49 protein-coding genes and 2 pseudogenes (1 of these 51 running past the window's edge) are annotated in these 57,323 nt (G+C 72.5%); 18 read left to right on the top strand and 33 right to left on the bottom strand.

Going from position 1 to position 57,323, the window contains the following annotated elements; genetic code table 11:
• The 4 genes from JF597_RS35975 to JF597_RS35990 form a co-directional block, all read right to left on the bottom strand.
• Positions 1 to 446: M20/M25/M40 family metallo-hydrolase (locus JF597_RS35975; RefSeq protein WP_294005308.1), on the bottom strand; the 446-nt coding region annotated here is incomplete at its 3' end.
• Between the two features lie 10 nt (positions 447 to 456).
• Positions 457 to 3,978, bottom strand: coding sequence for an ATP-dependent DNA helicase (locus JF597_RS35980; RefSeq protein WP_294005311.1), 3,522 nt, complete (start codon positions 3,976 to 3,978; stop codon positions 457 to 459).
• An 82-nt stretch (positions 3,979 to 4,060) separates the two neighbouring features.
• A complete protein-coding gene (locus JF597_RS35985; protein ID WP_294005314.1) occupies positions 4,061 to 7,378 on the bottom strand; it encodes an ATP-dependent DNA helicase in 3,318 nt (1,105 codons plus the stop codon).
• Between the two features lie 266 nt (positions 7,379 to 7,644).
• On the bottom strand, positions 7,645 to 8,031 hold the full coding sequence (locus JF597_RS35990; RefSeq protein ID WP_294005317.1) for an MGMT family protein: 387 nt from the start codon (positions 8,029 to 8,031) through the stop codon (positions 7,645 to 7,647).
• Between the two features lie 161 nt (positions 8,032 to 8,192).
• On the opposite strand from JF597_RS35990, the gene JF597_RS35995 reads away from it, so the two are divergent.
• The 3 genes from JF597_RS35995 (at position 8,193) to JF597_RS36005 (ending at position 14,237) form a co-directional block, all read left to right on the top strand.
• Positions 8,193 to 10,958 carry a lysylphosphatidylglycerol synthase domain-containing protein gene (locus JF597_RS35995; protein ID WP_294005320.1) on the top strand — a complete coding sequence of 922 codons (2,766 nt, stop codon included), beginning with the start codon at positions 8,193 to 8,195 and terminating at the stop codon, positions 10,956 to 10,958.
• A gap of 68 nt (positions 10,959 to 11,026) precedes the next feature.
• Complete coding sequence (locus JF597_RS36000; protein ID WP_294005323.1) at positions 11,027 to 12,568, top strand: alpha/beta hydrolase; 1,542 nt, start codon at positions 11,027 to 11,029, stop codon at positions 12,566 to 12,568.
• Between the two features lie 121 nt (positions 12,569 to 12,689).
• Positions 12,690 to 14,237 (top strand): alpha/beta hydrolase, encoded by a 1,548-nt coding sequence (locus tag JF597_RS36005; RefSeq protein ID WP_294005326.1) that lies wholly within the window; start codon positions 12,690 to 12,692, stop codon positions 14,235 to 14,237.
• Positions 14,238 to 14,300: 63 nt separating this feature from the next.
• Here JF597_RS36005 and moeZ read toward each other — a convergent pair whose 3' ends face one another.
• From moeZ to JF597_RS36065, 12 genes are all read right to left on the bottom strand, one after another.
• Positions 14,301 to 15,479, bottom strand: coding sequence for an adenylyltransferase/sulfurtransferase MoeZ (moeZ, locus tag JF597_RS36010; protein WP_123974302.1), 1,179 nt, complete (start codon positions 15,477 to 15,479; stop codon positions 14,301 to 14,303).
• Between the two features lie 63 nt (positions 15,480 to 15,542).
• Positions 15,543 to 16,292: a spherulation-specific family 4 protein gene (locus JF597_RS36015; protein ID WP_294005333.1), complete on the bottom strand. Its 750-nt coding sequence runs from the start codon at positions 16,290 to 16,292 to the stop codon at positions 15,543 to 15,545.
• The gene (locus tag JF597_RS36020) at positions 16,280 to 17,239 is read right to left on the bottom strand and encodes an NAD(P)-dependent oxidoreductase (RefSeq protein WP_294005336.1); all 960 of its coding nucleotides are present in this window, start codon (positions 17,237 to 17,239) and stop codon (positions 16,280 to 16,282) included. The genes JF597_RS36015 and JF597_RS36020 overlap by 13 nt, the downstream gene beginning before the upstream one ends.
• A gap of 181 nt (positions 17,240 to 17,420) precedes the next feature.
• Positions 17,421 to 18,752, bottom strand: a complete 1,332-nt coding sequence (locus JF597_RS36025) for a hypothetical protein (protein WP_294005339.1) — start codon at positions 18,750 to 18,752, stop codon at positions 17,421 to 17,423.
• Positions 18,749 to 20,533, bottom strand: a complete 1,785-nt coding sequence (locus tag JF597_RS36030; RefSeq protein ID WP_294005341.1) for a DUF3492 domain-containing protein — start codon at positions 20,531 to 20,533, stop codon at positions 18,749 to 18,751. Before JF597_RS36030 ends, JF597_RS36025 begins: the two co-directional genes overlap by 4 nt.
• A gap of 228 nt (positions 20,534 to 20,761) precedes the next feature.
• Positions 20,762 to 22,354 carry an ABC transporter ATP-binding protein gene (locus JF597_RS36040; protein ID WP_366916493.1) on the bottom strand — a complete coding sequence of 531 codons (1,593 nt, stop codon included), beginning with the start codon at positions 22,352 to 22,354 and terminating at the stop codon, positions 20,762 to 20,764.
• Entirely contained in the window at positions 22,351 to 23,349 is a 999-nt protein-coding gene (locus JF597_RS36045) for an ABC transporter permease (protein ID WP_294005344.1), read from the bottom strand. The genes JF597_RS36040 and JF597_RS36045 overlap by 4 nt, the downstream gene beginning before the upstream one ends.
• Entirely contained in the window at positions 23,346 to 24,350 is a 1,005-nt protein-coding gene (locus JF597_RS36050) for an ABC transporter permease (protein WP_294005347.1), read from the bottom strand. Before JF597_RS36050 ends, JF597_RS36045 begins: the two co-directional genes overlap by 4 nt.
• 4 nt (positions 24,351 to 24,354) lie before the next feature.
• Positions 24,355 to 26,073 carry an ABC transporter substrate-binding protein gene (locus JF597_RS36055; protein WP_294005350.1) on the bottom strand — a complete coding sequence of 573 codons (1,719 nt, stop codon included), beginning with the start codon at positions 26,071 to 26,073 and terminating at the stop codon, positions 24,355 to 24,357.
• Positions 26,074 to 26,239: 166 nt separating this feature from the next.
• Positions 26,240 to 26,332 carry an Ms4533A family Cys-rich leader peptide gene (locus tag JF597_RS55755; protein WP_351321593.1) on the bottom strand — a complete coding sequence of 31 codons (93 nt, stop codon included), beginning with the start codon at positions 26,330 to 26,332 and terminating at the stop codon, positions 26,240 to 26,242.
• Between the two features lie 56 nt (positions 26,333 to 26,388).
• A complete protein-coding gene (locus JF597_RS36060) occupies positions 26,389 to 27,897 on the bottom strand; it encodes a DUF3152 domain-containing protein (protein WP_294005353.1) in 1,509 nt (502 codons plus the stop codon).
• A gap of 7 nt (positions 27,898 to 27,904) precedes the next feature.
• Entirely contained in the window at positions 27,905 to 28,915 is a 1,011-nt protein-coding gene (locus JF597_RS36065; protein ID WP_294005355.1) for an alpha/beta hydrolase, read from the bottom strand.
• 209 nt (positions 28,916 to 29,124) lie between these two features.
• On the opposite strand from JF597_RS36065, the gene JF597_RS36070 reads away from it, so the two are divergent.
• The 4 genes and pseudogenes from JF597_RS36070 (at position 29,125) to JF597_RS36085 (ending at position 30,953) form a co-directional block, all read left to right on the top strand.
• The gene (locus JF597_RS36070) at positions 29,125 to 29,349 is read left to right on the top strand and encodes a hypothetical protein (protein ID WP_294005358.1); all 225 of its coding nucleotides are present in this window, start codon (positions 29,125 to 29,127) and stop codon (positions 29,347 to 29,349) included.
• A 177-nt stretch (positions 29,350 to 29,526) separates the two neighbouring features.
• Positions 29,527 to 30,171 carry a TetR/AcrR family transcriptional regulator gene (locus JF597_RS36075; protein ID WP_294005361.1) on the top strand — a complete coding sequence of 215 codons (645 nt, stop codon included), beginning with the start codon at positions 29,527 to 29,529 and terminating at the stop codon, positions 30,169 to 30,171.
• Positions 30,172 to 30,325: 154 nt separating this feature from the next.
• Positions 30,326 to 30,547: pseudogene (locus JF597_RS36080) on the top strand (DUF3107 domain-containing protein); the annotation flags it as partial.
• Positions 30,548 to 30,680: 133 nt separating this feature from the next.
• Positions 30,681 to 30,953, top strand: coding sequence for a hypothetical protein (locus JF597_RS36085; protein ID WP_294005637.1), 273 nt, complete (start codon positions 30,681 to 30,683; stop codon positions 30,951 to 30,953).
• A 135-nt stretch (positions 30,954 to 31,088) separates the two neighbouring features.
• Here JF597_RS36085 and JF597_RS36090 read toward each other — a convergent pair whose 3' ends face one another.
• Positions 31,089 to 31,826, bottom strand: coding sequence for a ferritin-like fold-containing protein (locus JF597_RS36090; RefSeq protein WP_294005364.1), 738 nt, complete (start codon positions 31,824 to 31,826; stop codon positions 31,089 to 31,091).
• A 571-nt stretch (positions 31,827 to 32,397) separates the two neighbouring features.
• Here JF597_RS36090 and JF597_RS36095 point away from each other — a divergent pair.
• On the top strand, positions 32,398 to 34,974 hold the full coding sequence (locus JF597_RS36095; RefSeq protein WP_294005367.1) for a DEAD/DEAH box helicase: 2,577 nt from the start codon (positions 32,398 to 32,400) through the stop codon (positions 34,972 to 34,974).
• A 135-nt stretch (positions 34,975 to 35,109) separates the two neighbouring features.
• Positions 35,110 to 36,012, top strand: a complete 903-nt coding sequence (locus JF597_RS36100; RefSeq protein WP_294005370.1) for an alpha/beta hydrolase — start codon at positions 35,110 to 35,112, stop codon at positions 36,010 to 36,012.
• Here the strand turns inward: JF597_RS36100 and JF597_RS36105 are convergent.
• The gene (locus JF597_RS36105; RefSeq protein ID WP_294005373.1) at positions 36,009 to 36,902 is read right to left on the bottom strand and encodes an NYN domain-containing protein; all 894 of its coding nucleotides are present in this window, start codon (positions 36,900 to 36,902) and stop codon (positions 36,009 to 36,011) included. The genes JF597_RS36100 and JF597_RS36105 overlap by 4 nt on opposite strands.
• A 170-nt stretch (positions 36,903 to 37,072) precedes the next feature.
• Between JF597_RS36105 and JF597_RS36110 the strand changes: the two genes are divergently transcribed.
• Positions 37,073 to 37,225: a hypothetical protein gene (locus JF597_RS36110; RefSeq protein ID WP_089098921.1), complete on the top strand. Its 153-nt coding sequence runs from the start codon at positions 37,073 to 37,075 to the stop codon at positions 37,223 to 37,225.
• 140 nt (positions 37,226 to 37,365) lie between these two features.
• On the opposite strand, the gene JF597_RS36115 is transcribed toward JF597_RS36110, so the two are convergent.
• The 4 genes from JF597_RS36115 to JF597_RS36130 form a co-directional block, all read right to left on the bottom strand.
• Complete coding sequence (locus JF597_RS36115) at positions 37,366 to 37,971, bottom strand: MarC family protein (protein WP_294005380.1); 606 nt, start codon at positions 37,969 to 37,971, stop codon at positions 37,366 to 37,368.
• A 54-nt stretch (positions 37,972 to 38,025) separates the two neighbouring features.
• The gene (locus tag JF597_RS36120) at positions 38,026 to 38,883 is read right to left on the bottom strand and encodes a PHP domain-containing protein (protein WP_294005383.1); all 858 of its coding nucleotides are present in this window, start codon (positions 38,881 to 38,883) and stop codon (positions 38,026 to 38,028) included.
• 213 nt (positions 38,884 to 39,096) lie between these two features.
• On the bottom strand, positions 39,097 to 39,738 hold the full coding sequence (locus JF597_RS36125) for a DUF6758 family protein (RefSeq protein WP_294005386.1): 642 nt from the start codon (positions 39,736 to 39,738) through the stop codon (positions 39,097 to 39,099).
• A gap of 186 nt (positions 39,739 to 39,924) precedes the next feature.
• On the bottom strand, positions 39,925 to 40,521 hold the full coding sequence (locus JF597_RS36130) for a suppressor of fused domain protein (RefSeq protein WP_294005388.1): 597 nt from the start codon (positions 40,519 to 40,521) through the stop codon (positions 39,925 to 39,927).
• A 486-nt stretch (positions 40,522 to 41,007) separates the two neighbouring features.
• On the opposite strand from JF597_RS36130, the gene JF597_RS36135 reads away from it, so the two are divergent.
• Both JF597_RS36135 and JF597_RS36140 read left to right on the top strand, forming a co-directional pair.
• Complete coding sequence (locus JF597_RS36135; RefSeq protein WP_294005391.1) at positions 41,008 to 42,138, top strand: magnesium and cobalt transport protein CorA; 1,131 nt, start codon at positions 41,008 to 41,010, stop codon at positions 42,136 to 42,138.
• Between the two features lie 9 nt (positions 42,139 to 42,147).
• Positions 42,148 to 42,660, top strand: coding sequence for a hypothetical protein (locus tag JF597_RS36140; RefSeq protein WP_294005394.1), 513 nt, complete (start codon positions 42,148 to 42,150; stop codon positions 42,658 to 42,660).
• A gap of 49 nt (positions 42,661 to 42,709) precedes the next feature.
• Here JF597_RS36140 and JF597_RS36145 read toward each other — a convergent pair whose 3' ends face one another.
• Positions 42,710 to 43,435, bottom strand: a complete 726-nt coding sequence (locus tag JF597_RS36145) for a hypothetical protein (RefSeq protein WP_294005397.1) — start codon at positions 43,433 to 43,435, stop codon at positions 42,710 to 42,712.
• A gap of 199 nt (positions 43,436 to 43,634) precedes the next feature.
• On the opposite strand from JF597_RS36145, the gene JF597_RS36150 reads away from it, so the two are divergent.
• Genes JF597_RS36150 through JF597_RS36160 form a run of 3 tightly spaced genes read left to right on the top strand, consistent with a single transcriptional unit; the run spans position 43,635 to position 46,711 of the window.
• Positions 43,635 to 44,948: a CBS domain-containing protein gene (locus JF597_RS36150; protein ID WP_294005400.1), complete on the top strand. Its 1,314-nt coding sequence runs from the start codon at positions 43,635 to 43,637 to the stop codon at positions 44,946 to 44,948.
• Positions 44,938 to 45,534 (top strand): DUF1003 domain-containing protein, encoded by a 597-nt coding sequence (locus JF597_RS36155; RefSeq protein WP_294005403.1) that lies wholly within the window; start codon positions 44,938 to 44,940, stop codon positions 45,532 to 45,534. The genes JF597_RS36150 and JF597_RS36155 overlap by 11 nt, the downstream gene beginning before the upstream one ends.
• A 43-nt stretch (positions 45,535 to 45,577) precedes the next feature.
• Positions 45,578 to 46,711, top strand: a complete 1,134-nt coding sequence (locus JF597_RS36160; RefSeq protein WP_294005406.1) for an Mrp/NBP35 family ATP-binding protein — start codon at positions 45,578 to 45,580, stop codon at positions 46,709 to 46,711.
• Positions 46,712 to 46,861: 150 nt separating this feature from the next.
• Here JF597_RS36160 and JF597_RS36165 read toward each other — a convergent pair whose 3' ends face one another.
• The 5 genes and pseudogenes from JF597_RS36165 to sigE form a co-directional block, all read right to left on the bottom strand.
• Positions 46,862 to 47,533: a hypothetical protein gene (locus tag JF597_RS36165; RefSeq protein ID WP_294005409.1), complete on the bottom strand. Its 672-nt coding sequence runs from the start codon at positions 47,531 to 47,533 to the stop codon at positions 46,862 to 46,864.
• A 238-nt stretch (positions 47,534 to 47,771) separates the two neighbouring features.
• Positions 47,772 to 48,218: a sec-independent translocase gene (locus JF597_RS36170; RefSeq protein ID WP_294005412.1), complete on the bottom strand. Its 447-nt coding sequence runs from the start codon at positions 48,216 to 48,218 to the stop codon at positions 47,772 to 47,774.
• 201 nt (positions 48,219 to 48,419) lie between these two features.
• The gene (locus JF597_RS36175) at positions 48,420 to 48,950 is read right to left on the bottom strand and encodes a trypsin-like peptidase domain-containing protein (RefSeq protein WP_294005415.1); all 531 of its coding nucleotides are present in this window, start codon (positions 48,948 to 48,950) and stop codon (positions 48,420 to 48,422) included.
• 156 nt (positions 48,951 to 49,106) lie between these two features.
• Positions 49,107 to 49,975, bottom strand: a pseudogene (locus JF597_RS36180) (zf-HC2 domain-containing protein).
• A 71-nt stretch (positions 49,976 to 50,046) separates the two neighbouring features.
• Positions 50,047 to 50,763, bottom strand: coding sequence for an RNA polymerase sigma factor SigE (gene sigE, locus JF597_RS36185; protein ID WP_089098938.1), 717 nt, complete (start codon positions 50,761 to 50,763; stop codon positions 50,047 to 50,049).
• A 235-nt stretch (positions 50,764 to 50,998) separates the two neighbouring features.
• Between sigE and JF597_RS36190 the strand changes: the two genes are divergently transcribed.
• Positions 50,999 to 51,697, top strand: coding sequence for an O-methyltransferase (locus JF597_RS36190; protein ID WP_294005640.1), 699 nt, complete (start codon positions 50,999 to 51,001; stop codon positions 51,695 to 51,697).
• Between the two features lie 119 nt (positions 51,698 to 51,816).
• Here the strand turns inward: JF597_RS36190 and JF597_RS36195 are convergent, their stop codons facing one another.
• Positions 51,817 to 51,984 (bottom strand): DUF3117 domain-containing protein, encoded by a 168-nt coding sequence (locus JF597_RS36195; RefSeq protein ID WP_069751535.1) that lies wholly within the window; start codon positions 51,982 to 51,984, stop codon positions 51,817 to 51,819.
• A 419-nt stretch (positions 51,985 to 52,403) separates the two neighbouring features.
• Between JF597_RS36195 and JF597_RS36200 the strand changes: the two genes are divergently transcribed.
• Positions 52,404 to 53,105 (top strand): enoyl-CoA hydratase-related protein, encoded by a 702-nt coding sequence (locus JF597_RS36200; RefSeq protein WP_294005428.1) that lies wholly within the window; start codon positions 52,404 to 52,406, stop codon positions 53,103 to 53,105.
• Positions 53,106 to 53,129: 24 nt separating this feature from the next.
• Here JF597_RS36200 and JF597_RS36205 read toward each other — a convergent pair whose 3' ends face one another.
• Together JF597_RS36205 and JF597_RS36210 are read right to left on the bottom strand one after the other, a co-directional pair.
• A complete protein-coding gene (locus tag JF597_RS36205; protein WP_294005643.1) occupies positions 53,130 to 53,717 on the bottom strand; it encodes a DNA-3-methyladenine glycosylase I in 588 nt (195 codons plus the stop codon).
• Between the two features lie 14 nt (positions 53,718 to 53,731).
• Entirely contained in the window at positions 53,732 to 54,100 is a 369-nt protein-coding gene (locus JF597_RS36210; protein WP_294005431.1) for a DivIVA domain-containing protein, read from the bottom strand.
• A 160-nt stretch (positions 54,101 to 54,260) separates the two neighbouring features.
• Here JF597_RS36210 and folP point away from each other — a divergent pair, with 160 nt between their 5' ends.
• Positions 54,261 to 55,121, top strand: a complete 861-nt coding sequence (gene folP / locus JF597_RS36215) for a dihydropteroate synthase (protein WP_294005434.1) — start codon at positions 54,261 to 54,263, stop codon at positions 55,119 to 55,121.
• Positions 55,122 to 55,448: 327 nt separating this feature from the next.
• On the opposite strand, the gene JF597_RS36220 is transcribed toward folP, so the two are convergent.
• Positions 55,449 to 56,207 carry a TIGR00730 family Rossman fold protein gene (locus JF597_RS36220; protein WP_294005437.1) on the bottom strand — a complete coding sequence of 253 codons (759 nt, stop codon included), beginning with the start codon at positions 56,205 to 56,207 and terminating at the stop codon, positions 55,449 to 55,451.
• Between the two features lie 104 nt (positions 56,208 to 56,311).
• On the bottom strand, positions 56,312 to 57,323 hold the 3' portion of the coding sequence (gene dapE, locus JF597_RS36225) for a succinyl-diaminopimelate desuccinylase (protein WP_294005440.1). It continues 68 nt past the right edge of the window; only the last 1,012 of its 1,080 coding nucleotides appear in the window; its start codon lies off the right edge, out of view — the gene reads right to left on this strand; its stop codon occupies positions 56,312 to 56,314.

A 57,323-nucleotide genomic window follows, 5' to 3' on the forward strand; every position in this document is an offset into this window, starting at 1 on the left:
GGAGCGGTGCGGCCGGTGGCGGCGAGGTGGGCGCGGACGCCGAGTGTGTGGAAGAACACCTGGCCCTTGTCGTCGGCCGCCCCGCGCGCGTAGAGCCGGTCGTCCCGGACGACCGGCTCGAAGGGCTCGGTGTCCCAGCCGTCCTCGCGGGCGGCGGGCTGGACGTCGTGGTGGCCGTAGACCAGGACCGTGGGCGCCTCCGGGTCGCCCGCGGGCCACTCGGCGAAGACGGCCGGGGCGCCCGGGGTCTCCCAGACCTCCGCGGTCGGGAAGCCGGTCTCCGTCAGTCTCGCGGCGAGCCAGTCGGCGCTGCGGCGTACATCGGGGGCGTGGTCGGGCTGGGCCGACACGGAGGGGATGCGCAGCCATTCGGCGAGGTCGGCGAGGAAGGCGGCGCGGTGCTCCTCGATGTACGTGCGGACGGCGCTGTCCGGGGTCTGGCTCATGGTCACGAGCCTATCGGCCCGGACCGACATCCTCGGCGGGCGGTTCGTCACACTCGGCTTGTCCGACGATCAGTCTTTCCAGGGCTGCCCGGTCCGGCAGACCGTCCGGCCGCTCGACCTCGCCGGTGCGTACGTGCACGAACGCGGCCGTGACCGACTCGGGCGGCACACCCTGCTGCTCGGCCCAGCCGATCCGGTAGATCGCCAGCTGGAGCGGGTCGGCGGGGCGGGTACGGCTGGTCTTCCAGTCGATGATCTCGTACGTCGTCGCGTACGTCGCCCCGTCGCCGTGGTCCGTCCGGTAGACGGCGTCGATACGGCCTCTGACGACCCGGCCGGCGAGGGCGAGCTGGAAGGGGGCCTCGACGCGGTACGGCGTGCGGTGCGCGTACTCGGTGCGCTCGAAGGCCTCCTTGAGGGCTTCGAGGTCGCGTTCGTCGGCGATCTCGGCGTCGCTGCCGGGCAGCTCGTCGGGCTCCAGCATGGGCAGCGTGAGCTCCTCGAAGCGCGCCTCGACCCAGGCGTGGAAGCGGGTGCCCCGGCGTGCCGCCGGCTGCGGGGGGCGTGGCATGGGGCGCGCGAGTTCCTGCGCGAGCCCGTCCGGGTCCTCGGCCAGCCGCATCAGCTGGGTCGCGGACAGAGCGGCGGGGAGGGGGACGTCGGTGACGTTCCGGCGGGCGCGCAGCAGCTCTCCGGTGAGCGCGTCGAGGTCGCGGTCCCAGGAGGCGATGGTGCGGGCTTCCTCGGGGGTGAGGAGGTCCTCCTCCGACGCGGGGTCGACGCGCTCGGGCAGCGGGGCGCCGGCGTGTGCAGGCGTGCGCTCGGCGGGCACGGTCTGCGGCGTGGCCTGGTGCGGGATCGTGGGGCGGTCGGTGCTCCAGGAGTCCCAGTCGGCGGAGTCGGTGTCCTGGAGGCCGTCCTCGTCGGGATCGGGTTCCTCGTCCTCGGGCGGCGGGGGCCAGTCCGGGTCCTCGACGGCGGCCGTGTCGTGGCCGGCGGGAGCGCCTTGGCCGGTTCCGGCCGTGAGGGCGTCCAGGTGGGCGAGTACGGTCTCGGCGGCCGCGCGGCGGCGGGCCAGCGCGGCCGTGTCCAGAGGCAGCGGCCATACCTGGTCGGCGCTCGCCGTGTGCAGGGCCGGGTTCTCCTCGTCCTCCTCGGGTTCGTCGGCCCAGGCCTCGATCTCGCCGTGCCCGGTGGCGCAGTGGTCGTGGAGGGCCAAGAGGAAGTCGGAGGGGCCGCGCGGCTTCTTCTGGCTGGGGCCCCACCAGTGGCCGGAGCCGAGGAGCAGGGAGCGGGGGCGGGTGAAGGTGACGTAGCCGAGGCGGAGTTCCTCGGTGTGCTGGTGCTCCTTCATGGCCTCGTGGAAGGCCTTCATGCCCCGCGAGTCCCAGGCCTCGACGTCGGGCAGGGTGGCGGTGTCGCCGCGCAGGGCGTGCGGGAGCACCTTGGCCTGGGCGGTCCACTTCTCGCGGCCCTGGCTGCTCGGGAAGGTGCCCTTGACCAGTCCGGGGACGGCGACGACGTCCCACTCCAGGCCCTTGGACTTGTGCGCGGTGAGCACCTTGACGGTGTTCTCGCCGCCGGGCAGGGCGTTGTCGAGGCCCTTCTCGTACTGGGCGGCGGTGCGCAGGAAGCCGAGGAAGGCGAGCAGGGTCGCCTCCTGGTCGCCGGCCGCGAAGGAGGCGGCGACGTCCAGGAAGTTGGAGAGCGTCTCGCGGCGGCGGGCGGCCAGCGCGTGCGGGGACGCGGACAGCTCCACCTCCAGGCCGGTGACGGCGAGGACGCGGTGCAGGACGTCCATCAGCGGGTCGGACAGGGAGCGGCGCAGCTCGCGCAGTTCGGTGGCGAGGCGGGCGAAGCGCACGCGCGCGTCCGGTGAGAACGGCAGCCCGTCGTCCCCCTGCCCGGGCCGGTCGCCGTCGAACGGCAGCTCCAGGAACGTGTCCAGGGCGTCCGCGAGGGATATCACCTCGGCGGGGTCGACCCCCTCGACGGCCTCGGCGAGCCTGCGGTCCGGGTCGTCGGCGTCGCCCACGCGCGTGTGCGTCACGAGCCGCCGGGCGCGGCGGCCGAGGAGGGCCAGGTCGCGGGGGCCGATGCGCCAGCGCGGGCCGGTCAGCAGCCGGACCAGGGAGGCGTTGGCGCCCGGGTCCTGGAGCACCTCGCAGACGGCGACGAGGTCGGCGACCTCGGGCAGGTGCAGCAGTCCGGAGAGGCCGACCACCTCGACGGGGACGTCACGGGCGACGAGGGCGCCCTGGATCTCCGCGAAGTCGGTCGCGGTGCGGCACAGGACCGCGATCTCGCCCGGTGGCGTGCCGGTGCGGACGAGGTGGGCGACCGAGTCGGCGATCCAGTCCATCTCCTCGGCGTGGGTGCGCAGCAGGGCGCAGCGGACCGTGCCGTCCCGCTCGGCGCCCGGGGCGGGGCGCAGCGCCTGCACGCCCGCGTGCAGGGCGCGCAGCGGCTCGGCTAGGCCGTTGGCGAGGTCGAGGAGGCGGCCGCCGCTGCGGCGGTTCTCGCTGAGCGCCTGGCGGGTGGCGGGCCGGCCGTCGGCGTGCGCGAAGTGCTCGGGGAAGTCGTCCAGGTTGGCGACGGAGGCGCCGCGCCAGCCGTAGATGGCCTGGCAGGGATCGCCGACCGCGGTCACCGGGTGGCCGGTGCCGGCGCCGAACAGGCCTGCCAGGAGGACGCGTTGGGCGACCGAGGTGTCCTGGTACTCGTCGAGGAGCACGACCCGGAACTCGTCGCGCAGCAGCCTGCCCACCTCCGCGATGCCGGCCAGCGCCGCGGACAGCGCGATCTGGTCGCCGAAGTCGAGCAGGTCCCGCTCGCGCTTGGCGGCCCGGTAGCGGACGACCAGCTCGGCCAGTTCGCGGCGGGCTGCGGCCGCCTCGGGGACCTTGCGCAGGTCGGCGTTGCCGAGCTTCACGCCGGCCAGGGTGTTCAGCAGTCCGGCGTCCCAGGCCCGCAGGTCCTCGGGGCGTACCAGGTGTTCGGCGAGCTCGGAGTCGAGGGTGAGCAGGTCGCTGACCAGGTCGGCGAAGGAACGGGTGAGGGCGGGGTAGGGGCCGGGGGCCTCGCGCAGCACGCGCGCGGCCAGCTGGTAGCGGGTGGCGTCGGCGAGCAGCCGGGAGGTCGGCTCCAGGCCGATGCGCAGGCCGTGGTCGGTCAGCAGCCGGCCCGCGAAGGCGTGGTACGTGGAGATGACCGGCTCGCCGGGCGGGTGGTCCGGGTCGATGACGTCGGGATCGGTGACCCCGGCCCGGACGAGTGCCTTGCGGACGCGCTCCGCGAGCTCACCGGCCGCCTTGTTGGTGAAGGTCAGGCCGAGGACCTGCTCCGGGGCCACCTGCCCGGTGCCGACCAGCCAGACCACCCGGGCCGCCATCACCGTCGTCTTGCCCGATCCGGCCCCGGCCACGATCACCTGCGGGGCGGGCGGCGCGGTGATGCAGGCCGTCTGCTCCGGGGTGAACGGGATGCCGAGGAGCTCTTTGAGCTGCTCGGGGTCGGTGATACGGGCGGGCATGAGGAAAGAGGCTAGCGGCGGGCACTGACAATCGATAAAAGCACCCGCACTCGGTGAAACAGCGCAATCGACGGCACAGCGCTCACTCCACCACGTGCCGCCCCTCCGGCCGCGCGCTGCACGAGGCGCGGAAGGCGCAGTGGGTGCAGTGCTGGCCGGTGGTGGGCGCGAACCGTTCGTCGAGGACCTTGCCGGCGGCGGAGGCCAGCAGTTCTCCGACCCACTCCCCCTCCAGCGGTTCCTGCGCCTGCACCTTGGGCAGGGTCTCGCCGCCGTCGCGCTGGGCGGCGCCCTGTCGGAGGTGGACCAGTTCGGCGCCGCCGGGCTCGGGACGTACGCCGTCGAAGGCCTCGTCGACGGCTCCCTCGCGGACCGCCAGCTGGTAGACGGCGAGCTGCGGGTGCCGGGCCACCTCGGCCGCGCTGGGCGCCTGTTTGCCGGTCTTGAAGTCGACGACGTACGCGCGTCCCTCGCCGTCCGCCTCCACGCGGTCCATCTGGCCGCGGATGCGCACCTCGTAGTCGCCCGCTTCGAGGGTGACGTCGAAGTCCTGCTCGCTGGCGACCGGCGTGCGTGCGGTGCGGTCCAGAACGTGCCACTTCAGGAAGCGTTCGAGCGCCACGCGCGCGTTGTCCTTCTCCTGCGCCGACTTCCAGGGCGCGTCGAAGGCGAGCGCGTTCCACACCGAGTCCAGCCGCTCCATGAGGACGGCGAGGTCGGCGGGGGTGCGTCCGGAGGCCACCTCGTCGGCGAGGACGTGTACCACGTTGCCGAAGCCCTGGGCGGTGGTGGCGGGCGCGTCGGCCTTCACCTCGCGGCCCAGGAACCACTGCAGGCTGCAGGTGTTGGCGAGCTGGTCGAGGGCGCTGCCGGAGAGCACCACGGGCTGGTCGCGGTCGCGCAGCGGCACCTTGCTCTCGGTCGGTTCGAACATGCCCCACCAGCGGTAGGGGTGGGCGGACGGCACCAGGGGGCGGCCGTCCTCGTCGGCGAGGGCGGCCAGCCGGGCCAGGCGGCGGGCGGCGGCCTCCCGCAGGGCGTCGGACGCGCGCGGGTCGACGGTGGTCGCGCGCAGCTCGGCGACCAGGGCGGCCACGGCGAGCGGGCGGCGGGGGCGGCCGGTGACGTCCTGGGGTTCGGCGCCCAGTTCGGTGAGGAACCGGGAGGGCTGGTCGCCGTCGTCGGCGGGGGCCTTCACGGCGGTGACGACGAGGCGTTCACGCGCGCGCGTGGCGGCGACGTAGAACAGGCGGCGCTCCTCGGCGAGCAGCGCGCCCGGGGTGAGCGGTTCGGCGAGTCCGTCGCGGCCGATGCGGTCGGCCTCCAGGAGCGAACCGCGGCGGCGCAGGTCGGGCCACAGGCCCTCCTGGACGCCGGCCACGACGACCAGGCGCCACTCCAGGCCCTTGGCGCGGTGCGCGGTCATCAGACGTACGGCGTCGGGGCGCACCACGCGGCCGGCGAGGGTGTCGGCGGCGATGTCCTCGGCCTCGATCTCCGCGAGGAAGTTCAGCGCGCCCCGGCCGCCGCTGCGCTCCTCCGCGCGGGCGGCGGTGGCGAACAGGGCGCACACGGCGTCCAGGTCACGGTCGGCGTTGCGGCCGGCCGCGCCGCCGCGGCGGGCGGAGCGCTCCAGGCGGGATGGCCAGGGCGTGCCGTTCCACAGGACCCACAGCGCCTCCTCGGCGGTACCGCCGTCCGTCAGGCGCTCGCGGGCCCGGCTGAGCAGCGCGCCGAGCCGCTGAGCCCCGCGCGCGTACCCGGGGTCGTGGACGGCCAGGCGCTCGGGCTCGGCGAGCGCCCGCGCGAGCAGTTCGTCCGACGGGGGCGGGAAGGCGTTGCCGGCCGCGCGCTCCTCGTCGCGCAGGGCACGGCCGAGGCGCCGCAGGTCGGCCGCGTCCATGCCGGCGAGGGGGGAGGTGAGCAGGGTGAGCGCGGTCTCGGTGTCGAGCCAGCAGGAGGGCGCTTCCTCCCGGTCGCTCGCGACCCTCTCCCGGGTGCTCGCGGCATCCGCGGCCGCCACCGCCCGCAGCGCCGTCAGGAGGGGCGCCACCGCCGGTTCGTGGCGCAGCGGCACGTCGTCGCCGTCGATGTCCAGGGGCACGCCGGCCGCGGTGAGGGCGCGGCGGACCGTCGGGATGGTGTGGGAGCCGGCGCGCACCAGGACGGCCATGTCGCTCCAGCGGACGCCGTCCTCCAGGTGCGCCCGGCGCAGGATGTCGGCGATGTTGTCCAGCTCGGTGCCGGACGTCGGGTACGTGTAGACCTCGACGCGGCCGCCGTCCAGGGCGGCGGTCAGCTCACGGTGCGCGCGCACCTTGTCGGCGGGCAGCCGAGTCAGCGGCATCCGCTGGGTCAGCAGCCGGGTCGCGGCCAGCAGACCGGCCCCGGAGCGGCGGGACGTGCGCAGCACCTGCACCGGGGCGGGACTGCCGTCCACGCGCGCGAAGGCCGACGGGAAGTCCAGGATGCCGTTGACGTCGGCACCGCGGAACGTGTAGATCGACTGGTCCGGGTCGCCGAACGCGACCAGCGTGCGGCCGCCGCCTGCCAGGGCGTGCAGCAGGCGCACCTGAGCCGGGTCGGTGTCCTGGTACTCGTCGACGTACACGGCGTCGTACCGCCCCGCGAGGTCCAGGGCGACCTCGGGGCGGTGGGCGAGCAGCACCGCGCGGTGGACGAGTTCGGCGTAGTCGAGGACGCCCTGGAGGTCGAGGACGTCGAGGTACTCGGCGAGGAAGGCGGCCGCGGCCCGCCAGTCGGGGCGCCCGATACGGCGGGCGAAGGCGTCCAGAGCGGCCGGGTCCAGACCCAGTTCGCGGCTGCGGGCGAGGACCGCGCGGACCTCGTCGGCGAAGCCCCGGGTGGTGAGGCAGGCGCGCAGTTCGTCGGGCCAGCGCACATGGTCCAGCCCGAGCCGCTCCAGGTCGGGCTGTCCGGCGAGCAGCTCACGCACGGCGACATCCTGCTCGGGGCCGGACAGCAGCCGCAGCGGGTCCACGAACAGGCCGCTGTCCTGGTGGGCGCGGACCAGGGCGTAGCAGTACGAGTGGAAGGTGGTCGCCCGGGGCGCGCGGGCCGCGCCCACCCGCAGGGCCATGCGGTCGCGCAGTTCGACGGCGGCCTTGCGGCTGAATGTCAGCACCAGGATCCGCTCGGGGTCCGCGCCGCGGGCGATGCGTGCGGCCACGGACTCCACCAGGGTCGTGGTCTTGCCGGTGCCGGGACCCGCGAGGACGAGCAGCGGGCCGGACCCGTGGTCAACCACGGCGCGCTGTGCGGCGTCCAGACGAGGGGGATCCGCGTCGGCCGGCGGGGTACGGACCAGTCGGTAAGCGCCACGGTTCCCCTGCCGCACCTGGAGGTGCGGCAGGCGCCTGGTGGAGGAAGAGGAGCTCACGTGGTTCGCCGGTCCTGGTGGGTGTGCTGGTCGGTTCGCGGTCGCGCGTGCGCGGGGGTGGCCGCGGGGTGAGCGGGACACGCGCAGCCGACGCTACGCCGACGAGCCGGACGCGAGCAGAGCTTCCGCCTCTTCCCGTCCGCCTCCCCGGGCGCTCGCGGCACGCGCGCCGCTCATCTCACGAACGTACGTCATGCCACGGACGTCCCCGGTGTCCCTCGTACGGGCCACCGGTTCCCCCCGAGGGCCTCCGATGGCGGAAGCTGTCAGGTGTGAGCCCCCGCGTCCGCGCCGCCGTCCCACCGCGCCCGCTTCATGTCGAGCCGCGGCAGATGGCCCTCCGCGGCCCTGCTCGCCTCCTTCAGCGGGGTGCCCTCGGCGCGGTAGTGGCCCAGCGCGCCCAGCTCGTGCCCCGGGAGCAGGACCCCGTCGGCGCGCACCACCCGCCACCAGGGGACGGCACCGCCGTAGAGGGACATCACCCGCCCGACCTGGCGCGGCCCTCCCTCGTCCAGCCATTCCGCGACGTCGCCGTACGTCAGGACGCGCCCGGGCGGGATCCGCTCGGCGACCTCGAGGACCCGCTCGGCGTACTCGGGCAGTTCGTCCACGTACCCCTCTCGGGTGTCCTCGGGAAGGCTCTGCTCGCTCATTCGCCCCATCCTGCCGCACCCCACCGACAACCGGCGCGGTCCGCGGCGGGCCTCCGTCTCGCCCTCTCGCGGCGCTTGGGGCAGACTGTGCGCCCCCGCATCTGCACCCTGATGCCCCCGGGTGTCGGTGGAGCATGCCACCATCGTGCGGGCGGTGACTGGTGATACGAGATCAAGAAGAGACGACCGAGCAGCAGGGTGTGCCCCCCGAGGGCGGGGCGAGCACCTCTGACGCTGCCGCACGCCCGGACACACCCGGATCCGACACCGCGCACCCGGACACCGCGCGACCGGAGACCGTGGCCCCGGACGCCGCGGCCCCGGACACCGCCGAGGCGGACCACGGGTGCGACGAGGCGCACGCCGACGAGGTGGAGGGCGACGAACCGCTGCTCCCCGCGCGCGTGCACCGCCCCTCCGACCTCATGCGGCTCCTGGTCGGTGTGCTCGCCATCGCCGTGCTGCTCGGCATCTCGGCGGTCGCGCACGGCACCACCTCCGGTCTCGAACAGGACATCAACAAGGGCACCGGTCAGGCTCCCGACCTGCTGATCAGGTTCGCGGGACTGGCCTCCAGCATCGCGATCCTGCTGGTGCCGGTCGCGTTCGCGATCGAGCGGCTGATCAAGCGGGACGGGCTGCGCATCGCCGACGGCGTGCTCGCGGCCGTCCTCGCGCACGGCGTGACCCTCGCCACCGACCTGTGGGTGGCCAGGGCCGCGCCGGGTTCGATCCAGGAGGCGCTGACCCAGCCCTCCCCCGGCGACATCCACGTCCTCACCGACCCGGTGCACGGCTACCTCGCGCCCGTCATCGCCTACATGACGGCCGTCGGCATGTCCCGGCGGCCCAGATGGCGGTCCGTGCTGTGGATCGTGCTGCTGCTCGACGCGTTCTCCATGCTCGTCACCGGCTACACGACGCCGTTCTCGATCATCCTCACGGTGCTGATCGGCTGGACCGTCGCCTACGGCACGCTGTACGCCGTCGGCTCCCCCAACGTCCGTCCCACCGGACGCACCCTGCTGGCGGGCCTCAGGCACGTCGGCTTCCACCCGGTCGGCGCGGCTCGCGAGGAGGCCCTGGACACCGAGAACGGCGACCGGGGCAGGCGCTACTTCGTCACCCTGGAGGACGGCCCGCCGCTGGACGTCACGGTCGTCGACCGGGAACAGCAGGCCCAGGGCTTCTTCTACCGCGCCTGGCGCAACCTGACCCTGCGCGGCTTCGCCACCCGCTCCAGCCTCCAGTCCCTGCGCCAGGCCCTGGAGCAGGAGGCCCTGCTGGCGTACGCGGCGATCGCGGCCGGCGCCAACGCCCCCAAGCTGATCGCCACCTCCGAGCTGGGCCCCGACGCCGTGATGCTCGTCTACGAGCACACCGGCGGCCGCACCCTCGACTCGCTGGCCGACGAGGACATCACCGACGAACTGCTGCGCCACACCTGGCACCAGGTGCAGGCGTTGCAGTCGCGCCGGATCGCGCACCGCAGGCTGGCCGGTGACGCCATCCTGGTGGATCGTTCCGGCACCGTGATCCTCACCGACCTGCGCGGCGGCGAGATCGCGGCCGGTGAACTGCTGCTGCGCATGGACGTCGCCCAGCTGGTCACCACGCTCGGGCTGCGGGTGGGTGCCGAGCGGGCGGTGGCCTCGGCGGTCGGCGTGCTCGGCCCCGACGCCGTCGCCGACTGCCTGCCGATGCTCCAGCCGATCGCGCTGACGCGCTCCACGCGCGCGACGCTGCGCAGACTGGCCAGGGAGCGCGCCCAGCGCGAGCGGGACGCGGTCCTGGAGGCGTCCCGGCAGGCCAAGCTGGCCCGTGCCGAGGAGGCCGGGAAGCCCGACAAGAAGACGGTGCGCGCCGAGCAGCGGGCCGAGAAGCGGGCCCTGGACGACGCGCTGGAAGAGGCCCGCGAGGAGGACCTGCTCACCCAGATCCGGCACCAGGTGCTGAAGATCAGACCGCAGGCACCCGTGGAGCCGGCCCGCCTGGAGCGGGTGCGGCCCCGCACGCTGATCAGCGTCATCGCCGGCGCGATCGGCGGCTACTACCTGCTGACCCAGCTCACCCACATCGAGTTCGGCCCTCTGGTGGCGAACGCCCAGTGGGGCTGGTTGATCGCCGCGGTGCTGTTCTCGGCGCTCAGCTACGTCGCCGCGGCGATGTCGCTGCTCGGGTTCGTGCCGGAGCGGGTGCCGTTCGTGCGGACCGTGGCGGCGCAGGTCGCCGGCTCCTTCGTGAAGATCGTGGCGCCCGCCGCCGTCGGCGGTGTCGCCCTCAACACGCGCTTCCTGCAGCGCGCGGGCGTGCGTCCAGGACTCGCGGTGGCCAGCGTGGGCGCCTCGCAGCTGTTCGGGCTCGGCTGTCACATCCTGATGCTGCTGTCCTTCGGCTATCTGACCGGCACCGAGAAGACCCCGTCGCTGTCCCCGTCCCGCACGGTCATCGCCGGTCTGCTGACCGTCGCCGTGCTGGTCCTCGTGGTGACCTCGGTGCCGTTCCTGCGGAAGTTCGTCAGCACGCGCGTGCGTTCGCTCTTCGCCGGCGTCGTGCCGCGCATGCTGGACGTGCTGCAGCGGCCGCAGAAGCTCGTCACCGGCATCGGCGGCATGCTGCTGCTGACCGCCTGCTTCGTGATGTGCCTGGACGCCTCCATCCGCGCGTTCGGCGACGGCTCGACCTCGCTCAGCATCGCCAGCGTCGCCGTCGTCTTCCTCGCCGGCAACGCGCTCGGCTCCGCGGCGCCGACCCCGGGCGGTGTCGGCGCGGTCGAGGCGACCCTGACCGTCGGCCTGATCGCCGTCGGCCTGCCCAAGGAGGTCGCTGCACCCGCCGTCCTGCTGTACCGGCTGCTGACCCTGTGGCTGCCGGTCCTGCCGGGCTGGCTGGCGTTCAACCACCTCTCCCGCAAGGGCGCGCTCTAGGGGCGCGGGCGTACCTCGGACGGCTCGCGCCCCGCGCGCGTGGCCGGGCACGACCCCAGGATGGGAGCATGCCGAACCCCTTCCGGATCCGTGCCGCCGCCCTGACCGCCGCCCTGGTGCTGGCTGCCCTGCCGACCGGGTGCAGCAGCGGTTCCGGGGACGGGGATCTGGCGGCACAGAAACTGGACTGGAAGAACTGCCCGGCGCCCGACGAGGCCGAGGGCGGTGGCGACGCGCCGTCACCGCTGCCCGGCGGCGGCACCTGGCAGTGCGCCACCATGAAGGCGCCCCTGGACTGGTCGAAACCGAAGGGCGCCACCATCGGCCTCGCGCTGATCCGGGCCAGGGCCAGCGGCGACGCGAGCAAGCGGATCGGCTCCCTGATCTTCAACTTCGGCGGCCCCGGCGGCAGCGGCGTCACCACGCTCCCCGCGTTCGGCACGGACTACGCGGCCCTGCGCACCCGCTACGACCTCGTCAGCTTCGACCCGCGCGGAGTCGGCCGCAGCGACCCCGTCGAGTGCGAGAACGACGCCCAGCTCGACAACTACTTCCAGCAGGACGCGACGCCCGACACCCGTGCCGAGCGCACCCAGCTGATCAACCGCACCAGGCAGTTCAACGCCGCCTGCGAGAAGAACTCCAGGGCGATCCTGCCGCAGGTCCGCACCACCGACGCCGCCCGCGACATGGACCTGATGCGCCAGGTCCTCGGCGACGCGAAGATGCACTACTTCGGCATCTCCTACGGCACCGAACTCGGCGGCGTCTACGCCCACCTGTTCCCGAAGAACGTGGGCCGGGCCGTCTTCGACGGCGTCGTCGACCCCACCCAGGACCCGGAGCAGAGCTCGCTCGGGCAGGCGAAGGGCTTCCAGCTCGCCCTCGACAACTTCGCCGAGGAATGCACGTCGAAGCAGGCGGAGTGCCCGATCGGCGACACCCCGCAGGACGTGAAGGACCGTATCGCCAAGCTCCTCGCGGACCTCGACAAGAAGCCGATCCCGGGCATCCTGCCCCGCGAGCTCACCCAGTCCGCCGCCACCAACGGCATCGCCCAGTCCCTGTACTCCAAGGACTTCTGGGAGTACCTCACCGAGGGTCTCGAAGAGGCGTACGACGGCGACGGGAAGATCCTGATGCTGCTGTCCGACTCGATGAACGGCCGCAGCGAGAACGGCGAGTACAGCAACATCACCGCGGCGAACATCGCCATCAACTGCGCCGACGAGAAGCCGCGGTACACCGCCGACTACGTCCAGCAGAAACTGCCCGAGTTCCGCGCCGCCTCCCCGCTGTTCGGCGACTACCTCGCGTGGGGCATGGTCAGCTGCACCGACTGGGCGGTGCCGGGGGCCGCCGACCACCCCGACGTCAGCGCGCCCGGGGCGGCGCCGATCCTGGTCGTGGGCAACACCGGGGATCCGGCGACGCCGTACGAGGGCGCGCGGAAGATGGTGGACGCGCTCGGGAAGGGCGTCGGGGTCGAGCTGACCTACAAGGGCCAGGGGCACGGGGCGTACGACAGCAAGGACAAGTGCGTGCAGGGTGCCGTGAACGGCTATCTGCTGGAGGGGACGGTACCGAAGGCGGGAACGGTCTGTACGTAGCAGAACCGCAGGTCAGGCGGTTATCCACAGGCTTCAACGGCCTTCGGCCGCTGCGCCTACTATGGCCTGACCGCTCTCCCGCAACGAATGCGCGGAGGGCCTGTGTGGGGGGTGTGCGCGCATGTTGCGATATGTACGGTGGGCGGCCGCTGTCGCCGCGGGGCTGCTCGTGGCCGGGTGCGGCGGCGGGGCGTCGGGCGGGGGCGGGGACGAGGGGAAGGCCGCGTCCCGGCAGCCGTCTGCCGCTGCGGGCGGTTCGGCCGCCCTGCCGGTTTCCCTCACCTCCCAGAAGCTCGACTGGAGCCGCTGCAAGGCCACTTCGGACTCGGCCGCGCCGGGGGACGAGTGGCGGTGTGCGACGCTCAAGGTGCCGTTGGACTGGGCGAAGCCGGACGGGGAGACGATCGGGCTCGCGCTGATCCGGGAGCAGGCGAGCGGAGGGCCGGGGAAGCGGATCGGCTCGCTGCTGTTCAACTTCGGCGGTCCGGGCGGCTCCGGCGTCTCGACGATGCCGTACTACGCCTCCACCGTCTCCGCGCTGCGCGAGCGGTACGACCTGGTGAGCTGGGACCCGCGCGGGGTGGGCGCCAGCGAGGGGATCCGCTGCCGCAGCGACAAGGACATCCAGAGCGCCGAGTCGATCGACGCGACCCCGGACACCCCGGCGGAGGAGACGGCGTACTTCCAGGACGCCGCCGACTTCGGCAAGGGCTGTGAGAAGGCCGCCGGCAAGCTGATCGCGCACGTCTCGACGACCGACACCGCCCGCGACATGGACCTGATGCGCCAGGTCCTCGGCGACGCGAAGATGCACTACTTCGGCATCTCCTACGGCACCGAACTCGGCGGCGTCTACGCCCACCTGTTCCCGAAGAAGGTGGGACGGCTGATCCTGGACGCGGTGGTGGACCCGACGGCCGACTCGGTCGGCCAGGAGAAGAACCAGGCCGCCGGCTTCCAGCGGGCCCTGGACGACTACCTCAGGTCCACCGGGCAGGACCCGGACCAGGGCTCCCGGAAGATCGCCGATCTGCTGAAGCGTCTGGACGCCGCACCACTGCCCACGTCCTCCGGGCGGAAGCTGACTCAGAGCCTCGCGGTCACCGGCATCGTGCTGCCGCTGTACAGCCAGGACAGCTGGCCGACGCTGACCAGCGCGCTCAAGGCGGCCGAGCAGGGCGACGGCTCGGAGCTGCTGTCGCTCGCGGACCAGTACAACGAGCGTGACTCCTCGGGGCACTACGGCACGACCACGCACTCCCAACGGGTCATATCGTGCCTGGACGACAAGGAGCGGCCGACGCTCGCCGAGACGAAGAAGCGGCTGGCGGAGTTCGAGAAGGTCTCGCCGGTCTTCGGGGACTTCCTGGGCTGGGACTCGGCCGGCTGGTGCCACGACTGGCCGGTGGCGGGGCAGTGGGACACACCGGGGGTGAGCGCACCGGGCGCCGCGCCGATCCTGCTGGTCGGCAACACCGGCGACCCGGCCACCCCGTACGAGGGCGCCCGCAGGATGGCCGACGAACTGGGCAAGGGCGTGGGCGTCGAGCTGACCTGGAAGGGCGAGGGCCACGGCGCGTACGGCAGCGGCAGCGACTGCGTGGACTCGGCGGTGAACGCCTATCTGGTCAGCGGTACGGTCCCGAAGGACGGCACGGTCTGCTCATGACGAAGGCGGGGGTGCCGGGCACCTTTTCGTGCCCGAAACCCCCGCCCACCGCGGAGCCTGTGCTCAGTAGACCGGCTTCGACGGCTCGATCTGGTTGACCCAGCCGATCACGCCGCCGCCGACGTGGACGGCGTCCGCGAAGCCCGCGGACTTCAGGACCGCGAGGACCTCCGCACTGCGGACACCCGTCTTGCAGTGCAGGACGATCTTCTTGTCCTGGGGCAGGCCCTCCAGGGCGGTGCCGAGGAGGAACTCGTTCTTCGGGATCAGCTTGGCGCCCGGGATGGAGACGATCTCGTACTCGTTCGGCTCGCGGACGTCGATGATCTCGATGTTCTCGCCGTCGTCGATCCACTCCTTGAGCTGCTTCGGAGTGATCGTCGAGCCGGCGGCCGCCTGCTGGGCCTCCTCGGAGACGACGCCGCAGAAGGCCTCGTAGTCGATGAGCTCGGTGACCGTGGGGTTCTCGCCGCAGACCGCGCAGTTCGGGTCCTTGCGGACCTTGACCTGGCGGTACTGCATCTCCAGGGCGTCGTAGATCATCAGGCGGCCGACGAGGGGCTCGCCGGTGCCGGTGAGGACCTTGATGGCCTCGGTGACCTGGATGGAGCCGATAGACGCGCACAGCACGCCGAGGACGCCGCCCTCGGCGCAGGAGGGGACCATGCCCGGCGGCGGGGGCTCCGGGTAGAGGCAGCGGTAGCAGGGGCCGTACTCGGACCAGAAGACCGAGGCCTGGCCGTCGAAGCGGTAGATGGAGCCCCAGACGTACGGCTTGTTCAGCAGCACGCAGGCGTCGTTCACCAGGTAGCGGGTGGCGAAGTTGTCCGTGCCGTCGACGATCAGGTCGTACTGGCTGAAGATGTCCATCACGTTCTCGGCCTCGAGCCGCTCTTCGTGGAGGATCACGTTCACGTACGGGTTGATGCCGAGGACGGAGTCACGGGCGGACTCGGCCTTGGAGCGGCCGATGTCGGCCTGGCTGTGGATGATCTGGCGCTGCAGGTTCGACTCGTCGACCTCGTCGAACTCCACGATGCCCAGAGTGCCGACGCCCGCGGCGGCCAGGTACATCAGCGCCGGCGAGCCCAGGCCGCCGGCGCCCACACAGAGCACCTTGGCGTTCTTCAGCCGCTTCTGCCCGTCCATCCCCACGTCCGGGATGATCAGGTGGCGGGAGTACCTGCGGACCTCGTCTACGGTGAGCTCAGAGGCTGGCTCGACCAGGGGTGGCAGCGACACGGGGACTCCGTTGATCGGTCTATCACTACGGTTGTTCTCCCTGTAACACTGCCACGGGCTTCTTCATTCCGAGACACCTGTTCCGATCCGCGAGACGAATTCGTCCCAGTAGCCGGGCATGGCCTCCCAGGGATCGGCCCGGCCCCACCGATCGGTCCGGTCGGTGAAGTAGATCGTGGCGGCGCCCTGCCAGCGGGCGATGCGCAGCGCCTCGTCGAGGTGGCCGAGGGGCACACCGTGCACGAAGTGGCAGAAACGGTCGGGCGCGTAGTCGGCGGTCCACTCGGCGACCTGGGACCAGCGGTAGTCGCTCCAGGGCCCGGCGAAGGTCACCAGCTGGTCGGCGTTCTCGGCGTAGCCCGGGTGCGGGTGGGCGCCGTGGCCGAGGACTATGTGGGGGCCGTCACCGATGGTGCGGAGCGCCGCGACCGCGCGGCGGATCTCGGGGAGCGCGGTGCGCTCGGTGGGGCAGCGGTCGAGCAGGAAGCCGTCGACGCGGTACCAGTCGTGGAAGTGGCGGGCGTCGGTGAGCAGGTCACCGTGGGAGCGGGCGCCGTACGTGGTGTCAAGGTGGCCGAGGACGCGGACGCCCGCGTTGCGGAGCCGGCCGGCCGCTTCCAGGCAGTGCGGGTCGGGGCGGCTGCCGGGGCCGTTGGCCACGTCGAGGACGACCCAGTGCAGGGGCGTGCCCGGCCGGGTGAGTTCGGCCCACTGGGCGGGGGCGAGGAGCGGGTGGGCGTAGCCGGGGACGCCGACGGCGGTGCGGACGCCGGTGGTCGCGGCGCCCGCCCTGGTGCTGGTCAGATGCGGCACGCCGCCTCCATCCAGATGTCCGCGAGGGACTCCTCGAGGTTGATGCGGGGGCGCCAGCCGAGCCGGTCGCGGGCGCAGCGCACGTCGGCCTGCTGCCAGCTGCCGCAGCCGTCCGGGTACGGGTACGCGACCGGGCCCGTGTGCTCGCCGTCCATCCGGGGGTGGCCGATGCCGCCGCGCAGCGGGCCGGGCGGGCCGTCCAGTTCATGCAGGGCGCCGCCGTATCCGGCCACCCGGGCGAGGACGGCGGCGGCGTCACGGAGCCGGACGGCGCGGCCGGAGCCGATGTTGATGACGCCCTGGGCGGCGGAGAGCGAGGCCGCGTGGACGGCGCGGGCGACGTCGCGTACGTCGATGAAGTCGCGCTGGGCGCCGAGGCCGCCGAGTTTGAGCTCGCCGTCGCCGGACTGCATGGCGCGGCGCATCGCCTCCGCGAGGCGGCCGAGCGGTGAGCCGGCCGGCGTGCCGGGTCCGGCGGGCGAGAAGACGCGCAGGACGACGGCGTCGAGGCCGGAGCCGAGGACGAGTTCGGTGGCGGCGAGCTTGCTGACGCCGTACGGGCCGCCGGGGCGCGGCACGGCGTCCTCGGCGGTGGAGGAGCCGGGCTGGCTCGGGCCGTACTCGGAGCTGCAGCCGACCTGCACCAGGCGGGCGCCGCAGCCGCTGCGGCGCAGGGCCTCGCAGACGGTGGCGACGGCGACGGTGTTGTGCCGGGTGAGCTCCCGGGCGCCGCCGCGGGTGGCACCGGCGCAGTTCACGATGACGCCCGGGTGGACCGCGTCGAGGAAGCGGGTGAGCGCGCCGGGGCTGCCGGTGGCGAGGTCGAAGCGGACGTCGGCGTCGTCGCCGCGGCCGAGCGCGGTGAGCTGGACGGCAGGGTCGGCGAGCAGCCGGTCGGCGACGAAGCGGCCGAGGTATCCGTTGGCTCCGATCAGCAGAACCCTCATCGCGCGGCTCCCGGGGTGTGCGCTCCGGCGACTCCGGTGCTTCCGGACGCTCCGGGTCCGGGTCGGGAGGTGGTCATCTGGTGGTCTCCTTCAAGAGGTGGTGCGGTTGCCTCCGGCGGGATGCCGGGCACCGGCCGCCGGGACGGCTCGGCGAGGCGTGCGAGGTCATCGGCGGCTCTGCTCACTCGGGGTCTCCCGTCGGCGCGTGGGCCGAGGCCCGGGTGAGGGTGCCGGTCGCCCGGAACAGCAGTGCGAGGGCGGCGGCGCCGCAGACGAGGGCCGGGACGCTGCCCGCGCCCCAGGCGTCGACCAGCGCGTCGACGGGGGCGGCCAGGAAGGCGCAGCCGGGCAGCCGGCCGGCCAGGACGAGGGCCACGGCCGCCACCTCCGTGCCGGCCGTGGCGGCGAGGGCGGGCCCCTGCGGCACGTTGTGGACGGCGAGGAGGCGGGCGAGCAGGAGGAGGGCGCCGAGGGTGAGGCCCGCCGGGTAGCCGGCGGGTTCGCCGAGCGCGGCGCCGCACAGGGCGAGCAGGGCGGTGAGGGCGCCGAGGAAGAGGGCGAACGCACCGAGCAGCAACGGCCGTACGGCCCAGGTGAACTCCTCCAGGCCCCTGCTGGCCGCGAGTCTGCGGCGGGCGCCCGCCGCGTAGAGGTGGGTGCTCCAGGCCGCCGGCGCGCAGGCCAGGGTGAGGGCGAGGACGGGGGCGGTGGTCACCGGCCAGAAACCGTGGGCCGCGCCGGTCGGCAGGCCGTCGGGGCCGCCGTCCACGACCGCCCGGAGCAGGCCGTCGCCGAGCAGGGCGTAGGCGAGCACCCAGCAGGTCCAGGTGCGGGTGCCGGTGGCGGTGCGCCAGGCGGGGGTTCGGGCCGGTGCGGCCAGGGGCCCCCGGCGCAGGGCCGGGCGTACGGCCAGGGCGACGGCGAGCACGCCCACGGCCGCCGCGAGGACGCGGGGGCGGCCCTCGGTGAGCCGTACGCCGGTCACGGCCGCCGCACACACGGCGCCCGGGAGGAGCGTGAGCAGCGCCCAGTCGGCGCGCACGCGGGGCGTGGGCGCCGGTTCGCGGTACGGGGGCGGGGCGTCGTCGCGGGGCACGCGCGCATAGAGCTCTTCTGCGAGCGAGAAGACGTCGCGGTGCCGGAAGCGGGCGGCGGTGCGGTCGGTGACGCCGTGCGCCTCGAGGCCGGCCGCGATCTCCAGCGGGTCCACGGCCCGCTCGCAGAGCGCGCGGTGCCGGTGCATCAGGGCCTTCACCGGGTCGGCGGCGGCGCCTCGGCGGCCTGTGGTTCTGCGGCCGCCCACGGTGCCCTTGGCACCAGCCGGGCCGCCCGGGGGGACCCGGCCGGACGCCGGCGTCCCGCCTCCGGGGAGGGCGTGCTCCGGGCCGGTCTCGTCCGCTCCCAGGAGCCATCCTTGCGAGCGCGCGTCCCAGGCGTCGACCGGGCCGGGCCGCCCGGCCCGGTCCAGCTCTCCGGGACCGCCGTTCGGCGTGCCGCCTTCGTGGCCGTTCACAGCGCCCCCTCGGTGGCCGTGCGCGGGGTGGCCCGTACCGGGGCGGGCCGCACGGCGGCGCCCAGGGCCCGACCCGGTAGGCCGCGATGGGCGACGCGGGCCGTGGGGCCGGTCCAGCGGCCCGGCACGTGGGCCTCGGCCGGGACGGCGAACGGCAGGGGCTCGCCCGCCTGGTCGACGACGACCCGGCGTACCGGGCAGTGCGAGACGATCTCCAGGTAAATGCTGCGAAATGCCGCGATGTTCTGCTCGACGGTGAACAGTTCGAGCGCACGGGCGCGGGCCGCGGCACCGAGGCGCTCACGGCGCTCGGGGTCGCGCAGCAGCGCCACGCACGCCTCCGCGAGCGCCCGCGGATTGCGCGGGGGTACGACGAGCCCGGTGCCGCCGATGGCCTCCACCGCGGCGCCGACGTCCGTGGAGACGGTCGCCCGGCCGCAGAGCATCGCTTCGACGAGGCCCACCGGGAAACCCTCGACGACGCTGGACAGGACGACGACCGCGCCGGACGCGTAGGCGTCGGCGAGGGTAGGCGCAGCCGGGCCGCCCACCTCCTCGAAGGCGACCGGGTTGTCGCCGACGGCGTGCACGCCCTCGGCCTCGTCGGGGAAGAGCTGTGCGGCGAGCGCCCTGCAGTGCCCCAGGTAGGCCTCGCCCTCCGGCCCCGCCGCGGCGCCCACGACCCGCAGTCGCGCCTTGGGCTCCTCCTTGCGGACCTCGGCGAAGGCGTGCAGCAGGGACACCAGGTCCTTGGCCGGCTCGATCCGGCCGACCCACACGAGCGTGTCCGGTTCCGCGCGGTCCGGGGCCTCGCCCACCTCGGTGAAGCGGGCGGCCTCCATGCCGGGATGCACGGTACGGATGCGGGCGCGGTCGGCGCCGCAGCGCTCCTGCCAGCGGCGGGCGTGCGCGTTGCCCGGTGTGATGATCGCGGCGCGGCGGTAGACCTCGGCGGCGAGCCGGCCGTGGAAGGCGGCGAGCAGCGCGCGTACGGCGGGGGTGGCCGCGCCGGGACCGGTGGCGAGGTAGTGCGAGCGCAGCTGCACGCCGTACTCGGTGACCAGCAGCGGCACTCCGGAGAAGTGCCCGGCGAGCAGCCCGGCCAGGGCGGCCGGACCGCCGGAGGTGGCGTGGCAGAGGTCGGCCGCGCCGAGGCCGTCGTCGCCGTACCAGTCCAGGGAGAGGGGGCGCAGGGCGCGTTCGAGGTGTGCGGCGACGGCGAGCAGATCGGGCACGCGCGCCTCGCGTGCCGTACCGAGGGCGCCGGGCGCACGGCAGGCGCGCTCCAGGGCGCGCAGGGCGGTGTCGGAGCGGAGCGCACCGGCCAGGCCGCCCTCGTCACGGGCGAGTTCGGCGAGTCCGCGGAGCGCGTTGCCGAAACGGTCCGCCAGGGAGCCGGGCACGGCCCGGGGGCCGATTTCGCCGCCCGGCCCGGCTGCGCCGTCCGCGCCATCTGTGCCGACCGGGCCATTCGCGCCGTCCGCGGCCGGGCCGGCGCACAGCACACCCACGAACTCGCCGTAGCTCTCGGCGAAGCGCCGGCGCGCGCGCCGTCCGTACGTGACGCCGTCCTCGTCGGCGGTCCAGAGAGGAGCCGTCCGGACCCGGCTGACATGCGGTGGCAGCGGCAGCCAGCCCTCGTCCTCCTGGTGCCGGGTGCGGCTGAGCGCGTAGAGGTCGAACTCGTGCTGCCCGAGCCCGCGCACGAGCCGGTCGCACCAGAGTCTGGCGTCACCGCTCACATACGGATAACCACCCTCCGTAAGCAGTCCGATGCGCACGTGTGCACCCCCGATCGATCTCCCGTATGGGGAGCCACCGTGGCCCGGTGGCTCGCAGCGGGACGAAGGTATGCGGACAAGACGGTGGCGCGACGGACGGTTGTCCATCGCGCCACCAAAAGGGGTGAACGGTCGTAACTTTCCCGTGCGGGCCGCGTTTTGTCGCGCTAGGCGACCGATCGGCGGCGGAACGTCACGTTCGGATTCCCGTCCAGATCTGCGGAAACGTCACGCCGACGCCAGTTCCCGGCGCGCCGCCCGCCGCCGGGCCGCGGCCTCGGGGTCGAGGGCGGGTACGGCGGCCAGCAGCTGCCGGGTGTACGGGTCCCGGGGGTTGTCGTACACCTCGTCGGCCGGCCCGGTCTCGACGATCCGGCCGCGCCGCATGACCGCGACCCGGTCGCTGACCTGGCGCACGACGGCGAGGTCGTGGGCGACGAAGACGAGCGCGAGCCCGAGTTCCCGCTGGAGTTCGCCGAGCAGGGCCACGACCTGGGCCTGGGTGGTGACGTCGAGCGCGGAGACCGGCTCGTCGCAGACGATGACCCGCGGGTCGGCCGCGAGCGCCCGCGCGATGCCCACGCGCTGGCGCTGACCGCCGCTGAACTCGTGCGGATAACGCTGGTAGTGCGCCCCTTCGAGCCCCACACGCTCCAGCAGTTCGATCACGCGCCCCCGGATGCGCCCCTCGTCCCGTTCGCCCCGCGCCCGCAGCGGGTCGGCGATCGACTCGCCGACGCTGCGCCGCGGGTTGAGGGAGGACACCGGGTCCTGGAAGACCATCTGGACGGCCGGGTTCACACCCACGCGCGCGTGTCCGTCGTAACGGACCTCCCCCGCCGTCGGCTCCAGCAGCCCGACCAGCATCCGGCCGAGGGTGGTCTTGCCGCTGCCGCTCTCGCCGACGACGCCGAGGGTCTCGCCCCGGTGCACGGTCAGGGTGACGTCGTCCACGGCCGCGAACGCCCGCTTCCCGCGCCCGAACTCGCGGCGCAGACCGGTTGCCTCCAGCACGACCTCCTCGGACGCCCGGGAGGGTGCGCGCACCGCGTCCACGCGCGGGACCGCGGAGAGCAGTTCCCGGGTGTAGGGCTCGGCGGGCGCGCCCAGCACGGCGGCGACCGGCCCCTGTTCGACCATGCGCCCGTGCCGCATGACGAGCACCTGGTCGACGCTCTCGGCGGCGACGCCCACGTCGTGGGTGACGAGCAGCAGGCCCATGCCGGTCTCCTCGCGCAGGGTGTGCAGCAGGTCGAGGATCTGGGCCTGGACGGTCACGTCTAGGGCGGTGGTGGGCTCGTCGGCGATGAGCAGTTCGGGCTCGCAGGCGAGCGCCATGGCGATCAGCGCCCGCTGGCGCATGCCACCGCTGAACTCGTGCGGGCGGGACCGGGACCGGCGCGGGGCGTCCGGGATGCCGACCCGGTCGAGCACCTCCACGGCACGCGCGCGTGCGGTTCGCCGTGACGCGCGCGTGTGCACGCGGTACACCTCGGCGATCTGGTCGCCGATCGCGTAGTACGGGTCGAGGGACGACAGCGGGTCCTGGAAGACCATCGCCGCCTTCGCGCCGCGCAGCTTGCGCAGTTCGCCGTCGGAGGCGGCCTGTACGTCGGTGCCGGCGACCTCGATCGAGCCGCCGAGCCGCGCTCCCGTGCCGTGGTGCAGACCCAGCAGGGCCGAGGCGACCGTGGACTTGCCGGAGCCGGACTCGCCGACCAGGGCGAGGGCGGCGCCGCGCTCCAGGGTGAACGACAGCCCGTCCACGGCCCGCAGGTCGCCGAACTCGACGGTCAGATCAGTTACTTGGACGAGACTCACGTCAGTACCACCCGTCGGTCGGCCACCGCGTACAGCACGTCCGCGACGGCGTTGGCGAGCACCACGAAGAAGCCGACGACGAGGACCGTGCCGACGACGACGGGCAGGTCGACCACGCTGACGGCGTGGACGAGTTCCTGGCCGAGGCCGGGCAGTCCGAAGAGCGTCTCGGTGAGCACGGCACCGCCGACCGCCGAGCCGAAGTTGTTGGCGTTCAGCGCGATGACCGGCGCGAGCGCCCCGCGCAGGGCGTGCCGTCCGACGATCGCCCGCTCGCCCACGCCGTACGCGCGGAAGGTGCGGATGTGGTCCTCGGCCAGGGTCTCCAGCATCGACGCCCGGGTCATCCGGGCGAACGCGGCGGACTCGATGAGGGCGAGGGAGAGCCAGGGCAGCAGCAGGTTCCACGCCCACTGCTCGGGGTCGTCGGTGAACTTCACGTACTGCGGGAAGGGCAGCAGCTGCAGTTCGCCGCAGACGACGATCATCAGCACCAGTCCGATGACGAAGACCGGCGTGGCCCAGCCCGCCAGCGTGAGGCCGGTCAGCACCCGCTCGGTGAGCCGGCCGCGCCGCCAGACGGAGAGCACGCCCGTGCCGACGCCCAGGACCAGCCACAGCACCATCGCGCCGAACACCAGCGAGAGGCTGACCGGGAGCCTGGTCAGGATGATGCTCAGGACCTGCTGGTCGGTCTGGTAGGACAGGCCGAGGCAGGGCGCGGAGCAGTGTTCCACGGAGGTGCCGGTGGAGTAGTCCTGGCCGACGACCAGGCCCTCCAGGAAGTGCCAGTAGCGCACGTACAGGGGGTCGCCGAGGTGCAGTTGCTGGGCCACCTGGTGGACCTGCTCCGGGGAGCAGCGCGGGCCGCAGGTGATCTGGGCGACGTTGCCCGGGGTGACGTAGAAGACGACGTAGACGATCACCGAGATGGCGAGCAGGGTCGCCAGGGTGCCGATGGTGCGGCGGAGCAGGAAGCCGCCGAAGCCGTTCACGCGGACTCCTCCTTCGCGGTCGCGGCCGCCCGCCTGCGGCCGGTGCCGACGCCGAGCCGGGAGGCGGCGCGCGGGTCCAGGGCGGTGCGCACGCCGTCGCCGAGGACGGTCATCGCGAGGACGGTCACGAACAGCGCGCCGGCCGGCAGGAGCAGGTACTGCGGGGCCGCCTGGTACCAGACGTCGGCGGCGGTGAGCATCTGGCCCCAGGAGGGCGTCGGCGGCTTCACGCCGACGCCGAGGAAGGACAGGGCCGCCTCGGCGCTGATGTTGACCGGGATGAGGATCGAGGCGTACGTGATGACCGGCGCGGCCAGGCCGGGCAGCAGCTCGCGGCGGGCGATGCGCCAGGCACCCCAGCCGCTGAGCCGTGCGGCGGCGACGTGGTCGAGCCCCTTCAGGGTGAGCGTCTGGGCGCGCACGATCTTCGCGATGTTGCCCCAGGAGATGAGCCCGATGACGAGGGCGACCAGGACGGGCCGGGGGAAGCTCTGCGGCACGATCGCGAGCAGCGCCAGCGACATGACCATCAGGGGCAGCGCGACGAAGATGTCCGTGATCCGGCTCAACAGTTGATCAACCCATCCACGGCCGAGCGCGGCCGCCACACCGACGACCAGCCCGAGGAAGACCTGGATCACTGTCGCCGAGAACGCGACGCCCAGGGACACCCGCGCGCCGTAGACCAGCCGTGCGAACAGATCGCGCCCGGTCTGCGGCTCCACGCCCAGCCAGTGGTCGGCGGAGACGCCGCCGAGTGAGCCGATCGGCACGCCGCCGCGCGCGGAGTCGATGAGTGAGGGGTGGTAGGTGGTCGGGTCCTGGCCCTCCAGCGCGGTGAGCAGCGGCGCGGCGAGCGCGACCAGGACGAGCAGCGCGACGACGCCCGCCGCGACCGCGGCGGCCCGCTGCACACGCAGCCGCCGCCAGAACTGACGAGCCCCCGAAGCCCCCGAGGCGGACGCCTCGGGGGCCTGGGTGGCGACAAGTGCCTCGCTCACGGTGCTACTTCACCGCGACCTGGGAGATGTCCAGGACACCGGTCCAGTCGCTGATCACGACGTTCTTGATGTCCTTGCCGACGAGCCGCTTGTAGACGGGGTGGAACAGCGGGACGGTCAGCGCCTGCGCGCCGATCTTCTTGTCCAGTGCACCCCACCGCTTGGCGGCCGCGTCAAGGTCGGTCAACTTGTTGATCGCGTCAATCTCGGCGTTGACCGAAGCATCGTTGAGCTGGGAGGCGTTGAAGTTCGCGCCGTCCTTGACGATCTGCCGGCCGTCGAAGATCGGGGCGAGGAAGGGACCGCCGGAGGGCCAGTCGGCACCCCACGCGGCGAGGAAGAAGCCCGGCTCGGTCTTCACGCTGTGGACCGTGTCCGAGTAGTTGTTGTCCTCCAGGCCCTGGAGCTTGACCGTGATGCCGGCCTTCTTGAGGGCGTCCTGGATCGCGGTCGCGATCTCGGGGCTCGTCTTGAAGTTGTCGGCGTTGTCGTGGGTCAGCGTGACCGTGAGCCCGTTCGGGTAACCGGCCTCCTTCAGCAGCTCCTTGGCCTTGGCCGCGTTGCCGGTGTCACCCGCCGGGTAGAGGTCGTACGGCGTGTAGCCGAAGGACTTCTGGTCGGGCAGGAAGGTGGTCGCGGGCTCGGCGAGGGCGCTGCCGCCCGCCGCGTTGATCACGGACGACCGGTCGACGGCGTACGAGATGGCCTGCCGCACCTCGGGGTTGTCGAACGGCTTGACCTTCGGGTTGAAGGCTATGTAGTTCGTGTAGCCGAAGTGGCCGGTGCCGACGCGTGCGGCGAGCTCCTTGTCGCCGGTCACCTTGGCGAGTTCGGCCGGACCGAGGTTGGTGTCCGTCGTCACGGCGGCCGCGTCCGTCCCCTGGGACGCCGACAGCCGCTGGTTGATCACGGACGAGTCGAGCCCGGACTGCACGTCGATCTTGTCCGGGTACGCCTTGCGCTGGTCGTCGACGGCAGCGGACCAGTACGTGTTGCGCTCCAGGACCAGGTGCTCACCGTCGTTCTCGTTCTTCACGACCTTGTAGGGGCCGGACGAGACCGGGTGCTCCTCGTACTTGGTGCCCGTGTCCTTGGCCTGCGGGACCGGCGTGAACTGCGTCTGCGTGGCCAGGAACGGGAACTCGCCCTCGGGCTTGTTCAGGTGGAAGACGATCGTCCGGCTGTCCGGCGTCTCGATCGCCGAGAGCCCCTTCTTGTCCTTGTACGGCCCCTGGTAGTCGGCGGCGCCGACCAGCCAGTCCCGCAGGTAGGGCGCGCCGCCGGAGAGCTCCGGGGCGAAGGAGCGCTCGATGCCGTACTTGATGTCGGCGGACGTGATCGCGGTGCCGTCCTCGTACTTGAGGCCCTTCTTCAACGTGTACGTCCACACGGTCGCGTTCTCGCTGGGGCGCCCGGTGTCGGTGGCCAGGTCGGGGACGACCTTGGTGCCGGCGGCGCCGTTCGCGCGGTTGCGGGTGGTGAGCGTACGGAAGACCAGGGAGGGCACGTTGCCGCCGCCGGAGGTGTACAGGCGGGCCGGGTCGAAGTCCGTCTGAGGGTCGGAGTTCAGGACGGTCAGCGTGCCGCCCTTGTGCGGCGCGGAGTCGCCACTGGAGCCGTTGGCATCGTTGTCCTTCGGCCCGCAGGCGGCGGCGCCCGCTGCCACGACCAGGGCGAGCGAAACGTACGCCGCGCGGGCGCTGGTTACGGACGGGTGACGCATCGGAATGACGACCTCTCGGAAGGCGAGTCTCGATGGGCGAGACGGATTGACGAAGAGTGAGACGAAGGTGAGCAGACGTCCGCCAGGGCGTCAGGCCGTCGAGAGAGCCGTGACCCAGGTCACGGCAGCAGGGAAAAGTCGCGACGCGAACGCCTGAAGGCGGGGGTCAGCGACAGTGGATGTCGGCCACGCAGAGCGCGGTCACGCCGATGAGCGCCAGCTCGATGGCGGCGCGCGCGGAGGCGTGAAGGGACGACATGCCCAGAAATATCTATGAACTTTCTGCGCATGTCAATGTGATGTATGAGCCACCTGTCAACTCTTGGGATAGGGCCAGGGGTTGGGCAGACAGTGGATTCCGTCATGGTCGAGGAACTTGGTCTGCTGCTGCATCACCGGCGCCAGCTTGCCGTCCTTGTCGCAGGTCACATGGCCGTAGCCGAGCCGGTGGCCGACCTCGTGGTTGATCAGCATCTGCCGGTAGGCATGGATCTTGTCACCGTAGGTCTTGCTGCCCTGGGCCCATCTGTATGCGTTGATCATGACGCGTTCCGTGGACGCCGAGTCGCAGGAGACGTTGTCCTCGGTCGTGTCGAGGCCGGACTTGGCGCACCACTTGGCGGTGGTGCCGGGGCTGGCGAGCGTGATCACGAAGTCGGGCTTGCCGGTGGACACGCGCGCGAAGGTGCGGGCGCCGTCGTGGGCCCAGCTCCGGTCGTCGTTGAGCGTCTTCTGCACGGCCTCGGCGAACAGCTTCCCGTCCAGGCCCAGCCCCTGCTCCACGTCGACGCGGTAGGTGTACTTCCGCCCCTTGCCCGGCGCCTTCGCGCTCCCGGGCACGGTGCTGAACTTCCCGGACCCGGCCAGCTCGGCGCTGAGCGGGTACTTCTCGCCCATCGCCTGCTCGTACGACAGCGTCACCACGCCCGTCGCGGAGGCCGACGCCGACGGCGTCGTACGGCTGTCCCCGCGCGAGGCGGCGCCGTCGGTGGCCCGCGCCCCGTCCGCGGCCGACTGCCGTGCGGCGTCGCCGTCTCTGCCGTCGATCACCTGCCCGGCGACGATCACCGCGAGCACGGTGGTGACGGCGGCGGCCGCGACCCCCGCAAAGGCCCGGTTCCTGCCGCCCCTGGGCCGCGCGGGCTCGCCGCCGGGCGGGGCGTCGCCGGTGTCGCCCGCACCGCCGTCGATGCCGGACGGGAGCACGGACGTGTGCGGACCGGAACCGGGCGGATACGTTTCCGCACGCTGGGCGCCGATGCCGGCGCGGGGCGTGAAGACGTCGGCGTCCCCGCCGAAGGCGTCGACGTACTCCTGCCGCGGACCGCCGGGCCCGCCCTGCCGCTGCCGCGGTATCGACACACCGGTCGACCCGAAGGCAGCCCCGGCAGGCCCGGAAGCGGTGCCGACGGGCCCTGACGCGGCACCGCCGGGACCGGAGGCGGCACCGGCCGCACCGCCCAACCGGCCCCAGCCACCGCCCGCTTCACGCTGCTGCGGGTGACCGCCGCGGACGCGCGGGACGCCGTGCGCCGGCGTACCGTCGGAGAAGCGCGGGACGCCGTGCGCCGGCGTACCGTCGGGGAAGCGCGGCACCCCCCGAGCAGGTGTGCCGTCGGGCAGCCGCGGGACGCCCTGGGCCGGCGTGCCGTCCGCGAACCGCGGCGCCCCGCCCGCGGGTGTCCCGTCGGCCGGACGCGGCACCACAGGCCCCACGGAACCGCGCTCGCCGTCTCCCGGGCGCTGCTTCCGGGCCCCGCGCGCGTTCGCTATGTCCGCCGGGTCGCCCTTGGGCGCCGGACCGCGGCGGCTGTGGCGTCCCACTCGCCCCTCAGCTCCCCGCGCCCGGACCGCCGCCGACGGTCCCGGAAGCCGGTCCGTCACCCAGCCTGTCGGCGTGGGCGAGGAGTTCACGGAATGCCGCGGCCACCGCCCCCGGGTACTCCATCATCGCCACGTGCCCGGCGTCCGGCATGGAGAGCAGCCGGGAGTGGCGGAAGCTGCGCGCGGCCTTCTGGGCCATGCGGTAGCCGACGAGCTGGTCGCGGCCGCCGTAGATGAGCAGGGTCGGGGCGAGGACGCGCTCGGCCTGGCGCCAGAGCCCGTGCTGGCCGCCCAGCGTGTACGCGTTGACGATGCCGCGCGCGGACCGCGCCATCGCGTCCCAGAAGTACGGCAGCCGCAGCCGCCGCTCCAGCTCCTCCACCGCGTGCTCGAAAGCCTCGGGCGTCACCCGGCTGGGGTCGCCGTAGCAGAGGGCCAGCACGCCCCGTACCCGCTGTTCGGCGGTCCACCTGCCGGTCGTGCGGGTGAGGAGCCCGGCGATGCCGGGGAGGCCGAGCACGACCGTCGGCATTGCGGTGCGCTGCACGCGCAGCTCGGGCAGGGCCGGCGAGACGAGCGTGAGGGTGCGGACGAGGTCCGGGCGGACGGCGGCGATACGGGTGGAGACCGCGCCGCCGAGGGAGTTGCCGAAGAGGTGGACCGGACCGCGGCCGGCCGCGTCGAGATAGCGGATGACCGCGCGCGCGTGCCCGGTGACGGAGTAGTCGCCGTCGTCCGGCGGCGGCGAGTCGCCGAAGCCCGGCAGGTCGACCGCCTCGCTGTCCACGACGCCTTCGAGCTGCTCCATCAGCTGCGACCAGTTCTGCGACGAGCCGCCCAGCCCGTGGATGTACAGCGCGGGCGGCAGGCCCTCGCGGGCGGGCGGCCGCGAACGGACCGAGAGGGTGACGCCGGGCAGTCCCACCGACCGCAGCCGCTCGCCCTCCGCGACTCTGACCGCCGCCGCCTCGGGGAGCACGCTGGTGGGCGGCACGGACGGCAGTTCGGTCGAAGACATGGGCCAATGTTACGAGACGATCACACAGTGATTCATGTGTTCGCCGTCACAGAGCCGGCCGGCGAGCCCGTACCCAGACCGCTGCCGTGCGGGGCGGACGGCCGTTGATGGCATAGCGTCCGCATCCCGTGTCTCCTACGCTCGTAAACAGGGCACCCGTTTGTGGCCCCCTGCTTCCGCCAGGGATCTTCCAAGGAAGGGAGCCCACCATGGCCCATGACCCCACCGAGCCCGACGTCCTCGACGACCTGGACGCGGAGGAGGCCCCGGAGATCGATGTCGAGGCCCCTGAGGGCGACGCCGCCGAGCAGCACACCGACGTCACGCCGTCCCGCGACGACCCGCTCACCGGTGTGGACCCGGACCGCGCGAACGAGGCCGATCTCATCGAACAGGCACGGGTGGTCTCCCTCGACGAGGACGACTACCGCTGACCGCGAACGGCCGCGGCGGGCCGACCTGGCCTGTTCGCATGTCCGGGTATTTCCCGGTGCGGCTTTCGCCGTCGTCCGGTACGTGAAATTCTGCGCTCGCACCGCGCACAGCACGGTTACCGAAAAGTACGATGGCCGCGCGGAGCGATTCGCACGTGGACGACATTGGGAGGCGGCGTGACAGCCATCGAGCAGACAGAGGCAGCACGCCCGCGGGGCACTCGCCTGCCGCGCCGTGCCCGACGGAACCAGCTGCTGGGCGCCGCCCAGGAAGTATTCGTCGCACAGGGGTACCACGCGGCCGCGATGGACGACATCGCCGAACGCGCCGGGGTCAGCAAGCCGGTGCTCTACCAGCACTTCCCGGGCAAGCTCGACCTCTACCTGGCCCTGCTGGACCAGCACTGCGAGGCCCTGATCCAGGCGGTGCGCAGCGCGCTCGCGTCGACGACCGACAACAAGCAGCGGGTCCGGGCGACCATGGACGCGTACTTCGCGTACGTGGAGGACGACGGCGGGGCCTTCCGCCTGGTCTTCGAGTCCGACCTGACGAACGAGCCCGCGGTGCGCGAACGTGTCGACAAGGTCACCACCGAGTGCGCCGAGGCGATCTGCGAGGTCATCGCCGAGGACACCGGTCTGCCGCGCGCCGAGTCGATGCTGCTGGCCTCGGGCCTCGGCGGTCTCGCCCAGGTGGTGGCCCGTTCCTGGCTGCACAGCGACCGCACCGTCCCGCGCGACCAGGCGGTCCAGCTGCTGACCTCGCTCGCCTGGCGGGGCATCGCGGGTTTCCCGCTGCACGGCATCGACGCGCACCACTGACACCGTTGCCGACGGCACCGCCGGGGGGAATTCCCGTTCGGTGTTCGCTCCTGGCGTGGACGTGCGCAGCGTGTACGTCCCCTCACCGGGCTAATGTGTGCTGCGTACGGCGCGGAAGGTCGCGCACTTCACTGACCGTCGGAGGGACATAGCCGTGGAGGTCAAGATCGGCGTGCAGCACGCGCCCCGCGAGATCGTTCTGGAGAGCGGTCTGAACGCCGAGGAGGTCGAGCGCCTCGTCGCCGACGCGCTGGCCGGCAAGTCACAGGTGCTGTCCCTGGAGGACGAGCGCGGCCGCAAGGTCCTGGTCCCGACGGACCGCCTGGCGTACATCGAGCTCGGCGAGCCGACGGTGCGCAAGGTCGGCTTCAGCGCGGGGCCACTCTGCCATGTCCGCCTCCACATACGGCCCACAAGTCGTCCACGGAGGAGGATTGCATTCCGCAGGTCACGGGTATGACGGGCTACGACCGTGAAGCACCGGCCGGCCGTGGGAGGGACCCCTCGTGATGCTCCTGGAAGTCCTTGGATCCGCCCTGCTCGGCCTGGCCCTGTCGTGGGCCGCGGCCAGTCGGCTGTCCCACCGGCTCCCGGCCCGGCCCCTGGTGTTCTGCACGGGTGTCGCGGGAGCCCTCTTCGGTGACTTCGTCACGCACAGCGCGCTCGGCCCCGGCACGGTCCTGGTCACTCTTCTGGGCGCGGCGATCGTCTCGGCGGCGTCCCTGTCGCTGCTGCTCCGCCCGGCGGGCCGCCACCTGCGCCGACGATCGATCCCGGCGTAGCTTTCAGCCGCCGTCGGCCGACGCGCCCCAAAGGGGCGCTGGGGCGCCCCCGGCCGAAGGCTGGGGGCGGAACCGCACGACCGGCCACACCGCACCCGTAGCCGCGCAACTCCCCGGAACCACCCCGGCAGCGCGCTACGCCGCCAGCCCCAGCGCAGCCATCCGCTTGGTGTGCGCCTCGGTGATCCGCGAGAACATCCGCCCCACCTCGGCGAGGTCGAACCCGTCGGCCACGCCGCCGACCAGCATGGTCGACAGCGCGTCCCGGTCGGCGACCACCCGCTGGGACTGCGACAGCGCCTCCCCCATCAACCGCCGTGCCCACAGGGCCAGTCGGCCCCCCACGCGCGGGTCGGCGTCGATCGCGGCGCGCACCTTCTCCACCGCGAACTCGGCGTGCCCGGTGTCGTCGAGGACGGCCAGCACCAGTTCGCGGGTGTCGGAGTCGAGGCGGGCCGCGACCTCCCGGTAGAAGTCACTGGCGATCGAGTCGCCGACGTACGCCTTGACCAGGCCCTCCAGCCAGTCGGACGGCGCCGTCTGCCGGTGGAAGCCGTCGAGGGCCGCGACGAACGGCTCCATCGCCTGCGTGGCGTCCTCGCCGATCTCCGTCAGCCGGTCGCGCAACCGCTCGAAGTGGTGGAACTCGGCCGATGCCATCTTCGCCAGCTCGGCCTTGTCCGCCAGCGAGGGCGCCAGCTTGGCGTCCTCCGCCAGCCGCTCGAACGCCGCGAGCTCGCCGTACGCGAGGGCACCGAGCAGGTCCACGACCGCGGCACGGTAGTGCGGGTCGGCGGCGGCCTGCGCCCAGTCCTGGGCGGCGACACCGGTCGGTTCGGCGGAGGCGGTCTCAGGCTTGTCAGAGCTCGTCATGAAGCGCACAATAGCCCGCCCGCCGCCCCGGGGAAGCCCTGGGGAAGCTCCGGGCCGGCCCCGGTGAGTCTCAGGGGATCCCTGAGAAGTCCCGGGGAAGTCCCTGGTCAACCACTGTGACTACCACGACGTGACCAAATCGGCCATCGCATGTGCACGATTCCGGGGTATGGTGGTAATGCGCCTGCTGGTACGCCGTCGAATTCCGACGTGCCTCGACAGGCCGCACGTATGAGGATGCCCGGTCGGTGGCCCGATCGGCTCCGACCCGACAGCCCTCCCGGCTCGTACGGCACTGTGCGTACGACGACCGGAGGGACACACCCTCAGCGGTACGAGCGCTAGAGCGTCGGCAGAGGTCCCGTGCACTACGGCGTGCCCCCCACGGCCCGCCCGTAAGGCAGCCGACGTCCCCGGCACGGTCCGTCAAAGACCCCCGCGCTCGCCTCGCGCCGCGACACACAGAAGAGGCAGCACCCTGACTACGACGTTTCGTGAACTCGGAATCCTCCCCGAGACCGCCGAGGCCCTGGAAGCCGTCGGCATCATCAACCCCTTCCCCATCCAGGAGATGACGCTCCCGGTCGCCCTGTCCGGCACCGACGTCATCGGCCAGGCCAAGACCGGCACCGGCAAGACCCTCGGTTTCGGTCTGCCGCTCCTGGAGCGCGTCACCGTCCCCGCCGACGTGGAGGCCGGCCGCGCCGCCCCCGAGGCCCTCACCGACGCCCCGCAGGCGCTCGTCGTCGTCCCCACGCGCGAGCTCTGCACCCAGGTGACCAACGACCTCCTGACCGCCGGCAAGGTCCGCAACGTGCGCGTGCTGGCGATCTACGGCGGCCGGGCCTACGAGCCGCAGGTCGAGGCCCTGAAGAAGGGCGTCGACGTGGTCGTCGGCACCCCGGGCCGGCTCCTCGACCTCGCAGGCCAGAAGAAGCTGGACCTGAAGCACATCAAGTCCCTCGTCCTCGACGAGGCCGACGAGATGCTCGACCTGGGCTTCCTGCCCGACGTCGAGAAGATCATCAACATGCTTCCGGCCAAGCGCCAGACCATGCTGTTCTCGGCGACCATGCCGGGCGCGGTCATCGGCCTCGCGCGCCGGTACATGAGCCAGCCCACCCACATCCGCGCCACCGCGCCGGACGACGAGGGCGCGACCGTCGCGAACATCGCGCAGTTCATCTACCGCGCGCACTCCATGGACAAGCCGGAGATGATCGCGCGCATACTGCAGGCCGAGGGCCGCGGTCTCGCGATGATCTTCTGCCGCACCAAGCGCACCGCCGCCGACATCGCCGAGCAGCTCCAGAGCCGCGGTTTCGCCTCCGGCGCCGTCCACGGCGACCTCGGCCAGGGCGCCCGCGAGCAGGCGCTGCGCGCGTTCCGCAACGGCAAGGTGGACGTCCTCGTCTGCACCGACGTCGCCGCGCGCGGCATCGACGTCGAGGGCGTGACCCACGTCATCAACTACCAGTCCCCCGAGGACGAGAAGACCTACCTGCACCGTGTCGGCCGCACCGGCCGCGCGGGCGCGTCGGGTACGGCGATCACGTTCGTCGACTGGGACGACATCCCGCGCTGGCAGCTCATCAACAAGGCGCTGGAGCTGAACTTCCACGAGCCTGTGGAGACGTACTCGACCTCCCCGCACTTCTTCGAGGACCTGAAGATCCCCGCGGGCACCAAGGGTGTCCTGCCGCGCTCGGAGCGCACCCGCGCCGGGCTCGACGCGGAGGAGCTGGAGGACCTGGGCGAGACCGGTGGCCGTGGTGGCCGCGGTCGCGGTGGCCGGGGCGGTCGGGGGGAGGCGCGCGGCGAGACTCGTACCGAGGAGCGCGAGCGCCCGGCCCGCACCCCGCGCCGCCGCCGTCGCACGCGCGGCGGTTCGGCCCTGGACCAGGCGTCCGGTACGGCGTCCACGGCGCCGGCCGCCGAGGCCGCGTCACCCGGCTCCGCCGACGGCGCCCTCGCGGCGTCGGAGCCGGCGGGTACCCGGACCCCGCGCCGCCGTCGCCGTACCCGCAACGGAGCGCCGCAGGAGCCGGTGCCGGCCACCGCCCCGGTGACCGTGACGCCGGAGGCCGTCGTAGAGACGGTCGAGGCCGTCGTGGAGCCGGCCGCGGCGGAGAAGCCGCGCCGTCGCCGCACCCGCAGGTCCGCGGAGGCCGCGCCGGTGGCGGAGGCGTCGACGCCGGTCGTGACCGAGGCACCGGTGGTGACCGAGGCCCCGGTCGCTGAAGAGACCCCTGCAGCCCCCGTACGCCGCCGTACCCGCAAGACGGCCGAGGCACCCGAGACGACGGCCGTCGAGGCGGTCGTCGAGGCGGTCGAGGCCGTGGTGGAGCCGAAGCCCCGCCGGACCCGCAAGACGGCGGCTGCCGCCGCCGAGGCCGCGGTGGACACGGCCGAGGCCGTCGAGGCCAGGCCGCGCCGCACCCGCAAGGCCGCCGAGCCCGTAACCGAGGTCGCACAGGCGCCGGCAGAGGCCGTCGAGGCCCCGGTGGCCCCGGCCCGTCGCCGCACCCGCAAGGCCGCGGAGCCGGCCGAGCCTGCGGTGGCCACCGAGGTGGCGGCCGAGGCCGCGCCCAAGGCGCGCCGGACCCGGAAGACGGCCGAGGCCGCCGTCGACACCGCCGAGGCCGTCGAGGCCAAGCCCCGCCGCACCCGCACGACGGCGGCGGCAGTGGCCCCGGAGACGGCCGAGGCCGAAGCGGCGCCCAAGCCCCGCCGCACTCGCAAGACGGCCGCGGTCGCCGAAGCCGCGGTGGACACCGCCGAAGCCGTCGAGGCCAAGCCGCGCCGCACCCGCAAGGCGACGGCCACCGCCGCCGACACGGAGACGGTCGAGGCGGCGGCAGTCGCCGAGGCGAAGCCCCGCCGGACCCGGAAGACGGCCGAGGCCGCCGTCGACACCGCCGAGGCCGTCGAGGCCAAGCCCCGCCGCACCCGCAAGACGGCAGCCGCCGCCACCGCGGAGATCCCGGCGCAGGCCACCGAGGAGCCGGAGGCGAAGCCGAGGCGACGCACCACCCGCAAGGCGGCCGTGGCCGCCGAGACCGCCGGATCCGTCGAGCCGGCCGACGCGGAGGCGAAGCCGAAGGCCCGCCGGACCCGGAAGGCGGCCGCCGCGGCGCCGGAGGCCTGAGCGCACGCCGATGGCCCGGACCACCCCGTGTGGTCCGGGCCATCGGCGTCTGCGGGCCGCACTCGGCGGCTCCCGGTGCGGGGATTCACCCACCGGCTCCCGGCCGGTCACCCCGCCCCCGCTACCCTCTCCCCCATGAGCAGGCCTCCTACCTTCGTCCCGCCCGCCGGTGCCCGTGCGTACCCGCTCGCCACCGGCCGGGGGGAGTTCGCCGTCGTCGACGCGCCCGTGGCCGCCGGGGTCGAGCCCAGGGGGATCGCGGTGCTGCTGCCCGGGTTCACCGGGAGCAAGGAGGACTTCAACCGGCTGCACGAGGCACTGGGCCGGCGCGGGTACCGGACGGTCGCCGTGGACGGTCGCGGGCAGTTCGAGTCGGACGGGCCGGCGGACGACGAGTCGGCGTACGCCCAGGAGGAGCTGGCGCGGGATGTGCTCGCGCAGGCGGCGGTGGTCGGCGCGGGACGGCCGGTGCATCTGCTGGGGCACTCGCTCGGCGGTCAGATCGCCCGTGCGGCCGTGCTCCTCGACCACACGCCGTTCCGCTCGCTGACCCTGATGGCCTCGGGCCCGGCGCAGATCTCCTCCTCCCAGCAGCAGCGCGTGAAGCTGCTGCGGGACGCGCTCGCCGTGATGTCGATGGGCGAGGTGTGGGATGCCATGCAGGCCATGGAGGCGCCGGAGGAACTGGAGGAACCGGACGCGCCCGCGGACGGACTCGAGGACGACGGGGATCTGCGGCGCCGTTGGCTGGGCAACAAGCCCGCCCAACTGCTCGCCACCGGACGCCAGTTGTGCACCGAGCCGGACCGCGTCGCGGAACTCGCCGCCGTACCGCTGCCCTTCCACGTCCTGTCGGGCGCGCGGGACGACACCTGGCCGGTACCGCTGCTGGACGACATGGCGCTGCGGCTGCGGGCACGCCGTACGGTGATCGAGGGGGCGGAGCACTCGCCCAACACCGACCGGCCAGCCGCCACCGCCGAGGCGATCGCGGACTTCTGGGACAGCACCGGCCCCGCGGGCCGGAGCCGGGGCTAGTACTGCGTCTGGAGGTGCTCCCAGAAGCCGTCCCGCAGGGCACGCCGCAGGTCGGCCTGGCCGCGCAGGGAGTACTGGAGCATCCCCTCGGCCTCGACGAGGAGGTCCTGGTCCACGGGGCCCGGCAGGTAGGGGTGGCCGGGCAGCAGTTCGACGAGCGCCTCGCGGCCTCGCGAGGAGAGCCACTTCGCGGCGATCTGCGCGCCGATGAAACGGACGTCCTCGCGGGTGGGTCTGGTCGCGCCCGCCTCATAGGCGGGGGCGGCGCGCCTGGAGACGTACGGCTTGAAGAACTCGAGGTCGAGGGTGCGCTGGCTGTCGACCTCCCAGAGCAGCGGCTCGGCCTGGTTGCGGCCCTCGGGGGCCTCGATGCCCCACAGGTGGACGCGGGCCCCGTAGCCCTGGGCGGCCTCGACCGCGGAGACCAGGTCCTCGTCGCCGCCGAGCAGGGCCGCGTCGCTGATGGCGCGGTGCCGGGCCAGTGACTCCAGGTCCGTGCGGATCAGGGAGTCGACGCCCTTCTGCTGGTTGTTGGCGTTGAGGTTGCCGAGGCGGACCTTGACGTCGGGGAGTTCGGCGATGGCCTGCTGCTCGGCGGTGTGGATGCGGCGGCGGGCGCCGTCGTACCAGTAGACGCGCAGCAGCCGGCTGTCGGCGAAGATCTGGCGCGCCTTGTCGATGAGCGCTTCGATCAGCCCCTCGGCGTCGAGGTCGAAGGCGCGGCGGTCCTCCGTCCCGGCGACGAGCCGGCCCGTGGCCGCGTAGAGGTAGCCCGCGTCCACGAAGATGGCGTGCGTCGAGGGCGTCTTGGCCACTTCGGCGAGCATGCGGGTGAGCAGCTCGTTCGTGCGGTCGATACCGGCCTTGAGGGCGGCGAGGTCGTCGTTCATCAACGCCATTGTCCCGGCGGTCACGCTGCGAACACAACCGGTCCCGGTCAGTCTCCCGCACACTCTTACCGGTCAGTAATTAGACGTTCGAAAAATTTCTTTAGCGTAGGGAATGTTTGTAACACGCAAGCCGTTGACTCCTACGGAACAGGACGACGAAGGGAGAGGCCATGCGCTTCGAAATCATGCGACTCGACGAGGTCGACGGCACCACCGTGGACAGCACTGTCGTGGACGCCGCCTCCGTCAGCAGGATCGTTCAGCAGGCCGCCGCCGTGGGGCAGCGCCTGTGGATCCGACCGGCCGAGACCCAGGCTTCGTAACAAGACGACGCGACGACGACAAACGAGAACGGCGACACCGGCGACACCGACGACACGCGGAGCACCACACAGTCTTCAGAGCCCCCGTACGGCACCCATGCCGTACGGGGGCTCTGCGTTCGCAGGGCTCCTACGTCGCGCTACGCACCCTTGATCACCTGGGTGACACCGTTGATGATCTGCTGCACGGCGATCGCGGAGAGCATCATGCCCGCGAGCCGCGTCACCAGGACCACACCGCCGTCCTTGATGACCCGGATGATCAGCAGCGAGTAGCGCATGACCAGCCACAGCACGACGTGGATGGCGAGGATCGCGACCCACACCGACACCTGCCTGGCCACGCTGTCGGCCTTCTGCACGGCGAGGATGACCGACACGATCGCACCGGGGCCGGCCAGCAGCGGCATGCCCAGCGGCACCAGCGCCACGTTGACGTCCTTGGTCTGCTTCGGTTCGTCGTTCTTGCCGGTGAGCAGGTCCAGGGCGATGAGCAGGAGCAGCAGCCCGCCCGCGATCATCAGTGCGGGCACGGAGACGTGCAGGTAGTCCAGGATCTGGTGCCCCAGCAGCCCGAAGACCGTGATCACACCGCCCGCCACGCACACGGCCTGGAAGGCCATCCGCTTCTGCACCTTGCCGGGCCGGCCGGCGGTGAGGGCGAGGAAGATCGGGGTGATCCCAGGGGGATCCATGATGACGAAGAGGGTCAGGAAGAGGGAGCCGAAGACGGCGAGATCGAACATGGGGGTGCTACGGGCCTTGCAGGAGGAGGTTCTTGGACGGGCGAGGGTCGGGCCTCAGGCCCCGCCGGTCCCCGGTACCGGGAACGCCCCGGTCGCCCGGCGAGTGATCTCGCCGTACACCTCGGGGTGGGTGGTGTACTCGCCGAGCGCCACCGTCTTGCGGCTGCCGTGGTAGTCCGAGGACCCGGTGACCAGCAGCCCCAGCTCCCCGGCCAGTCCGCGCAGCCGGGCGCGGGTGTCCTCGTCGTGATCCATGTGGTCGACCTCGATGCCGTCGAGACCGGCCGCGGCCATCTCGGCGATCGCCGACTCGGGCACGGTACGGCCGCGCTTGGCGGCCGCCGGGTGCGCGAACACGCACACTCCGCCGGCCCCCTTGACCAGCCGGATCGCCTCGAAGGGGTCGGTCTCGTGCTTCTCCACGAAGGCCCGGCCGCCGTCGGCCAGCCACTCCTCGGTGAAGGCGTCGCTCACGGTCGGCACGACGCCGAGCTCGACGAGCGCGGAGGCGACGTGCGGCCGCCCCACGGAACCGTCGCCGGCGATCCGCTTCACGTGCTCCCAGGTGACCGGCACGCCCAGCGCGTTCAGCTTGGCGATCATGCCCTGCGCGCGCGGCACCCGGTCGTCCCGGACCAGCTCGCGCTCGGCGAGCAGATCGGGCTCCTCGGGGTCGAAGAGGTAGGCCAGCATGTGCATGGAGACGCCGTCGACACGGCAGGACAGCTCGGCCCCGGTGACCAGGGTGAGCCCCTTGGGCAGCGCGGCGACGGCCTCGGCGTATCCACGGGTGGTGTCGTGATCGGTCAGCGCGACGACGTCAAGACCGGCAGCGGCGGCGTTGCGCACCAGCTCGGCCGGGGTGTCCGTACCGTCCGAGGCGGTGGAGTGGCAGTGCAGATCGATGCGCACGACACGGACTCCAGCGGGACGGTACGGAAGGGACGCGTCAAGAATAGCGGCCTCCGGAGGCTGCCCTGTCACACCCTAAAGCGGGGGGTGCCCCATACAGGCGCGGCACAGGTCCCACCCAGGGGCGCTGGGGGTACCCCCGGCCGAAGGCGGGGGGAGGAACTGCGCGACAAGCCACCACGGCGCCGCAGTCGCCCACGTACGGCCCCTTCCTTACGGCTCCAGCAACCGCGGCGACAACGCCCCGCACGGCACCAGGTCCACCTCGGCCCCCGCGTCCCGCAAGTCCGTCAGCACCAGCTCGTCGTACATCAGCAGACCCGTCTGCTCGGGCCACACCACGGCCCACAGCCACAGCCCGCGGGCCTCGCCCGCGAAGACGGCCCGGTCGTCCGGCGCGCCGGTGACATGCCACAAGGGCGTCGGCCGCCCCGCCGCCAGCACCTTCGCCTGCGCCGGCTTCTCCACGTTCATGTACGACCCCGGATCCGGCCCGTCGATCCCTGCGTACCGGGCCCCCAGACCGACGCCCAGCTCCTCGGCGACCAGGATCATCTCCCCTATGCCGCCGAGCGGCGCGGGTCCGGAGCAGGCGACGGCGGTCGCGCGCCCCCCACTGCGGTCGTCGCCGGCGTACGCCACGCCCGTGAACAGCCAGCCGACCGGCAGCGGCCAGGGCATCCACACCGGGACCTGGGTGCGGTGCACCACCACACCGAGGGCCTCGACGCTGGGCGGGATCACGGGCTGTACCGGATGCACGGTCCCGTGGACATCGCACTGCCAGGTGTCGGCGAAAAGTCCGGGAGCCCTGACCCGGCCACCACACTTCGGGCAACTGGGTTCGCCCCTCATAGAGCCCCACGGTCCTACCCAGGACCCCCCACGTCAAGGACGATCACCCGTCCAGCGCACGCCGCCGCGTGGCCGGACGGCCCCAGCCGTGCGGCCCGCCTCCGGCGACGGGGCCGCCGTGCTCGCCGACCGGCTTGCCAACTGCCCGGCGGCGCATGCCGCTTGGTGAGCTTGCTCACCCCCGCGTCAGTCCAGCGGGACGGATTTCCGGTGCGGGTCCCGGAGGTCGGCCCCGTTCGCGAGCCAGCGCTCCTGGAGGGCGCCGGCGCCGTGCACGCGCTTCCAGGCGGCCTCGTTCGGTGTCATCGGCAGCAGCGGCAGGAACCGTACGGGGTCGAGGGGCTCGTCCAGCTCCAGATCCTCGACGAGACCGCCCGGCTCGCCGACCAGGACGGAGGTGAAGGGCGCGCCCGGCCACAGCGGACCGCCCACGTCGAGGGACGCGCCGGGTGTCACGACCAGACCCTCCACCTGCGGGGACGCCGCGAGCACGGCGAGCGCGCGGAGCACCTTGTCGGTCTCGGCGAGCCCGGCCCGGACCGACAGGACCAGCTCGGCGCGCGGTCCCTTGACGGGGTCCGCGACCATCGCGGTGGGATCGGTCATGGGGTGCGCGGACATGCCGAGCGTGGCGTAGCGGACGACGTTCTCGCCCTGGAGGTCCTCGTGGAAACGGAGCACCTCGATGCGGTCCGTACCGAGGAAGGTGACCGCCGCGCGCGCGTCCGGTTCGCCCAGTGCGGTGGTCAACCGGGCCTCGACCAGAGGAAGAACTTCAACCATGTCGCGAGCATAGAACTCGTCAGTACCGGGCAAAGCGGCGCCTTGACACTGAGGGCTGCTGCTACTCTGACCGCGGTGGTTCGGGGCAGCACGCAGCGCGTCGCGGTCAGACCCCGACGCCGACAGGACTCCCTTACGAGGGACCGGCTGGAGGAGGTGGGGCTGTCATGGATCGAAGTCACCCGTGCAGTACCACTCGCTCTTCCGGCCTCTGAATCTCTTTCTCTGGCTGGCTGCCGCCTTCTCGTGCGCGTTGTCGTTCGGAAGAGCACTCCGTTTCGCTTGCCCGATCCTTCTGACCGGTCCGTTCCGGATCTGTCTGGATCCGTTCGTCTGATCTGAATCAGTAGCGAAGTCGCCACCGCAACGGTGCGGTGCTCCCCGCTTTGTGGACGTGCCAAACATCCGAAGCCAGGACGTCCTCATTCCGGGTAGTTCCACCCGTTCCCCGGCGTCTTCCGCTGCCTGTCGCGAAGGAGCCTGCCCATGTCGATGATCCGCGACCTCCGAGCCGTGGTCCGCCCCTCCCGCCCCTCGCTGCGCAAGAGCCTGCGGCCGGAGAACGGCGCGTACGACACCACCCGCGACCCCGGTACGCCCTCGGCCGTCGTCGACTGCGCCGTCTACCGCGACGGCGCCCGCGTCGAGACCGGCAAGCCGCTGACCCCGCACGAGGCGATGCGGCTGGTGCGCCGCGACGGCGGGTTCGTCTGGATCGGCCTGCACGAGCCGACCGAGGCCGAATTCGCCGGTATCGCGAGCGAGTTCGGGCTCCACCCGCTGGCCGTGGAGGACGCCGTACAAGCCCACCAGCGCCCGAAGCTGGAGCGGTACGACGACTCCCTCTTCACCGTCTTCAAGACCATCCACTACGTCGAGCACGACCAGCTCACCGCCAACAGCGAGGTCGTGGAGACCGGCGAGGTCATGTGCTTCACCGGCCGGGACTTCTTCATCACCGTCCGGCACGGCGGCCAGGGCTCGCTGCGGGCGCTGCGGCACCGGCTCCAGGACGACCCCGAGCTGCTCGTCAAGGGCCCCTCGGCCGTGCTGCACGCCATCGCCGACCACGTCGTGGACGGTTACGTCGCCGTCGCCGACGCGGTGCAGGACGACATCGACGAGGTGGAGACGGAGGTCTTCACCCCGGGCCGCAAGGGCGGTGTCTCCCGCGGTGTCGACTCGGCGCGGATCTACCAACTCAAGCGCGAGGTGCTGGAGTTCAAGCGTGCGGTCTCGCCGCTGCTGCGCCCCATGCAGCTGCTGAGCGAGCGGCCGATGCGGCTGGTCGACCCCGACATCCAGAAGTACTTCCGGGACGTCGCCGACCACCTCGCCCGCGTCCAGGAGCAGGTCGTCGGCTTCGACGAACTCCTCAACTCGATCCTCCAGGCCAACCTCGCACAGGCGTCCGTCGCGCAGAACGAGGACATGCGGAAGATCACGTCCTGGGCCGCGATCATCGCCGTACCGACGATGGTGTGCGGTGTGTACGGCATGAACTTCAAGTACATGCCGGAGCTGCACTGGCGGTACGGCTACCCGGTGATCATGGCCATCACCGGGGTGATCTGTCTCGGCATCCACCGCACGCTGAAGCGCAACGGCTGGCTCTAGGCTGTCGCCATGACAAGCGAGCTGCTCGACCAGGCCCTCGTCGAGGAGGCCACGAAGAAGTCCGGCCTCGTCTGGGTGCGGGGCGCCGGGGCGACGACGGCGCGTGCGGTGTGGCACGCGTGGGCCGACGGGGGTGTGTGCCTGGTCGGCGACGGGGCCGAGCAGCCGTTGGGTGAGCTGCCCGACGGGGGCTCGGCGGAGGTGACCGTCCGCAGCAAGGACAAGGGGGGCCGGCTGGTCACCTGGACGGCGACGGTCACGGAACTCGCGGCCGGCACCCCCGAGTGGGACACGGCGGTGGCGGAGCTGAAGGGCAAACGCCTCAACGCCCCCGACGGCGAGGCGATGACCGACCGCTGGGCCAGGGAGTGCAGGGTGCTGCGCCTGACCCCGACCGGGACGACATCGCCCCTTCCGGAGGGGAGCCTGGCGGCGCCGCCGCTCTCCTCCCCCGCCACCACCCGGCGCCCGGTCCCACCCGCCCTGCCACGGTTGCTTTCGAGACGCCGGAAATCCAAGTAGCCCGCACCGGAGCCGGGTTCGGAGCCCCGCCGCGGGTCGGGGCGACCGGCTACGACGCCGGCAGCTGCTTCCCGTAGTCGACCGTCTCACCCTTCTCCGGTTCGACCACGCTGAAGTCCTTACCCCAGTCGGAGAAGGTGAGGGTGCCCGCGCCACCGCCGCGTTCCAGGCGGAGGGGGTACGGCTTGCCGTCCAGGGAGACGTCGAGGGTGCCGCCGGAACCGCCGTCGCCGGTGATGCGGATCGTGCGGGTACCCGACTGCTCGTGGTGACCGGCCGTCGAGAGCGAACCGTGCAGGGTCAGCAGGCCCGAGAGGAGGAGGTCCTTGTCCGTGAAGCCGCTGAACTTCTTGTACGCGGGATCCGTCCGCGGCACCTTGACGTACTTGCCGTCGAGCTTGGTCGCCGCGGTCGTGTCGCTGCCGTCGGCGTGGTTCCAGAAGCCTTCGTCGGCCTGCAGATACAGCGTGTCGCCGACCCTGAGGAGCTGGAACGTCGAGCCCTTCGAGGTGACCGACCCGGTCCCGCCCTCCTCGTTCAGGCGCATGTCCAGCTCGTACGTACGCCCGCTGGTGACCACCGTCCCCGCCAGCCGCACCGTCGCCACCGACGCCGCCGCCGCCCGCGTCCTCGACTGGATGACGTCCGGCGCCAGCTTGCCCACCCCGTTCGTGCCGGCATCCGGGTCTTCGCTGCATCCGGTGAGGACGGCCAGTGCGCACACGGCGGTGACCAGTGCGGCGTGGCGGGTACGGCCCGGAGCGATCGCGGTCACGGACAGGGCCACCTTTCTGAGCGGTCCGGCAGGGCGTACCGCAGCGTACCGGTGCCCAAGCCGCCCGGCGGAGCCGGTCCGTCCGGACCGCCCACCAGGGCGTATCCGATCGGTACGGGCTAGCCTGAAGCCCACCGAGCGGGCAGAAGGGACCGAAAACCACGCAAGCAGTACCCCGGTAGGTAAAGGAAGCAACCCCATGGCAGCCGGCGCTCCCCGCGTCTTCGTCTCGCACCTCGCCGGTGTCCCCGCCTTCGACCCGGCCGGCGACCAGGTGGGCCGGGTCCGGGACCTCGTCGTCATGCTGCGCGTCGGCCGCCGCCCGCCCCGGCTGCTCGGCCTGGTCGTCGAACTGTCCACCCGGCGCCGCGTCTTCCTGCCCATGACCCGCGTGACCGGCGTCGAGTCCGGCCAGGTCATCACCACCGGCGTGGTCAACGTCCGCCGCTTCGAGCAGCGCCCCACCGAACGCCTGGTCTTCGGCGAACTCCTCGACCGCCGTGTCCGGCTGGTCGAGACCGGCGAGGAGGTCACCGTCCTCGACCTGGCCGTGCAGCAGCTGCCGGCCCGCCGGGACTGGGAGATCGACCGGGTCTTCGTCCGCAAGGGACGGACCGGAACCTTCCGGCGGTCCAGAGGAGAGACGCTCACCGTCGAGTGGTCGCAGGTCACCGGGTTCTCCCTGGAGGAGCACGGCCAGGGCGCCGAGAGCCTGCTCGCCACCTTCGAGCAGCTGCGCCCCGCCGACCTCGCCAACGTGCTGCACCACCTCTCCCCCAAGCGCCGCGCCGAGGTGGCCGCGGCCCTCGACGACGACCGCCTGGCCGACGTCCTAGAGGAGCTCCCCGAGGACGACCAGATCGAGATCCTCGGCAAGCTGAAGGAGGAGCGGGCCGCGGACATCCTGGAGGCCATGGACCCGGACGACGCGGCCGACCTGCTCGCCGAACTCCCCGAACAGGACAAGGAGCGGCTGCTGAGCCTCATGCAGCCGGCGGACGCGGCCGAGATGCGGCGCCTGATGTCGTACGAGGAGCACACGGCGGGCGGTCTGATGACCACCGAGCCGATCGTCCTGCGGCCCGACGCGACCGTCGCCGACGCCCTCGCCCGGGTCCGCAACCCCGACCTCTCCCCGGCCCTCGCCGCCCAGGTCTACGTGTGCCGGCCGCCCGACGAGACCCCCACCGGGAAGTACCTGGGCACCGTGCACTTCCAGCGGCTGCTGCGCGATCCCCCCTACACCCTGGTCAGTTCGCTGGTCGCCGACGACGACCTGCAACCCCTCGCCCCCGACGCCACGCTCCCGGTCATCGCCGGGTTCTTCGCCACGTACGACATGGTCGCGGCGCCCGTGGTGGACGAGGCGGGCTCGCTGGTCGGCGCGGTGACCGTGGACGACGTCCTCGACCACATGCTGCCGGAGGACTGGCGGGAGACCGAGTTCCATCTGGAGGAAGGGGACCAGCCGGAGCAGACGGCGGAGAAGGGGGCGGGGATCCATGGCGCCTGAGCGTGAGAGCACCCGCGAGCGGACGCCGTCCGGCGCCACCGCCGCCGGCCGGTCGCGCGGTCACCGCCTGGACCAGCCGCGCGCACCGCGGCGCAGGCTGCTGCCCGAGTGGGACCCGGAGGCCTTCGGACGGCTCTCCGAGCGCATCGCCCGCTTCCTGGGCACCGGGCGGTTCATCGTCTGGATGACGTTCGTGATCATCCTCTGGGTGCTGTGGAACATCGCGGCACCCGGACGGCTCCGCTTCGACGAGTACCCGTTCATCTTCCTGACCCTGGCCCTGTCCCTGCAGGCCTCCTACGCGGCCCCGCTGATCCTGCTCGCGCAGAACAGGCAGGACGACCGCGACCGGGTCAACCTCGAACAGGACCGCAAGCAGAACGAGCGGTCCATCGCCGACACCGAGTACCTCACCCGGGAGATCGCCGCCCTGCGCATGGGCCTGGGCGAGGTGGCGACCCGGGACTGGATCCGCTCCGAACTCCAGGACCTGCTGAAGGAGATGGACGAGCGGCGGGACGGGCATCACGAACATGCCGTATTCCCGGCAGAACGGTCGGCGAGGCGTGACGTAGACGACCGCTGAGGGGCGTTATAGGGGCCCCGCGCCGCGCCGTACCATCGGGGGTATGGCTAGCGAAGACGCGGTGCGCGAGGCACTGGCGACGGTGAACGACCCGGAGATCAACCGACCCATCACCGAACTGGGGATGGTCAAATCGGTGGTGATCGGGGAGGACGGCGCGGTCGCGGTCACCGTGTACCTGACGGTCTCCGGCTGCCCCATGCGGGACACGATCACCCAGCGCGTCACCGAGGCGGTCTCCCGGGTCGAGGGCGTCACCCGGGTCGACGTCACCCTGGACGTGATGAGCGACGAGCAGCGCAAGGAGCTGGCCTCCGCCCTGCGCGGCGGCCAGGCCGAGCGCGAGGTGCCCTTCGCCAAGCCCGGCAGCCTCACCCGCGTCTACGCGGTCGCCTCCGGCAAGGGCGGCGTCGGCAAGTCGTCGGTCACGGTCAACCTGGCCGCCGCGATGGCCGCCGACGGCCTGAAGGTGGGCGTGGTCGACGCGGACATCTACGGCCACTCCGTCCCGCGCATGCTCGGCGCGGACGGCCGCCCGACCCAGGTCGAGAACATGATCATGCCGCCGTCGGCCAACGGCGTGAAGGTCATCTCCATCGGCATGTTCACCCCGGGCAACGCCCCGGTCGTCTGGCGCGGCCCGATGCTGCACCGCGCCCTCCAGCAGTTCCTCGCGGACGTCTACTGGGGCGACCTGGACGTCCTCCTCCTCGACCTCCCCCCCGGCACCGGTGACATCGCCATCTCGGTCGCCCAGCTGGTCCCGAACGCCGAGATCCTGGTCGTGACGACGCCTCAGCAGGCCGCTGCGGAGGTCGCGGAGCGGGCGGGCTCGATCGCGGTCCAGACCCACCAGAAGATCGTCGGCGTCGTCGAGAACATGTCCGGCCTGCCCTGCCCGCACTGCGGCGAGATGGTCGACGTCTTCGGCACGGGCGGCGGCCAGACGGTCGCCGACGGCCTGACCCGCACGACGGGCGCGACGGTGCCGGTCCTGGGTTCGATCCCGATCGACGTCCGCCTCCGCGAGGGCGGCGACGAGGGCAAGCCGGTCGTCCTGACGGACCCGGACAGCCCGGCGGGCGCGGCCCTGCGCGGCATCGCCGGCAAGCTCGGCGGCAGGCAGCGCGGCCTCTCGGGCATGTCCCTGGGCATCACGCCGCGCAACAAGTTCTAAGGGGCACCTGCAGCGCCCCGTCAGGGGCGCTGGGCTGTTTTCGATATGCGGCTCCGCCGCGTGGGCGCGACAAGCCACCACGCACCCGCGGTCGCGCAACCACCACACCCCCTACGGCGAAGGGGCGCCAGACCACCGGCGCCCCTTTTCTCATGCGTACGCGGCAACGTCCTTGATCACCGCGAACCCCAGCCCGTAGGCCGACATCCCCCGCCCGTACGCCCCGAGGTGCACGCCCCCCTCCGTGGACCCGGCGAGCACCCACCCGAACTCCGACTCCCGGTAGTGGAACGGCGTCGCCACCCCGTCCACCGGCAGCGACAGCGTCGACCACTCCGGCCCGGTCAGCTCGTCGGCCAGCTCCCACGCCGTCTCGGTCTGCTGCTCCAGCCAGTCGTCCCGCAGGCTGTGGTCCATCTGCCCCGGCCAGGTGAAGGACAGCAGCCCGACCCCGGCCAGCCACGCGGCGGACGACACCGACGTGGCCTCCAGCAGCCCGGTACCGTCGGCGCTCCGCCGGGACGGACTCGCCGCGACGGTCACGACGACCGCGAACTTCTCCCGCGGCTCACCGGCGGACGCGGCGAGATGCTCGTTCCGCACCGACGGCTCGTCGCCGTGCCCGATCGACCCGTGCTCCACCGCACCGTCGGCCGCCGTACCCACCTGCATCAGCCAGCGCGGCCCCGTGAACGCCTCGTCGAGGCCGTACCAGGGGAAGGGCGCCTCCAGGTAGCCGTCGACCGTGCGGCGGGCTGAGGGGGCCTGCTGCACGCCCTCCGCGGCCGGCGCCTGTCCGTCCACCCGACTTGTCGTCTCCATCTGCCCGGACGCCTCCTAGCTCTCGTCGGTCCGGGGCGGCCCGCCCCCCTTCGGGCGCACTCGTCCGGTCCGCACAACAACTCGGCAGCATATCGACACCGCTGGGACCAGCCGCGAAAGCGCCCGGTGCGTGGGTCGTACGGGCGGCTGGTTCGGGCCCTAAGAGACGAATGAGCGGCGCACACGCGGTATGAAACGCGTCACGTGCGCCGCTCATGCGCGGGTCGGTGATCCGAACTCAGGTGGCGTCCGCGTCGTAGGGCGGACGGTCGTCCTTGCCCGGGTCCTCCGGCTTCTTGGTCATGTCGATCCGGCCGCTCCCCGACGAACCGCTCCCGGCGGACGACGACGAGGAGTCGGTGTCGCGGCTGTGCACCGCGTCCGTCACCTCGGCCATCTCCTTCTTCAGGTCGAAGCCGTTGCGGATCTCCTTCAGCCCCAGCTCGTCGCTGTCCAGGTGCTTGCGGATGAAGGTCTTCGGGTTGAGGTCCTCCAGCTCGAAGTCCTTGAACTCCGGGCCGAGTTCCTGCCGGATGTCTTCCTTGGCGCTCTCCGAGAACTCCCGGATCTTGCGGATGGTCCGCATGACGTCCTGGATGACCTTCGGGAGCTTGTCCGGACCGAAGACGAGCACGGCGAGCACAATGATCGTCACCAGCTCGAGTGGTCCTATGTCATTGAACACCTGAAGCTCCTTGCGATGTCCTCGGTCCTCGGCCCTCCGGTCGCTGTTGCGGGTGTTCCGTGGTCCGGGCCGGGTCCACGGTACCCGGCGGACCTGTCCGACCGGTACTGCCCCGAGGTGTCCGACTGCGTGTGTACGACCGGTTTTCCGGGTTGTTTGCCTAGTCGGGGCACGAGCGGGGCACTGCCTGTGACGTTTCTGTCAGTTCCTGTCCGCGACGTCGGGGCGGCCGTGGGGGCCGACGAGCGGCAACGGGTTGAGGTCCTGCACGCCGTGCACCTGGACGACGGCGAGGTCGTAGCCGGTGTCCCGGCCGACGACGGTCGCCCGGGCGGTGGCTCCGCTGCTGAACGTCACGGTGATGCGGCCGCCCGCGGCGACGACGTGGTCGTTGGTGAGGATGCGCCCACGGGTGTCGAGGATGAAGCCGGTGCCGGTGGCCTGCTCGCCGGTGCCGGTGACATGCAGGGTGACGACGCTGGGCAGCGCCCGCGCGGCGATCCCGGCGGCATTGCCCGGCGGGCGTCCGGGCGGCGGGCCCGGCCGGGGCGGACCGGGGTGGACCGGATCCGGCTGGGCCAGCTGTACGGCCTGCAGACCGCCGGTGCGCTCCAGACAGCCGCCGATCAGCCCGCCGGCCGCGGCGGAGACCACGGAGAGCACCAGTGCCCCCACGGCGAACGTCCACCGGCTCCGCGACCGCCGCCGTGCCGCTGGTATCCCCTCGTCCATGGTCTCCTCGCGGGCTCACCGCGGGCCGTGCACGGGCGGGCTCGCGGAAGGTCGGCTCCGTGCTCGCAGCGGTGCCACGGGCATGGCTGGTTCACAGGATTCAACCAGGTTCGCAAGCAGCCGCGCAGGATCGTTCAGCAGATGGGCGGCGATCGGTCAGTGGGCCGCGCGGGAGGAACGGGACGGGGAGGGTGCGGAGGTGGTGTCGGGGACGGGTGCGGCGAGCAGGCTGGTGGCGGCCGCCTCGGGAACGGTGGTCCACGAGGTGAGGGCGAACGGCGGGTTGGTGCTCAGCGGTCGTATCAGCGGGGAGACTGCGGCCGCGCCGGCCATCACCGGTGCGGTCAGTTCACTCAGCGTCTGCTGCGCGGTGGCCGGGGAGGGCACTCCGGGCAGCAGCGGTGCGGACACCGAGGTGGGCACGGCGGGAGTGGAGCCGAGCAGCGCGCCGGACGACAGCAGCGGGGTGAGCAGGCGGCGCCGCTGCTGGTCGGCGGCCCCGGTGGTGCCCGAGCCCGCCGTGCCTGCCGGGGCGACGCTGCCGCCGCCGGTGCCGGTGCGGGCGTCGGCGGCCGTGGTGCCGGGGAGGCCCGCGGTCACCCCGCCGAGGGCGACGGCGGCGAGCGATACCGCGCCGGCGGCCACGAACGCGAACCGCATGGAGCGCGAGGCGGAGCGGTCGCCGTCCGGGCGGCCGACGGGGTGGATGCGGAAGCCCCGGCCGGCGGCCGCGGCCGGGTCGTGCGGGCGGGCCGGGACGTAACCGAACTCGAAGCGGTCGTCCCGGCTCGTCCCGAAGACCCCGCCGCCGGATCTGCGTCCCGAGGGATCTCCCCCGCCGAACGGCGAGCCGCCGCCGTCCTGGTCGCCGCCCGCGGGCAGCCCCTGGAGGCGGGTGGCGGAGCGGCCGCCGCGAAGACGTTCTTCAGGGCGCGCTGGGCGTCCGCCTCGGCCTTGCACCGGGCGCAGGTCGCCAGGTGGGCCAGGACGCGCTCACGCGTCTCATGACCGAGCTCTCCGTCCACCAGGGCGGAGAGTCGGTCTCCCAGGTGCTGTTCCGCGAGCTGCCGCTCGGCCGGTTTCGGTCGTGATCCACTCACGCGGTCGCGCCCCCTCCTCCCAGTGCGGGAACACGGGGCACGAAGGAACGGCGCTCGGCCTTGCGGGCCTCCGGGGAGCGGTGCGCGAGGGCCTTGCGCAGCTGGGAGCGGCCACGGTGGATACGGGAGCGGACGGTGCCGAGCTTGACGCCGAGGGTCGCGGCGATCTCCTCGTACGACAGCCCCTCGATGTCGCAGAGCACGACGGCGGCGCGGAACTCGGGCGCGAGGGTGTCCAGCGCCTGCTGGACGTCGGCGTCGAAGTGCGCGTCGTTGAAGGCCTGCGAGGGGGTGGGCTCGCGGCTGGGCAGGCGCTCGGCCGCGTCCTCGCCGAGGGCGTCGAAGCGGATGCGCTGCTTGCGGCGGACCATGTCGAGGAAGAGGTTGGTGGTGATGCGGTGCAGCCAGCCCTCGAAGGTGCCCGGGGAGTACGTCGACAGGGAGCGGAAGACGCGGACGAAGACCTCCTGGGTGAGGTCCTCGGCGTCGTGCTGGTTACCGGTGAGGCGGTAGGCCAGGCGGTAGACGCGGCCGCTGTGCGTGCTGACGATCTCCTCCCACGTGGGCGGAGTCCATGCCTGCCCGTCCGCGTCGGTGGAGAAGGTCGCGGTCCGGTCCTCGCCCATGGCGAGCGCGGCGGCGTGGCTGGGGTCAGCAGCGGTGTCGTTCACGGATTTCGGCCTGCCTGCCGATCCGAGGAAGCGCCGCAGCACTCCTCCCCGATCCCCAGGCGCAGCCGCACCTCCCCTGTCGGCTCTGGTGGTGTCCAGTGGAGCCCCTACCATAGCCACCTCTCCCGTTAGCACCGGATAAGCGGTTTTACAAGAATTTGATCTGTGCTGGTACGGCTCGTCCGGCTGCGACAGCAGGTGCTCGACCGCCGTCTGCTCACCGTGATCCATTCGTGTCCCCCCGCCTCGTCTTCCACCCCTCTAAACGCCCGGTCCCATCTGCGGGTTCCCGACGCCAACGGATACAGTCACGCCCAGGCAACCACGGGGACAGGAGAGGGTCATTACCGGCAACCGGCAGACGAGCTGGGCGTTCGCCGACGCCTTTGTCGCCGAGGACGAAGCACTGCGGTGGGCCCGTGACCGGGCCCGCGAGGCAGGGCTGCGCTCGGTGTCGCCCGGCACGGGCGCCGCGCTGCGCATGCTCGCCGCCTCCGTGGAGGCCAAGGCGGTCGCCGAGATCGGTACGGGGTGCGGGGTCTCCGGGATGTACCTGCTGCACGGCATGCGCCCGGACGGCGTGCTGACCACCGTGGACCCGGAGCCGGAGCACCAGCAGTTCGCGCGGCAGGCCTTCCGTGCCTGCGGCTTCGCCAGCAACCGGGCCCGCTTCATCCCCGGCCGGGCCCTCGACGTGCTGCCCCGCCTCGCGGACGCCGGCTACGACCTCGTCTTCTGCGACGGGGACCGCCAGGAGTACTCCGACTATCTCGCTGAATCGTTGCGTCTGCTGCGTCCGGGCGGCCTGGTGGTCTTCGAGGGCGTCTTCGCCAACGGCCGCACCGTGGACTCGGGGCCGCAGCCGACCGAGGTACTGCGGCTGCGCGAGCTGCTGCGCACGGTCCGGGAGAGCCCGGAGCTGGTGCCGTCGCTGCTGCCGGTGGGCGACGGGCTGCTGTGCGCGGTCAAGCGGTAGCCCGCGCGGGGAACGCGGGAGGGAAAGGGTCCCGGCCGGTGCCGGGGCCCGGAGAGACGGCAGCGCCCCGGCACCGCTTAGGATGCCGGGGCGGCCGAAAGGGTATGGTCGCTGACGCCTCAGCCGACGACGTTCTTGAGGGCGTCGGCGAGCGCCGCGGCCTCGTCAGGGGTCAGCTCGACGACGAGCCGACCGCCGCCTTCGAGCGGAACGCGCATGACGATGCCCCGCCCCTCCTTGGTCACCTCGAGCGGGCCATCACCCGTCCGCGGCTTCATGGCCGCCATGCTCGTTCCCCTTCCTGAAAACAGCTCATCGTCTACCGACGGCCCTGGAGGGCACGCGTGATCCTCGAAGGACACGCGACACCGGCATCGAACACATTGCTTCCAGGCCATTATCCCGCATCTCAGGACCCGATGACCAACATCAGTCGGCATCGCTTGGGCAACGCACGCGAGCAAAACCACTCAATTCGGCGATGTGACTGCGATACTTCGCCACCTCGTGTCCTTACGCCGACCGAGTCGGCTCCGGAATTCTTTGACGCAGGTCACACGCCCGCTCCGGTCCCCCGGCGACGATCTCCGCCATGCTGTCCTTCGGACGCGGACGTACTGAGCGGTACGTCAGCCGCGACGAGGCGGACAGACGCAGACAGACGCGGACGAACGAAGACCGACGAAGACGACGGAGGGGACGCACCATGACCGACACCGTGCTGTACGAGGTGGGCGACGGACTCGCGACGATCACGCTGAACCGCCCCGAGGCGATGAACGCGCTGAACATCGCGACAAAGGTGGCCCTTCGGGAAGCAGCGCAGGAAGCGGCGGCCGACACGGCTGTCCGCGCGATCCTGCTGACGGCCGCCGGAGACCGGGCGTTCTGCGTGGGCCAGGACCTCAAGGAGCACATCACGCTGCTCGCGTCCGACCGGGAGACCGGGGCGGGGCAGACGATGACGACGGTACGGGAGCACTACAACCCGATCGTGCGGGCGCTGGTGTCGGCGCCGAAGCCGGTCGTCGCCGCCGTCAACGGGGTGGCCGCCGGCGCCGGTCTCGGCTTCGCCCTCGCGGCGGACTACCGGGTGGTCGCCGACACCGCCGCCTTCAACACGTCGTTCGCGGCGCAGGACGCGTACGAGCTGGGCATCGCGAACAAGGTGGTGCCTTCGGCCGAGCTGCGGGCCGAGGCCGAGAAGGTGGCCCGGAAACTGGCCGAAGGGCCGACTGTGGCGTACGCGGCGCTGAAGGAGGCCGTCGCCTACGGGCTCACGCACTCCCTCGACGAGACGCTGGACAAGGAGGACGAGCTGCAGGCCCGGGCCGGGGCGTCCGAGGATCACGGGATCGCCGTGCAGGCGTTCGTGAACAAGGAGAAGCCGAAGTACCTGGGGCGGTAACCCGTCCTCACGGGGCGCTGTCCCTTACGGCGTGTTTCGGGCCGCGCATGCCTCCAGGTGGTCGTTGACCAGGCCGCATGCCTGCATGAGGGCGTACGCCGTCGTCGGGCCGATGAAGCGCAGGCCGCGTTTCTTCAGGGCCTTGGACAGGGCCGTCGACTCGGGGGTCACCGGCGGGACGTCGGCGATGGTCTTCGGGGCCGGGTAGGTGCCCGGCTCCGGGGCGTACGACCAGATCAGGTCGTCCAGTTCGCCCTGGCCCCACTCGGCGAGGACCTTCGCGTTGGCCATGGTCGCGTCGATCTTCGATCTGTTGCGGATGATGCCGGCGTCGGCCAGCAGGCGTTCGCGGTCCTCGTCGGTGAACGCGGCCACCTTCTCGATGTGGAAGTCGGCGAAGGCGGCCCGGAAGCCGGGGCGGCGGCGCAGGATCGTGATCCAGGAGAGGCCGGACTGGAAGGCCTCCAGGCTGAGGCGTTCGTAGAGGGCGTCGTCGCCGTGGACCGGGCGGCCCCATTCCTCGTCGTGGTACGACACGTAGTCCTCGGTGGACAGCGCCCAGGGGCAGCGCAGCCTGCCGTCCGGGCCGGGAACCGCCGCCCCCTCGATCAGGTCGGTCGTCTCGCTCATGGCCGGTCCTCCGGCTCGGGTTTGTCCAGCGACGTGTGCGGGCTGTGGGGGCGGTGCGGTGCGGCCTGGGCGCCGGCCAGCGCGGACTCGAGGTCGGCGATCCGGGCGTCGCGCTCGGCGAGCTCGGCGCCGAGGCGGCTGAGCGCGTCGTCGACGTCCGCCATGCGGTAGCCGCGCGGGACGAGCGCGAAGCGGATGCTCTCCACGTCGGCGCGGCTGACCGGGCGGTCCGGGGGCAGCGGGTCCTGGAGCCGCTCGGGCGCCACCTCGGGCAGCGGTCCGCTCTCGCCGCCGCTCACCACGGAGAGGGTGACCGCGGCGACCACGACCGCGAGCGCGACGACGAGGAACAGGAACATAACCATCGCGGTGGGCCCCCAGGCTCGATGAAGCTCGGTGCAGCAGCACTCGTGTGCTCAGTGTGCTCGGTGTCGAATGTGTCTGTGTCCGATCGTGCCATGCGAGTCTGACAGTTAGGGTCGCAGGCGGTCGCACCGAGGGAATTACTACGGGAGGTCACAGGCGATGCTCAGGCTGGGCAGGCGGGAATTCGGGCCGAACGAACCGGTGATCATGGCCATCGTGAACCGGACGCCGGACTCCTTCTACGACCAGGGGGCGACCTTCCGTGACGAGCCGGCCCTCGCGCGCGTGGAGCAGGCGGTCGCCGAGGGTGCCGCGATCATCGACATCGGCGGGGTGAAGGCCGGGCCGGGCGAGGAGGTCACCGCCGAGGAGGAGGCGCGGCGCATCGTCGGGTTCGTCGCGGACGTGCGCAGCCGCTTCCCGGACGTCGTGATCAGCGTGGACACCTGGCGGGCGTCGGTCGGGGAGGCCGCCTGCGAGGCCGGGGCGGATCTGCTGAACGACGCGTGGGGCGGGGTCGACCCGGGGCTGGCGGAGGTCGCGGCGCGGTACCGGGTGGGGCTGGTGTGCACGCACGCGGGCGGGGCCGAGCCTCGGACGCGGCCGCACCGGGTGACGTACGACGACGTCGTGGCGGACATCCTCCGGGTGACCCTGGGGCTGGCCGAGCGGGCCGTCGCGCTGGGGGTGCCGCGGGAGTCGGTGCTGATCGATCCCGGGCACGACTTCGGCAAGAACACCCGGCACAGCCTGGAGGCGACGCGGCGGCTGGGCGAGATGGTGGAGACGGGGTGGCCGGTGCTGGTCTCCCTGTCCAACAAGGACTTCGTGGGCGAGACCCTGGACCGGCCGGTCAAGGAGCGGGTGATCGGGACGCTGGCGACGACGGCGGTGTCGGCGTGGCTGGGGGCTCAGGTGTACCGGGTGCACGAGGTGGCCGAGACGCGCCAGGTGCTGGACATGGTGGCGTCCATCGCCGGCCATCGGCCCCCGGCGGTGGCCCGCCGCGGCCTGGCGTAGCCCCCGACCGCCCCGCCGCGTCCTGGGGGCTCCGCCCCCAGACCCCCGAAAACCTCGCCCACCCACCACCCGACTCGGTGGGTCGAGAAGTGCGCGAATCAAACGACGCACCACCCGACTCCGTGGGTCGAGAAGTGCGCGAATCAAGCGACCCACCACCCGACTCCGTGGGTCGAGAAGCGAGCGGATCAAGCGACCCACCACCCGACTCGCGGCCCCGAGCGTGTGTGAAGCGGATCTGTCGGTCGGCCTGGTGGAGAACGACGTTCGACCCGGGCTTCTCGGCAGAGCGAGTCGGGTGGGTGGGTGGGAAAGCGGTCGGTGGGCTCAGCGGGCCGCTTCCTTTGAGACGAGACCCACTGCCTCCTCCACGTCGTCCGTGACGTGGAAGAGGAGGAGGTCCTTCTCGGCTGCCTTGCCCTGGGCGACCAGGGTGTTCTTGAGCCAGTCGACGAGGCCGCCCCAGTAACCGCTGCCGAACAGGACGATCGGGAAGCGGGTGACCTTCTGGGTCTGGACGAGGGTGAGGGCCTCGAAGAGCTCGTCGAGGGTGCCGAGGCCGCCCGGCAGGACCACGAAGCCCTGTGCGTACTTGACGAACATCATCTTCCGCACGAAGAAGTAGCGGAAGTTGAGGCCGATGTCGACGTACGGGTTGAGGCCCTGTTCGAAGGGGAGCTCGATGCCGAGGCCGACCGACACGCCGCCCGCTTCGAGGGCCCCCTTGTTCGCCGCCTCCATGGCGCCGGGCCCGCCGCCGGTGATGACCGCCCAGCCCGCCTCGACCAGACCGCGGCCCAGCCTCACGCCGGCGTCGTACTCCGCCGACTCGACCGGTGTCCGCGCCGAGCCGAACACACTGATCGCGGGCGGCAGTTCGGCGAGCGTGCCGAAGCCCTCGATGAACTCCGACTGGATGCGCAGCACCCGCCAGGGGTCCGTGTGCACCCAGTCGGAGGGGCCGCCCGCGTCCAGCAGGCGCTGGTCCGTCGTGCTCGCGGTCACCTGGCCGCGCCGTCGGAGGACCGGTCCCAGGCGCTGCTCGTCCGGCGGCACCTTCTTCCCCTCGGGGTTCCCGGTAGGCATATAAGCGCTCCCTCCGCTTGCAGGTGTATCTGCTTCAGCGTAGATCGGAGCGGGTTACAGGCGCGGGACGTCGGCATGTCGGGCGCGCAGCGCCGTCGTGTGGCTCAGCTGGTCAGCCAGGCGCGCAGACGCTCCTCACCCGCCAGGATCTTGCCGGTTTCCACCCTTTCGTCCCGCTTGTGTGCCAAGTACGGGTTGCCGGGGCCGTAGTTGACCGCGGGGACGCCGAGGGCCGAGAAGCGGGAGACGTCGGTCCAGCCGTACTTGGGCATCGGCGTACCGCCGACCGCCGCGATGAAGGCGGCCGCGGCCGGGTGGGAGAGGCCGGGCAGCGCGCCGGGGCTGTGGTCGTCGACCACGAACTCCTCGACCCCGCAGTCGGCGAAGACCTCGCGGACGTGGGCGACGGCCTCGGCCTCGGAACGGTCGGGCGCGTACCGGAAGTTGACGGTGACCACGCAGGCGTCGGGGATGACGTTGCCGGCGACCCCGCCCGAGATGCCGACCGCGTTCAGGCCCTCGCGGTACTCCAGGCCGTCGATGACCGGGTGGCGGGGCTCGTAGGCGGCCAGGCGGGCCAGGATCGGGGCGGCCGCGTGGATCGCGTTGGAGCCCATCCAGGAGCGCGCCGAGTGCGCCCGCTCGCCCGAGGTCCTCAGCAGGACGCGCAGGGTGCCCTGGCAGCCGCCCTCGACCTCGCCGTCCGAGGGCTCCAGCAGGACCGCGAAGTCGCCGGCCAGCCACTCGGGGTGGGCCTCGGCGACGTGCTTGAGCCCGTTGAGGTCGGCGGCGACCTCCTCGTTGTCGTAGAAGACGAAGGTCAGGTCGCGGTTGGGGGCCGGGACGGTGGCCGCGATGCGCAGCTGGACCGCGACGCCCGACTTCATGTCGCAGGTGCCGCAGCCCCACAGCACGCCGTCCGCGTCGAGGCGGGAGGGCACGTTCTCCGCGATCGGGACGGTGTCGATGTGGCCCGCCAGGATCACGCGTTCGGGACGGCCGAGGTTCGTCCGGGCGATCACGTTGTTGCCGTACCGGTCGACCCTCAGGTGCGGCAGGGCGCGCAGCGCGCTCTCGATCGCGTCCGCGAGCGGCTTCTCGGTGCCGCTCTCCGAG

Source organism: Streptomyces sp. (assembly GCF_019510245.1).
Lineage (GTDB): Bacteria > Actinomycetota > Actinomycetes > Streptomycetales > Streptomycetaceae > Streptomyces.

Bases quoted from the DNA above. Each gene is read 5' to 3' on its own strand.
- JF597_RS36175 (WP_294005415.1), bottom strand. From the start codon at position 48,950: ATGGACGAGGGGATACCAGCGGCACGGCGGCGGTCGCGGAGCCGGTGG.
- JF597_RS35990 (WP_294005317.1), bottom strand. From the start codon at position 8,031: ATGAGCGAGCAGAGCCTTCCCGAGGACACCCGAGAGGGGTACGTGGAC.
- JF597_RS55755 (WP_351321593.1), bottom strand. From the start codon at position 26,332: ATGTCGTCCCTTCACGCCTCCGCGCGCGCCGCCATCGAGCTGGCGCTC.
- JF597_RS36000 (WP_294005323.1), top strand. From the start codon at position 11,027: ATGCCGAACCCCTTCCGGATCCGTGCCGCCGCCCTGACCGCCGCCCTG.
- JF597_RS36020 (WP_294005336.1), bottom strand. From the start codon at position 17,239: ATGAGGGTTCTGCTGATCGGAGCCAACGGATACCTCGGCCGCTTCGTC.
- JF597_RS36110 (WP_089098921.1), top strand. From the start codon at position 37,073: ATGCGCTTCGAAATCATGCGACTCGACGAGGTCGACGGCACCACCGTG.
- folP (WP_294005434.1), top strand. From the start codon at position 54,261: ATGCTCAGGCTGGGCAGGCGGGAATTCGGGCCGAACGAACCGGTGATC.
- JF597_RS36085 (WP_294005637.1), top strand. From the start codon at position 30,681: ATGCTCCTGGAAGTCCTTGGATCCGCCCTGCTCGGCCTGGCCCTGTCG.
- JF597_RS36070 (WP_294005358.1), top strand. From the start codon at position 29,125: ATGGCCCATGACCCCACCGAGCCCGACGTCCTCGACGACCTGGACGCG.
- JF597_RS36220 (WP_294005437.1), bottom strand. From the start codon at position 56,207: ATGCCTACCGGGAACCCCGAGGGGAAGAAGGTGCCGCCGGACGAGCAG.
- JF597_RS36135 (WP_294005391.1), top strand. From the start codon at position 41,008: ATGTCGATGATCCGCGACCTCCGAGCCGTGGTCCGCCCCTCCCGCCCC.
- JF597_RS35980 (WP_294005311.1), bottom strand. From the start codon at position 3,978: ATGCCCGCCCGTATCACCGACCCCGAGCAGCTCAAAGAGCTCCTCGGC.
- JF597_RS36200 (WP_294005428.1), top strand. From the start codon at position 52,404: ATGACCGACACCGTGCTGTACGAGGTGGGCGACGGACTCGCGACGATC.
- JF597_RS36140 (WP_294005394.1), top strand. From the start codon at position 42,148: ATGACAAGCGAGCTGCTCGACCAGGCCCTCGTCGAGGAGGCCACGAAG.
- JF597_RS36095 (WP_294005367.1), top strand. From the start codon at position 32,398: ATGACGCTCCCGGTCGCCCTGTCCGGCACCGACGTCATCGGCCAGGCC.
- JF597_RS36005 (WP_294005326.1), top strand. From the start codon at position 12,690: ATGTTGCGATATGTACGGTGGGCGGCCGCTGTCGCCGCGGGGCTGCTC.
- JF597_RS36090 (WP_294005364.1), bottom strand. From the start codon at position 31,826: ATGACGAGCTCTGACAAGCCTGAGACCGCCTCCGCCGAACCGACCGGT.
- JF597_RS36160 (WP_294005406.1), top strand. From the start codon at position 45,578: ATGGCTAGCGAAGACGCGGTGCGCGAGGCACTGGCGACGGTGAACGAC.
- JF597_RS36065 (WP_294005355.1), bottom strand. From the start codon at position 28,915: ATGTCTTCGACCGAACTGCCGTCCGTGCCGCCCACCAGCGTGCTCCCC.
- JF597_RS36195 (WP_069751535.1), bottom strand. From the start codon at position 51,984: ATGGCGGCCATGAAGCCGCGGACGGGTGATGGCCCGCTCGAGGTGACC.
- JF597_RS36105 (WP_294005373.1), bottom strand. From the start codon at position 36,902: ATGAACGACGACCTCGCCGCCCTCAAGGCCGGTATCGACCGCACGAAC.
- JF597_RS36100 (WP_294005370.1), top strand. From the start codon at position 35,110: ATGAGCAGGCCTCCTACCTTCGTCCCGCCCGCCGGTGCCCGTGCGTAC.
- JF597_RS36130 (WP_294005388.1), bottom strand. From the start codon at position 40,521: ATGGTTGAAGTTCTTCCTCTGGTCGAGGCCCGGTTGACCACCGCACTG.
- JF597_RS36150 (WP_294005400.1), top strand. From the start codon at position 43,635: ATGGCAGCCGGCGCTCCCCGCGTCTTCGTCTCGCACCTCGCCGGTGTC.
- JF597_RS36155 (WP_294005403.1), top strand. From the start codon at position 44,938: ATGGCGCCTGAGCGTGAGAGCACCCGCGAGCGGACGCCGTCCGGCGCC.
- JF597_RS36055 (WP_294005350.1), bottom strand. From the start codon at position 26,073: ATGCGTCACCCGTCCGTAACCAGCGCCCGCGCGGCGTACGTTTCGCTC.
- JF597_RS36210 (WP_294005431.1), bottom strand. From the start codon at position 54,100: ATGGTTATGTTCCTGTTCCTCGTCGTCGCGCTCGCGGTCGTGGTCGCC.
- JF597_RS36115 (WP_294005380.1), bottom strand. From the start codon at position 37,971: ATGTTCGATCTCGCCGTCTTCGGCTCCCTCTTCCTGACCCTCTTCGTC.
- JF597_RS36125 (WP_294005386.1), bottom strand. From the start codon at position 39,738: ATGAGGGGCGAACCCAGTTGCCCGAAGTGTGGTGGCCGGGTCAGGGCT.
- JF597_RS36165 (WP_294005409.1), bottom strand. From the start codon at position 47,533: ATGGAGACGACAAGTCGGGTGGACGGACAGGCGCCGGCCGCGGAGGGC.